Source organism: Parabacteroides faecalis (assembly GCF_022809355.1).
Taxonomy (GTDB): Bacteria; Bacteroidota; Bacteroidia; order Bacteroidales; family Tannerellaceae; genus Parabacteroides; species Parabacteroides faecalis.
The window spans coordinates 1-57,671 of sequence record NZ_JAKZMM010000019.1 but is presented as its reverse complement, the minus strand read 5'-3'; the positions used below and the strand labels follow the sequence as shown (position 1 = coordinate 57,671).

The window sequence follows — 57,671 nt, the reverse complement described above, 5'->3', positions numbered from 1 at the left end:
TTTCCCCGGATATAAGGAATTATCGAACGGCTGAAATACATAGCTTCCATTTTCTTATTCACTACAACCTTGGGGGAATTAGGATTGAACAATGTTGATTCAAAATCGTCATCCGGCAAAAAGGGTTTCACCAATGTGGCGATCTGGACTTGTTCATCGGTAAAGCAACTTTTGATCGTCTCTATCTGTTCCGGATGAATGAAAGGCTCATCACCTTGAATATTAATTACGACATCAAATCCCTTACCAATTTTCTGATAAGCTTCGAAACATCGGTCAGTTCCACTCCGATGCTTGTCTGAAGTCATTACTACTTTTCCTCCAAAAGCTTTTACAGCCGCTTCTATTCGTTCATCATCGGTTGCCACACATACCTCATCCACTGCTTGAATCACTTGCTCATACACGCGTTGTATCATAGGCTTCCCATCCATATCCGCCAGCGGTTTTCCCGGGAAACGAGTCGAAGCATACCGTGCCGGAATTATTCCTATAAATTTCATAACTTACTTATTCTTCATTAAATTGTAAAACTTCTCCATCACTCAGATGAACAATCTTTTCATGTTCTCCTACAACCCATACGATATCACCTTCCTCAAATACCGTAGTAGGCACCGGATTCTTTAAAGATGTCTCTCCACGCTCAATACCAATCACCAGACAAGCTGCTTTATCCCGAATACCAGACTCTTGTATTGAACGTCCTATCAGCTTAGAACCTTTCTGAATCTGGAACTGCTCTATATTCACTTCTTTCGATCCTGATAAGTTCTTATTGTATGCCTGATATTTCTCATCTATATAAGTTCTGAAATGCACCAAGTCATCATCTGAACCTACTACAATTATTTTATCAAACGGATACAGACGCTCATCACCGCCTGGTATATTAATCCGTATGTTTCCTCGAACAATCGTAACAACGTTCACATTACATATTTTACGAAAATTCAGTTCTTTCAATGTTTTACCTACAGTAGGAGAATTCTGGCGTACTTCAAAATCAGCTAAATGCAAATCACGTTCCAGCATGTGATTTGCGAAACGATGATTGATCGTTGCCTTCTTTTCTTCTTCCAGTTCCCTAGCTGTCAGATTACTGAAAAAACGACGCTCCATCAAAATAGATTGACGTTTCAGCTTTCTTGAGAAAATAATTGCCACAATAACAATTGAAGCCACAACCCACATATAACCGGCTGCAACATTTAATAACCGAGCAACCGGAATCATGACCAACGTTATACAAAGAATAATACGAAGAACTATCAGCGAAACAAGTGAACCTTGATTGTATTTACTGTCTCTCCATAACTTCTGGAATTCTTCAGAATGATTCTTCTTCATGATAATAGCTCGCAACATCGGCGAAATAATAGCCAAAATCAGGAATAAAGACAGTAGACTTCCAGGTAATCCTGGTAAATAGGAAAGAATCAGTGGAGAAATATATTGCAGCCATGTAAAAATCAATACAACGGAAACAGACGTATAAGTTGCGACAATACGAAGCAGAGATTTCAACAGTCGATGCCAATCGCTCTTTTGATGAATCGTCGTCGAACCGGAAGAATATTTCAACAACATTTGTTTCCATCGATCGGGAATCCATACATCCAATCGCTTATACACAGGTTCTGCCATACGTATCATATAAGGTGTAAAGAATGTTGTTATGACAGAAACTGCCACTACTATTGGATAAAGGAAATGATCTGTTACTTTCAATGTCAAACCTAATGAAGCCAAAATAAATGCAAACTCACCTATCTGCGCCAAAGAGAAACCTGCCTGAACAGCGATCTTTAAAGGCTGACCTGAAAGAAGAACACCAAACGTTCCAAAACAAATCTGTCCGACCATCACAATCACCGTTAGTATCAGAATAGGAAATTTGTATTCCCAAAGCAAATCAGGATCAATCAGCATACCAACAGATACAAAGAATATTGCCCCAAAAAGGTCCTTGACTGGCTTTACCAAGCGTTCAATATGTTCGGCCTCTACTGTCTCTGCTAGAATAGATCCCATAATAAAAGCACCTAAGGCCGAAGAGAAACCGGCTTTCGTTGCAATCAATACCATAAATAAACACAGACCGATACTAACGACCAACAATGTTTCATCATTCAGGTACTTCCGGCATTTACTCAGGAATGAAGGAATTAAATAAATACCGATTACAAAACAGAAAAGCAAGAATACAGTCAATTTAATAACACTGTTCAACAGTTCCATACCTTCTACTTGTTTACTCACAGCCAAAGTAGAAAGTAAGACCATCATTAATACTGCAAATAAATCCTCAACAACCAATATACCCAATACTACTCCTGCAAACCGTTGGTTCCGAAGTCCCATATCATCAAAAGCTTTAAAGATGATCGTCGTTGATGACATAGACAGCATGCCTCCCAAGAATAAAGCATTCATATGTCCCCAGCCTAATGCCAAACCGGTAGCATAACCAACCAGCATCATACCAACCACAACCGTTATGGCCCCCGTTATGGCCGTTCCACCTACTTTCATTAACTTCTTGAAGCTAAAATCAAGTCCCAACGTAAACAATAAAAAGACAACGCCAATATCCGCCCAAACCTTTATACTTTCCGAATCAGTTACAGTTGGAGTAAAATCACACGCGGGACCAGCGAGCATTCCGGCAACGATATACCCTAAAACAACAGGCTGTTTTAACCACTTAAATAAAATAGTTACCAAACTGGCACAGATCAAAATAACGGCCAGATCTGAAATCAATGCAGATACACCTGACATGGCTTTTAAATTTTTTCTTTGACAAAGTTATGTATTTATTTTATTTTTGCAGCCTAAAAAATAAGCCAAAATGATAAAGAAACATCCTCTACAATTACTTATTGATCAAGGAGAGCATCAACAGCAGGACTTTAAGTTTGAAGTGAGTGACAGTAAAAAGATTGCCCGTACCTTGAGCGCGTTTGCCAATACCGATGGTGGAAGATTACTGATTGGCGTAAAAGATAATGGCAACATATCCGGAATAAAAAGTGAGGAAGAATATTATATGATAGAAGCAGCATCCCAAATGTACACCAAACCACAGGTAGACTTTACTGCTACCCGATGGGATGTACAAGGGAAATGCGTACTGGAAATCTATATTGCTCCCGGAAATAACCGCCCTTATTTGGCACCTGACAAAGATGGTAAATTCAAAGCTTACATCCGGGTTGCCGACGAAAATATATTAGCTAACGATGTATTAATCCAAGCCTGGCAGAAAAGCCAGTCAGCACAAGGAACACTGCTTAAACTAAATAAACCAGTCAAGTTATTATTTGCTTGTCTGGAACAACAACCCGTCATCAGTCTGAGTCAATTCAGCCGGAAAGCTCATATCAAACTTTTCACGGCCAAACAAATCTTAAGTGACTTAATCAGCATGCATATCCTTGAATACACGGTTATCGACAAACAAATCCTCTATCGGATCAGGAATGGATATATATTTGATAATAAAGACTTTGCCCAATAGACAAAAATCACTATAACTAAAAGTTCTGCACCATAACTTTTTAGTATCCAAGATTATGCATTAAAATCAATTAAACCTGCATTTTTACCAAATCTTTTTTCTATATTTGTATGTTTTCTAAAAGGAAAACATGTATGTATTAACGCAAATGTCTAACTTAATTTGATATCGAACATGAACGCGTTGCAATTTAAAAAGAATTTATTAGGTATGCAGGAGAATATGATGAACTTCGCTCTGATGCTTACCGCCAATCGGGAAGATGCACAAGACCTGATGCAAGACACGACGTTGAAAGTGTTGGATAATCAGGAAAAGTTCATCGACAATGTAAACTTCAAAGGATGGGTGTTGACGATTATGCGTAATATCTTTATCAACAACTACCATAAAATCGTCAGAACACAAACGGTTGTTGACCAAGGTGTGGACTTATACAACTTAGATATAACGAATGAATCGGGCTTTGATTCTCCGGAAGGTTCTTACCAGATACAAGAAATATCGAAAGCAATCGAGAATCTGAATAAGGATTTAAAGATTCCGTTCTCTATGTATGTAAGTGGATATAAGTATAATGAAATAGCTGAAAAGCTAGGTCTCCCGCTTGGTACAGTCAAAAGCCGAATTTTCTTTGCCCGTCAAGAATTACAGAAGACGTTGAAAGATTATCGTTGACAAAAAAATGAAACCTTTGTTCGTCGCTTCTAAGAAATAGAAACAGTAATATTCGGACAAGTTTCAGATACGAACATTTATTAGATCAGCGCATGATGTTATTTATCCTGACATCATGCGCTGATTGTTTTTTAGCCACTTCCCAAATCAACTGTCCAAAACTTTTCGTACATTTGTTTTTCCAGATTAGATTCTGTTTATTCGATACGTTGACAAAGTAAAAAAGAGAATGAATCAGCCGTTAGCAGAGAGATTACGTCCAAAGACACTGGATGAATACATCGGACAAAAACATTTGGTCGGATCGGGTGCCGTTTTACGTAAAATGATAGATGCAGGAAGAGTGCCTTCTTTCATCTTATGGGGACCTCCGGGAGTGGGAAAAACGACATTAGCCCAAATCATATCCCAAAAATTGGAAACTCCTTTTTATACATTGAGTGCCATCAATTCAGGTGTCAAAGATGTCCGCGACGTCATTGAAAAAGCGAAAGGTAATCGTTTCTTCAATACGGTATCTCCTATTCTGTTCATTGATGAAATTCATCGATTCAGTAAATCACAGCAAGATTCTTTATTAAATGCGGTCGAGACGGGTGTTGTTACACTAATCGGAGCCACAACCGAGAATCCTTCCTTCGAAGTCATCCGGCCTTTACTGTCCCGATGCCAAGTCTATGTGCTGAAATCATTAGGGAAAGACGATCTTCTCCAGTTATTACATCGAGCCATCACAGAAGATATAATATTAAAGGAAAAGCATATTCAACTAAAAGAGACAGATGCTCTGCTCCGTTATTCCGGTGGCGATGCCCGCAAACTATTAAATATATTGGAACTGGTTATCTCTGCCGAAGAAAGTAACGACATTGTGATAACCGACCAAAAGGTTACTGACCGACTGCAAGAAAATCCGGCAGCATACGATAAAGGAGGAGAAATGCACTACGATATCATTTCGGCTTTTATCAAATCTATCCGTGGCAGCGATCCCGATGGTGCTATCTATTGGCTGGCACGTATGGTGGCAGGAGGAGAAGATCCCAAATTCATCGCACGCCGTTTGTGTATTTCAGCTGCCGAAGATATAGGTTTAGCCAATCCGAATGCACTCCTGCTGGCTAATGCTTGTTTTGATACGGTACAAAAAATAGGCTGGCCCGAAGGACGGATTCCGTTGGCCGAAACAACCATCTATTTAGCATGTAGTCCTAAAAGTAACTCAGCGTATAAGGCAATTAATGATGCGCTGGAACTGGTAAACCGAACCGGTAACTTACCCGTACCTCTTCATCTGCGGAATGCTCCTACGCAACTGATGGCTGAATTAAATTACGGAAAGGAATACAAATATGCCCATGATTACGAAAATCACTTCATCAAACAAGATTATCTACCTCAAGAAATACTAAATCAACGTATCTGGCATGGGCAAGAAAATCCGGCGGAATACAAATTAACCGAACAAATGAAGAAGTTATGGGGAAGTCGTTTTGACAAATAAAACAGTTTTCTCCTATCCCTATAAATATCTCCCAACAAAACTAACGAGTTTTATTTTCAAAACATACGAAAATCAAAAATAATTCTCGTTAGTTTTGTCAATATGAAACACAGGACGTTTTGTTACTTACAAATTGAAACACTGAAAAACTATCCTTATATTTTTCCCGAAAAAGTTTTGTTACTTCCAAAAAAATTTCTACTTTAGACGACTTTCAATTATGAAAGTGACAAATTGTTACATTAACTAAATATAATTGCATATGAAGAAGCACAATTTTTATGCAGGACCGTCGATTTTAAGCGATTTTACTATCAAAAACACAGCTGAAGCGATAGAAAACTTCGCAGGTATGGGATTGTCTATTCTAGAAATATCTCATCGTAGTAAAGAATTTGTAGCCGTTATGGATGAAACGCGAGCGTTGATCAAGGAATTACTTGATTTACCAGCCGGTTATGAAGTAGTATTCTTAGGCGGTGGCGCCAGTATGCAATTCTGTATGGTTCCTTATAACTTGTTAAGTAAGAAGGCTGCTTACCTAGATACGGGAACTTGGGCTTCAAAGGCTATTAAAGAAGCCAAATTATTTGGTGAAGTTGATGTAGTGGCATCTTCAAAAGATAAAAACTATACATATATTCCAAAGGGATATACTGTACCTGAAGATGTTGATTATTTTCATATTACAACCAACAATACGATTTATGGAACTGAAATTCGTGAAGATCTGGATGTCAAAGCTCGCTTGGTAGCAGATATGTCTTCTGATATCTTCTCTCGTCCGATCGATGCCTCTAAATATGATCTGATTTATGCCGGTGCACAAAAGAACTTGGCTCCTGCCGGCGTTACATTGGTTATCGTCCGTACAGATGCATTGGGTCATGTAGATCGTCCGATTCCTACCATGCTGAATTATAAGACACATATTGATAAGGAATCTATGTTCAATACACCTCCTGTATTACCTATTTATTCTGCATTACAGACTTTGAAATGGTATAAAGCACAAGGTGGTATTGCTGCTATGGAAAAGAAAGACAAAGAAAATGCAGCTATCCTTTATGATGAAATAGACCGCAACAAACTATTCCGCGGAACCGTTGTGCCGGAAGATCGTTCTATCATGAATGTATGCTTCGTTATGAATGACGAATACAAGGAGTTGGAAGCCGAATTTAACACCTTTGCCGCTTCCAAAGGTATTGTTGGTATTAAAGGACACCGTTCTGTCGGTGGTTTCCGCGCATCTTTATATAACGCAATGCCGAAGAGCAGCGTAGAAGTATTGATTGACGCAATGAAAGAATTTGAAAAACTGCATTGATTATGGCTAAGATATTAGTAGCAACCGAAAAGCCTTTTGCAGCGATAGCAGTGAAAGGTATCCGCGAAGTAGTAGAACAAGCGGGAGACGAATTGGTATTATTAGAAAAATATACCGAGAAAGCTCAATTACTTGATGCCGTAAAAGATGTTGATGCATTAATTATCCGCAGTGACAAAGTCGATAAAGAAGTTTTGGATGCTGCCCAGCAACTGAAAATCGTGGTACGTGCCGGCGCCGGATATGATAATGTTGATCTGGATGCTGCTACTGCCCATCAAGTATGCGTCATGAATACTCCAGGACAGAATTCAAATGCGGTAGCCGAACTGGCCTTTGGTATGATGGTCATGGCTGTACGTAATTTCTACAACGGAACTTCTGGAACTGAATTGAAAGGAAAGAAACTGGGTATCCATGCATTCGGAAACGTGGGTAGAAATGTTGCCCGCATTGCACAAGGTTTTGGTATGGAAGTATATGCATACGATGCATTCTGTCCGAAAGAAGTCATTGAAGAAGCTGGTGTAAAAGCAGTTGATTCAGCCGAGGCTCTGTATGAAACATGCAACATTGTATCGCTCCACATTCCGGCTACTGCAGAAACCAAGAACTCAATCAATGCGGCTTTGGTCGGTAAAATGCCGAAAGGTGGTATTTTAGTGAATACTGCCCGCAAAGAAGTCATCAATGAAGCCGAATTAATCCAATTGATGGAAGAACGTACTGACTTAAAGTACTTAACGGATATCATGCCAGCAGCTAATGATGAATTCACAGCTAAATTTGCCGGCCGTTATTTCTCTACACCGAAAAAGATGGGTGCACAGACTGCCGAAGCCAATATCAATGCCGGTATTGCTGCTGCTCATCAGATCGAAGGTTTCTTGAAAGAAGGTATTGAGAAATTCAGAGTAAATAAATAAGGTATGGCTACGATAAAACCATTTAAAGGAATTCGTCCACCGAAAGACTTGGTGGAACAGGTTGCTTCACGGCCATACGATGTGCTGAATTCGGATGAAGCACGCGAAGAAGCCAAAGGTAATGAAAAATCTCTGTATCATATTATCCGACCGGAAATAGACTTTCCGGTCGGCACTGATGAACATGCGCCTGAAGTATATAAGAAAGCTGCCGAGAACTTCAATATGTTCCAGGAAAAAGGCTGGCTGGTACAAGATCCGAAAGAATGTTATTACGTTTATGCCCAGACCATGAACGGGAAGATTCAATACGGACTTGTCGTATGTGCTTATGTACCTGATTACATGAATGGTGTGATTAAAAAGCATGAATTGACCCGTCGCGATAAAGAAGAAGACCGAATGAAACATGTGCGCGTTAATAATGCTAACATCGAACCGGTATTCTTTGCCTATCCACATAACGACGAGCTCAACAAAATCATTGCCAAGTATACAGCCAAAAAGCCGGAATACGACTTCATTGCTCCGGGTGATGGTTTCGGACATACTTTCTGGGTAATTGATCAGGAAGAGGATATTCGCCGGATTACGGAATTGTTCGCCCAGATTCCTGCACTGTATATTGCCGACGGTCATCATCGTTCAGCTGCAGCAGCTTTGGTTGGCGCCGAGAAAGCCCAGCAGAATCCGAATCATCGCGGAGATGAAGAGTACAATTATTTCATGGCAGTCTGTTTCCCGGATGACCAGTTGACAATCATCGACTATAATCGGGTAGTGAAAGACCTGAACGGACTGACACCTGAAGCCTTCTTGGAAAAACTGAAGAAGAACTTTACCGTAGAATGCAAAGGGGTTGATATTTACAAGCCGGCTTGTCTGCATAATTTCTCTTTGTACTTGGATGGAAACTGGTATTCACTGACAGCCAAACCGGGCACATACGACGACAGTGATCCGATCGGAGTACTGGATGTTACGATTTCTTCAAATCTGATCCTGAATGAAATCTTGAACATCAAGGACCTGCGTTCAGATAAACGAATAGACTTCGTCGGAGGTATCCGTGGCTTAGGCGAATTGAAGAAAAGAGTTGACAGCGGAGAAATGAAAATGGCATTGGCTCTTTATCCCGTTACAATGAAACAATTAATGGACATTGCCGACACGGGTAATATCATGCCGCCGAAAACAACATGGTTCGAACCGAAGCTTCGTTCAGGTTTAGTCATTCATAAATTGGAATAAACTCAAATATCCGAATGGAATATTTTCCTCATAGTCGGGAATCCCGACTGATATAATTCGGAAATAAGGTCATAAAGATACAGACCAGCCAAACTTTCATCAGATTTTCACATATCCGAACAAGGAAGTTTGTCTGGTCTGTGTTATTTTTGTACCGTTTTATCAATACAGATCTTTAATACCCGTTTTATGAAACGAATTTCAAGTATTTTTCTTTTATTGTGGGCTTTCCTAAGCCTCTCTGCCACTACGCGCGAAGTCAAGCTTAAGCTGATTGAAACAAGCGACATACATGGCAACTTTTTCCCTTACAATTTTATCACGCAACAAGACTGGAACGGTAGTTTTGCCCGCGTATATACCTATGTACAGCAAGAACGTCAGACTTACGGAGATAATTTGTTGCTGATGGACAATGGGGATATTCTGCAAGGACAACCTTCTGCCTATTATTACAACTTCATGGATACGGTTTCAACGCATATTACAGCTGCCATGATGAATTACATGGGATTCGTTGTCGGGAATATGGGAAATCATGACGTAGAAGCCGGACATTCAGTTTACGACCGCTGGATCAAGCAATGTAATTTCCCGGTTTTAGGAGCGAATATTATCCGTACTTCCGACGGACAACCGTATTTAAAGCCGTATGAAATTATTGAACGTGATGGTATCAAAATAGCTGTTTTAGGTATGATCACACCGGCTATTCCGACTTGGTTACCCGAAACATTGTGGAAAGGTCTTTCTTTTGCCGATATGGAACAGACAGCCCGCAAATGGATTCCGATCATTCAGGAAAAAGAAAAGCCGGATGTAGTTATCGGACTCTTCCATGCCGGGAAAGAAGCTCGTACGGTTGCCGGGAAATATCGGGAAGACGCTTCTGCTGAAATAGCTGAATGCATTCCGGGCTTCGATATCATTATGATGGGACATGACCATCGCCGTTTCTGCGGAAAGATAGCAAATGCCCAAGGTGATTCCGTCTTGCTGATCAATCCGGCGAATAACGGAAGAACAGTCGGTGATATAGAAATCAGTCTAACAGTCGACGGAGATAAAGTCGTACGAAAAAGTATTCAAGGAACACTGACAGACATGGATAAACTACAGCCAAGTCAAGAATTCATGACTCAGTTTACTCCCCAATATCAGGCAGTCAAGACCTTCGTTTCAGAGAAAGTCGGTACTTTTACCGAGACTATCTCTACCCGCCCTGCCTATTTCGGTCCGTCAGCGTTTATTGATTTCATTCATTCCCTGCAACTCGATCTGACCGGAGCCGACATCTCTTTTGCCGCTCCACTTTCGTTTGATGCCGAAATCAAGGAAGGAGACATTCGGATCAGTGATATGTTCAACTTATATAAGTATGAGAACATGCTCTATACCATGGAGCTGACCGGAAAAGAGATCAAAGGCTTTCTCGAAGAATCTTATGCCATCTGGACAAACCAAATGCAATCAGCCGACGATCATCTCCTTTTATTGACAGAACGGAAAGACGGCAATGGGTATACCTTTACGAATCCTAGCTTCAACTTTGATTCGGCTGCCGGAATCATCTATACTGTCGATGTAACAAAACCTGCCGGACAAAAGATAACGATCCAGAGCCTGGCTAATGGAGAACCATTTGATCTTAACAAGACTTATCGTGTGGCTCTCAACTCATATCGTGGTAACGGTGGCGGCGAACTGTTGACTAAAGGGGCGGGTATCCCACAAGATCAGTTAAAAGACCGGATTGTCAATGCAACAGAAAAAGATCTTCGCTACTACATGATCCAGTATATCAAAGATAAGAAAACTTTGTCTCCGCAGCCACTCAACCAATGGAAGATGATTCCGGAGGCATGGACTCAAAAGGCTGCCGAAAGAGACGCTAAGCTATTGTTTGAATAAGCAATAACGAACCTTCTCTAAAACAAAAAGATCACAAAGTGCCTGAGAATAAATCTCTACACTTTGTGATCTTTTCCTTTATAACCGTTTGTTACTTAATCCAGTTTCAATACAGCCAGGAACGCTTTCTGTGGAACTTCTACGGTTCCGATCTGTTTCATTCGCTTCTTTCCTTCTTTCTGCTTTTCCAACAGCTTACGCTTACGCGAAACGTCACCACCATAACACTTGGCTGTCACATCTTTTCGTACAGCCTTGATGGTTTCACGCGCAATGATCTTTGCCCCAATAGCTGCCTGAATAGCAATTTCAAACTGTTGCCGCGGGATTAGTTCCTTCAGCTTCTCACACATCCGGCGACCAAAGGTAACACTGTTGTCGATATGAGTCAGTGTTGAAAGCGCATCCACCGGTTCTCCGTTCAACAGAATATCCAACTTCACCAACTTACTCGGACGGTAATCATGCAAATGATAATCGAAGGAAGCATATCCTTTCGAAATACTCTTCAGCTTGTCGTAGAAGTCGATAACGATTTCTCCTAAAGGCAAATCATAGATAATCTCAACACGGTCACCTGAAATATAATTCTGCTTCACCAGAATACCCCGTTTGCCCAAACACAAAGTCATAATCGGTCCGATATAAGTTGTGTTCGTTATGACAGACGCCCGAATATAAGGTTCTTCAATATGATCAATCAACGTCGGATCGGGCAAACCGCTCGGATTATGTACTTCCTTACAGTTTCCTTTCTTATCATATACCAGATATGATACGTTCGGAACCGTCGTGATCACATTCATATTAAACTCACGATCCAAACGTTCCTGAACAATCTCCATGTGCAACAATCCCAAGAAACCGCAACGGAAACCAAATCCCAAGGCCGCAGAACTTTCCGGCTGGAAAGTCAAAGACGCATCGTTCAACTGTAACTTTTCCAATGAAGCGCGCAAATTTTCGAAGTCTTCCGTCTCGATCGGATAAACTCCGGCAAAGACCATCGGCTTTACTTCCTCAAAACCGGCGATGGCTTCCGATGCCGGACGGGCTACATGGGTAATCGTATCTCCCACCCGAACTTCCTTAGACGTTTTAATACCGGAAATAATATAACCTACATCGCCTGTACGAACTTCATCCCGAGGAGACATCTCCAACTTCAAAACTCCCACCTCATCAGCATCATATTCCTTACCGGTGGCAATGAACTTCACGTGATCACCTTTGCGGATCACCCCATTTTCTACCTTGAAATAAGCAATGATTCCCCGGAAAGAATTGAATACAGAGTCGAAAATCAAGCATTGCAACGGAGCTTCCGGATCACCTTTAGGAGCAGGAACACGTTCTACAATTGCGTTCAATACATCTTCCACACCTTCTCCCGTCTTTCCACTGGCACGCAGAATATCACTCCGGTCACAACCCAACAAGTCGATGATTTCATCTTCAACTTCTTCCGGCATGGCACTCGGCAAATCAATCTTATTCAAAACCGGAATAATCTCCAGATCATTCTCAATTGCCATGTAAAGATTGGATATTGTCTGCGCCTGAACTCCTTGCGATGCATCCACAATCAGCAATGCTCCTTCGCAAGCCGCAATCGAACGTGATACTTCATACGAAAAGTCAACGTGCCCCGGCGTATCAATCAGATTCAATATATAACTTTCGCCTTTGTAGGTATAATTCATCTGGATAGCATGGCTCTTGATCGTAATACCTCGTTCACGTTCCAAGTCCATATCATCCAATACCTGATCTTGCATATCTCTGCCTTCTACCGTATTCGTATATTCCAACAAACGGTCTGCCAGGGTACTTTTCCCATGGTCAATATGAGCAATAATACAAAAATTGCGGATATTCTTCATTTAGTCCTTTGTATCTTAAATCATTTCTGTTTGCAAATATACAAAAAATTCAATTATCGAAGAGCCTTCTGTCCTTTGGAGCATTTGTCTGTAATCAGTCAAAAGGAAGGTTTCGCAAGCTCATAGGGCTTTGTAACAGACTTCATTGGAGCATTTTTCCTGCTTCAAAGAGTCCTTTTTAGCTTAAAAGCGTTTCCAAATAATAAATCAAGTTAAATGCAGTGATTTTATGCCGCAAAATTATGCTGAATAACATAAAACCTCTATATTTGCACTGTGTTTTTCATGGTATTAGATTTAAGGTTAGCAATGAAGATTGGTTGTCGTGATGACAACCTTTTCTTTTTTATAGACTTTTCTTTTCTATCTTGATACAGAATTCCCAGTTCATGGCTTATTATTTCGATTGTTCTTTGTCATCAATCAGATAAAGAGGCAGGGCTTTGACCGGTTTCACGGAAATATGATTCCCCTTCTTTCGGCAAATCAGGCATTCCCGTTTCAATTTACGACGCGAAAAGCTGAAGACATAATTAGGATTAAAATGAACGCCATTAAAGCGAACTTCAAAATGCAAATGGGCCGTTGTTGCCCGACCTGTATGTCCGGTTAAAGCAATAGGCATTCCGGCTTTTACTTCATCGCCCGGCTTGACCAGATTCTTGGAGTTATGGCTATATACGGTCTCCAAGCCATTATAATGACGAATAACAATCACATTTCCATAGGCCGCATACGGTTTAGAAAGCCGCACAACACCATCGAATGCAGCCACAATCGTATCATTCGGACACGTCTTGATATCATATCCGGAATGATGACGACGCCTGCCGCCATAAGGAGATATCACTTTTGCTCCCGGCAAAGGGAATGCATAATCGCCTTCCTGTATCAACGACAAGTCGATAATTTCCGTATCCGAATCCTGAAAACGGGCTGCATCTCCCACTCCAATATGATTGATCTCCCGACTGGTAAAATCGGTCGTGATCATCTTACGGGGAGAAGCCAGTAATTCCAACTTTCCTGTTTCCGGATATTTAGGAAACTCAACCATAGGGATCGTTATCTCTGTCGCAGGGAAAGAAGGCTTTGCCGGTGGTAAAACAGGAGGAAGATTCTTTTTCTTACCATATACATCCTGGGCCGAATGACTTAGCAAGAGCACAGCCAAGAACATTCCGCTATAAACATACTTTTTGATCCGAAATTTCATTCTTAAAAAAATTTCGAACAAAGGTAGTAGAAAAAGAAACTAACTGCAATACAAAAAATGTTATATGTCTTTCTGCTACAAATCATTCGGTTCAACGTATGCCTGCCGGTTCAACAAACGGTAAACATAGCATTGACTCATAATGACCAAAGGATAAGCTACCAGCAATCCGACAAGGAATAAAACAACTCCGATAATGAGGATAAGCAATTGGGCCAGCATAAGCAGGAACAAAGACAATTCATGTCCTTCCGTCAGATTCCAGCTTTTCTTCAAAGATTCAAGGATTCCGGCATTTTCATCTACGATGAACTGTGCGAAGAATTGAAAACGAAGGTACAAATATATTCCCGGAATAATAAAGCAAATAAGACCCACTATAAGCAGCAAACTGAAAAGCAAATCAGCTATCAAGTAATTAACAATCTTGGAAGGGTGCGACATATAAGCCGAAAACTGAGGCTCATCACCATCCATTGTCTGAAACATATTCTTGATATATCCCAAGGCAAAAATACTGGAGATAAGGGCACTGATCAGCGTTGTAAGCAATCCGCCTCCCATTGAAGCCGACAAAGGCATCATCAACAAACTAACTGTAAAGGCAATCAAACACAAGCCGATAAACAAACCAGCCAAAATCCAAATTTGAGACTTTACGTTTTTCCAACTAGTACTCAGTACTTCCGAAATAACAATCGTGGTATTCATGATGATTTTAATTTAAGTTACTAGGTCAAAAGTAAGCAATAATTATGGAAAAGCAAGTGTTTGCCATAAAAATATTACGTAAAAAGTGATTTTATTCTCCATTTTGATTTTAAAGCATCCCTTTTTCACTACCGAAAAAGAGAACATTTCCGCAGACAAATCAACCATCTTCCACCTTCATTTCAAGACAAAGACATACAAACTAGGCAGGTTGTGATACAAACTTCACTTCCATTCATATTTTTGACAAATGTGGTAAAGCTTTTCCATATATGTCAAAAAGCTTTATCACATATATAGTAAAGCTTTACGACAGCTGTCAAAAAATTAGTTTCTAACCAGATTCAAACCTCAATCCAAGCAGAACAGACCATACGGAATACATCTCCCTTCTTTTTCTTTCCTTAAAAAGCTATATGGCACAATTTCTATACGGAACAATCAATATTCATTTTGTACCAAAACGATATCTTTCGTTTGAGAAAATGATATAATATGCACACAAATATGGTTAAAATAAAACTATGTAATTCCCCCGTTTTATAGAAATAAATTACCTTTGTGACTAAAATAAGAGTAAAAAAGGAAATGACAAAGCAGCATTCCTAAAGGGAGCGAAAAATAAGCGCAATAGTTAATTCAAGAATAATTTTCAAATTTAACAATTATATGAAGAAACATTTTTTGAAGTTTATGGTAACTCAGGGTAAGTACATGGCAATATGTGCTACTGGGTTTATTTTGTTTTCTTGTGGAAACAGCCAAAGTGGAATGAAGATGGGAGACGACGAATATGCTGTTGCTACAGTAACAACGACTTCTAGTAACCAGACGAAATCTTACCCAGCGACAATCAAAGGAACACAGGATATCGAAATCCGTCCGCAGGTTTCCGGTTTTATTGTCAAACTTTGTGTAGATGAAGGTGCAACTGTCCGGAAAGGACAAGCTTTGTTTCAAATAGATCCAACTCAATACCAGGCAGCCTATAATCAGGCAAAAGCAGCTGTTGAAACAGCCGAAGCGAACTTACGAACATTGACGCTGACAGAAAAGAATAAACATATGCTGTTTGAAAAGCAAATCATCAGTTCGTTTGAATACGAAACAGCTGTCAACAATCTGTTATCGGCCAAGGCTGCATTGGCCCAAGCAAAAGCATCGGAAGTAAGTGCCAAACAAAACTTGGATTTCTGTACCGTTACCAGTCCTTCGAATGGTGTAATCGGTACATTCCCCTATCGTATCGGTAGTTTGGTAAGTCCCTCTATTGCTGAACCGCTGACAACGGTTTCTGAAATCAACGACATGTATGTTTATTTCTCCATGACAGAAAAAGACCTGCTGCAACTGACAAAAACAGGAACTTCTTTAAAAGAAGAACTGGAGAAAATGCCGGCAGTCAAATTACAGCTGGCCGACGGAAGCTTCTACAATGATGAAGGAAAGATTGATGCTGTCAGTGGTGTAATCGATCAGACAACCGGTTCTGTAAGTATGCGTGCAATCTTCCCGAACAAGAATAACATCTTGCGTAGTGGAGGTACAGGAAATGTTATTTTCCCGTACGCAATGGATAACATCATCCTGATTCCGCAATCTTCTACGGTTGAAATCCAGGACAAGAAGTTCGTTTATGTATTGCAACCCGACAGCACACTGAAATATACAGAAGTACAGATCTCTGATTTGAATGATGGTCAGAATTACATTGTAACCAGCGGATTGAATGCTTCTGACAAGATCGTGGTTGAAGGTGTACAACAATTGCACAACGGGCAAAAGATCACCCCTATAACACAAGCACAACAAGAAGCGAAATACCAACAGCACCTGAAAGATCAGCGTGATGGTAACTTGGCAACCGCTTTCAATTAATTTTTATAGGATAGACAATTAAATCAGATATAAAATGAAATTAGATAGATTTATAAACCGTCCGGTGCTATCAACCGTAATCTCTATTTTGATAGTCATCCTGGGTGTTATTGGTCTTACGACCTTACCTATTACCCAATATCCGGACATCGCCCCTCCTACCGTATCGGTTAGAGCGACTTATACGGGAGCCAATGCGACTGCCGTATTGAATTCTGTCATTGCCCCACTTGAAGACCAGATCAATGGTGTGGAAAACATGATGTATATCACATCAACGGCTTCAAACACCGGTTCGGCTGATATCAGTGTTTACTTCAATCAGGGTACTGATCCGGATATGGCAGCCGTAAACGTACAGAACCGTGTATCCATGGCACAAGGTCTGTTGCCTGCCGAAGTAACAAAAGTCGGTGTGACAACACAGAAAAGACAGACTTCTATGTTGATGGTATTCTCATTGTACGACAAGGAAGACAAATACAACATTGAGTTTATCGAAAACTACGCCAACATCAACTTGATTCCGGAAATCAAACGTGTAAATGGTGTAGGTGATGCCAACGTGTTAGGTCAGGACTATTCAATGCGTATTTGGTTGAAGCCGGATATCATGGCTCAATACAAATTAGTGCCCAACGACATTGCAGCAGCGTTGTCTGAACAGAACATCGAAGCAGCTCCTGGTCAGTTCGGTGAACGCGGAAACCAGTCTTTCCAATACACCATCCGTTATAAAGGTCGTCTGCAAAAGCCCGGTGAGTTTGCCGACATTGTTATTAAAGCCTTGCCCGACGGTGAAGTGCTCCGCTTAGGCGATATTGCTGATTTGGAATTAGGTCGTTTGGCTTATACATTTAATAATACGGTAAACGGTCATAAAGCCGTTTCTTGTATCGTTTATCAGATGGCAGGAACCAATGCAACCCAAACCATATCTGACTTGGAAAAAGTTTTGGCAGAGGCTGAGAAATCTTTGCCAGAAGGACTGGGTATTAACATCGCACAAAATGCCAATGACTTCTTGTTTGCTTCTATCCACGAAGTTATCAAGACTTTGATCGAAGCATTTATCCTGGTATTTATCGTGGTTTATATCTTCTTGCAAGATATGCGTTCTACCTTGATCCCGGCAATTGCCATCCCGGTTGCTTTGGTCGGTACCTTCTTCGTATTGAAATTGATCGGTTTCAGTTTGAACTTGTTGACATTGTCTGCGATGGTGCTAGCCATTGCGATTGTGGTCGATGATGCCATCGTCGTCGTCGAAGGAGTCCATGCGAAACTCGACCAAGGATATAAGTCGGTTAAGCAAGCTTCCATCGACGCCATGAACGAATTAGGTGGAGCCATCGTTTCTATCACTTTGGTCATGATGTCTGTATTTATTCCTGTAAGTTTCATGGAAGGTACAGCCGGAACATTCTACCGTCAGTTCGGTTTGACCATGGCTATCTCAATCGGATTCTCTGCTTTGAATGCCTTGACATTGTCACCTGCCCTTTGTGCAATCTTGCTGAAACCTCATGGAGATGAGACCAGCCTGAAAGAACGTGTGGGCACAGCGATGAAAGCATCCCGGACCATCTTGCTTCGCCGTTATACGGATGCGATCGGAAAACTGCTCCACCCGAGTATCACATTGATCTTTACATTCATTGCTATTATTGGTATGATATCTGGTATGTTCAGCTTTAGCGAACACCCGGTACTGTGCGTCATCTTCGTCATCATTAGTGTTTTGGCACTGTTGGGTATGACGACCGATAAATTCAAGAAGGCATTCAACTCAACGTATGAATCGATTCTGAACCGATACAAGAAAAACGTATTGTTCTTCATCCAGAAATCAGTTCTTTCATTCGGACTGGTAGTTGCCGCTATTGCCCTTTTGATCTTCTTCATGAATACGACTCCGACCGGTATGGTGCCTAATGAAGATACAGGAACGATCATGGGTGCAGTAACCTTGCCTCCTGGAACGTCACAAGAACGAGCTATGGAAGTATTGAACAAAGTAGATAGCTTGATTGCTGCAGAACCTGCCGTTCAGTCACGAACCGTTATTTCTGGTTTTGGATTTATCGGAGGTCAAGGTCCTTCTTACGGATCTATCATCATCAAACTGAAAAACTGGGAAGAACGTTCATTGATGCAGAACTCAGATATCGTTGTTGGATCTTTGTTCATGCGTTCCCAGAAGATCATTAAAGACGCTCAGGTATTGTTCTTCGCTCCGCCTATGATTCCTGGTTATTCAGCTTCCAGTGATATTGAATTGAACATGCAGGATAAGACAGGTGGTGACTTAGGACGTTTCTTTAATGTCATTACAGATTATATTTCAGCCTTGAATGCCCGTCCAGAAATTAGCCGTGCACAAACGACATTCAACCCGAGCTTCCCGCAATACATGTTGGATATCGATGCAGCCGCTTGTAAGAAAGCCGGAATCAGTCCGAGCGACATTCTTTCAACAATGCAAGGTTATTACGGAGGTCTTTATGCTTCTAACTTCAACAGTTTCGGTAAAATGTACCGTGTAATGATCCAGGCAGAACCGGATGCAACGAAAAACATGGAAACACTGAACAGCATCAAAGTTCGTGGTAGCAGCGGAGAAATGGCTCCTATCTCTCAGTTTGTATCCATGAAGAAAGTATATGGTCCGGATGTGATCAGCCGTTTCAACCTGTATACATCTATTAAAGTCATGGTTGCTCCTGCTTCCGGTTATACATCAGGTCAGGCTTTGCAGGCCATCGCTGAAGTAGCCCAGCAAAACTTGCCGGCAGGTTTCGGTTATGAATTAGGTGGTATGGCTCGTGAAGAAGCCGAAACAAGTAGTGGAACCACAGCCATTATCTTCGTACTTTGTTTCGTATTCGTTTATCTGTTGCTGAGTGCCCAATACGAAAGTTATATTTTGCCGTTGGCCGTATTGCTGTCTATCCCGTTCGGTTTGTTAGGAAGCTTCTTATTCGTCAACGGAATGGGATCACTGGGTAGCATCCCGGCATTAAAGATGATCTTGGGAACGATGTCTAATGATATTTATATGCAAATTGCATTAATCATGTTGATGGGTCTGTTGGCTAAGAATGCGATCTTGATTGTAGAGTTCGCCCTCGACCGACGCCGAATGGGTATGAGTATATCTTGGGCGGCTGTATTAGGAGCCGGTGCCCGTTTGCGTCCTATCCTGATGACTTCATTGGCTATGATTATCGGTTTGCTTCCGTTGATGTTTGCCTTCGGTGTAGGAGCTCACGGTAACCGTACTCTGGGAGCTTCAGCCATCGGTGGTATGTTAATTGGTATGATATTCCAGATCTTTATTGTTCCTGTATTGTTCGTCGCATTCCAGTACTTGCAAGAGAAAATCAAGCCTCTTGAATGGGATGATTTGGACAACAGTGATATGAATAGCGAAATTGAACAATATACACAAACAAAAGAATGATTCGGATGAAAACAAGTAATATATTTTATATGATGTGCGCAACTGCTTTATTCAGCAGTTGCCACATTTACAAAGCGTATGATCGTCCTGAGGATATCAACGCTGACGGCATCTATCGGGATCCGATTTCTCTTACAGACACATTGGCCGTAACGGATACAACCAATATGGGTAATGTTCCCTGGAAAGAGATGTTTACCGACCCGAAACTGCAAGCTCTGATTGAAGAAGGATTGGCCAATAACGTAGATATGCAAGCTGCTATCTTGCGTGTGGAAGAAGCACGTGTCATGCTGACATCTGCCCGCTTATCATTCTTGCCTTCCATCAATCTGGCTCCGCAAGGGACTGCAACTACCATGGACGGTGGCAGTTTTGTTAAAGCCTATACACTTCCTGTTGCAGCCAGCTGGCAAGTAGATTTATTCGGTAAATTATTAAATGCAAGTCGTAGTCAGAAGACAGCTTATTTGCAAAGTCAGTATGCACAACAGGCTGTACGTTCTCAATTGATTTGCGGTATTGCCAATACGTATTACACGCTACTCATGTTGGACCAGCAGGAAGAAATCACTGCCAAAACAGTGGATATTTATGCTGAGAATGTCCGTGTAATGGAAGCCATGAAAATAGCGGGTATGACAACTGAGGCAGCTGTAACTCAAACCCGTGCCGTTTATCATCAGACTTCTGCATCTTTGATCGATTTAAGAAGACAAATTCGTGAAACAGAAAACTCTTTATCTGTTTTATTGGCAAAAGCTCCTCAGCAAATCGACCGAGGAACATTGGACGAACAGATCATGCCTGAAGACCTAACAACAGGTGTTCCCTTGCAGCTGCTGGCAAACCGTCCGGATGTTAAGATTGCAGAAATGAATCTGGCCAGTGCTTATTATTCAACCAACCAAGCACGTGCAGCCTTTTATCCGGGTCTGAACATCACAGCGACAGCCGGATGGACAAACGGTTCAGGAATCACTGTTTCCAATCCGGGTCAATTCATGTTCCAGGCATTGGCATCGTTAGCTCAGCCGATCTTTAATAATGGTAAACTGATTGCCAACTTAAAGGTTACAAAAGCAGAAGAGGAAATCGCGAAAATGAATTACCAGCAAACGATTTTGTCGGCAGGTCAGGAAGTAAGCGACGTTCTCCATTTGTATGATGCCTGCAACAACAAGCTGATTGAAGACAAAGCACGCATCGAACAGTTGGAAAAAGCGGTGGTCTATACAAAAGATCTTTTCCAAAGCGGTAGTGCTACATATTTGGAAATACTAACATCACAACAAAGCCTGTTAAGTGCACAGTTAACGGAAGTTTCAGATAATATCCAGCGCATCCAAGCTGTTATCAATCTGTATAGTGCATTAGGTGGAGGAAGAGAATAACCGTTTAAAAAGATACAATTATGATTAGTCCTTTAGCTTATGTCGATGCAAGTGCAAAATTAGGGAACAATGTTATTGTTCATCCGTTTGCATACATAGATAAAAACGTAGAAATAGGCGACAACTGCGAAATTATGCCTTATGCCAGCGTATTGAGCGGAACTCGCATGGGAAAGGGAAATCGTGTCTTCCAACATGCCGTATTGGGTGCTGAGCCACAGGATTTCAAATACAAAGGTGGCGATACATTACTGGTCATCGGTGACAATAATGTAATTCGTGAAAACGTGGTGATCAACCGGGCAACAGCCGATGGTCAAACTCAAATAGGAAATGGAAACTTTATCCATGAAGGAGTTCATATTTCTCATGATACGAAAGTTGGTAACCACTGTGTGATCGGTTACGGAAGTAAAATCTCCGGCAACTGTCAAATTGAGGATTGCGCTATTTTCGGAGGAAACATTCTCGTCAGCCAAGGATGTAGAATTGGTACTTGGGCTATGATCCAGACGGGATGCCGCTTCCGGAAAGATATTCCGCCTTATATCGTAGCGGCTAAAGAACCGACTTGTTACTATGGTGTGAACGCAGTTGTTTTATCGCATGAAGGTTTCGACGCCAAGGTCATCAAACATATCGGTCATGCCTATCGAATTCTTTTCCAAAGCAACTGTAGTGTCTTTGATGCGTTATTGATGATTCGTGATCAGGTTCCTATGAGTGAAGAGATTGAACACATCATTCAATTTGTAGAAGCATCCGAATTAGGAATCATCCGGGAATAAAACGGTAGAGATTCCATTACATACTGAAGGCGACGTCTGGAAAAATGAACCAAGACGTCGCCTTTTTTGTTTTTATTAGAAAAGGAGGTTTCTATGGCAAGACCCGTCATACCCGGAATGTCGGCAGATGAACAAGTAAAACTGTACGAACAATTACGACATTATAACGAAGGCCGTGAGTCTTATAAAGTATCGGGTGTATATCTGTTGGTACTTCCTCACGATAACAAACCGAAATATTCTCTTTGGTGCTATTCGCCGGAACTCGAAAGAAATCCCATTCTCTTCATTCAGGATTTAAGCGAACAGATTCAGGAATCGCTGCGGATGGCGACCTCGATGTTCTTTTGTTCCAAACGTAAACTGCTGATTGTTGAATACAATGAGAAGCATATGGCGTCCAAAGGCGATGACTTGATTGGGTTTGGAAAATACAGAGGCCATTATTTATATGAAATCCTACAAATTGACCCGGCGTATGTCATCTGGATTGCCAATAAATATACGCCACGCATCCCGAAACAAGAACGCTTTGTTCAAATGGCACGTGTCTATGTCTCCATACATCTAGATCGGATCAAACAAAAGAAGAAAGTAAATGAGACCTCTCAATATCTGGGTGTAAAAGGACAAACCGTCAAAGACTTCACCCTAAAGGTAACTCATGTACGGTTGGAAGACGATCCCTATAAAACGGGTGTGAATGGAAATGAGCCTGTGTTTTATGTAAACCAGATCGTCGGATCGACAGATATACACGGTAACCGGGTTATCATCATTTTTCCGGCACTTTATCCCAGCCTGGTTTCCGGTCAGTTATCGGCTCTCGAACATGCTTATCGGGCCGGAGAAATCCTGCATATCTCTTAGGCCCGCATATTCAAAACATTTGAGTATCGTGGTATCAAATATACCCGTCTCTATTATGTCCGCTTAAAACATTAATACATTATAGCATATATCGCAACTGGTCCAGCATCAGCGGTATTTCGTCTTCTTCAATACCGGCTTTCTTCAAATCAGGAATGTCCTGCTCAAACTGATTATAAAACTTGAACCAGTCTCCATTCTCCTTTTCTACAGCCTGTTTATAGAAGTCCAAAGCCGCTTTATTATTCTGCAAAACCCATTCGGTGTGTCCGGCATTCAGATAATCCTGCATATTGGGTTGAGCTTCCAATATCTTCTTGTAATATTTCCGGGCCTGATCATACTTTCCGGTCAGGAACGAACACCAGGCAATCGGTCGCCAGGCTTTATGACTGCTCGTATCCAGATAATCGACCTTATAATAATACTTCAAAGCTTCATTGTAATTCTTCAACTCCAGATGGCAATGCCCGATACTGATCTGAACGGATAAGTTATCAGGATTCAAGGCTTCATAACGATGATAATACGCCAAAGCCTTTTCGGGTTGCTTCAAGGTCTTATAACAAACCGCTATCCGACGAATAATCCATTTACTGTTCGGATTCAACAGATCTGCGTGTAAATAATCCTTCAAAGCACCTTCCAAATCACCATTCATCTGACGACAGTAACCGGCTTTCTGATATAAGATATCGTTCTCGGAATCTTGCTTGATCAATTCTTCAAAGATGGTCAACGCATCCTGAAAATAGTTCTTGCGCAAATAGTATTCAGCAATGGCAGTCAGGCTGACTGCATCAGAGATGAAAGGTCTGACTTCCGATAAATTATGGAAATCCAGCGTATAGGTAAAAATATCATCGAAATCAAGATGACTTGGGAAAAGCTTATAGAAACGATATAAATCTTGAATATAACGTCCGGCAATCTGTTCTACTTTCGAGTGTTTTTCCAACAGCTCTTCCCGATTCTGACGAATCATCTCTGCCGTCTGTTCATTGAATTGTCCCATCATAGCACTCCGGGCTGCTTCCGGCAATTGTAGCATACTCAGGAAAAATGAATACTGATCAGAATTGCACATAAACGAGGTTTGCGTCATTTGTTCAAACAAGCGCAATTCACTCTTGTTAGTTTTAAAACCTGATTCCAGAGCCGAGTGTCCGGCAGTAAACGGTAAAAACCAGTTACCGATTTCCCGGAAAAACGGATAATTCTTCAAATGAACAAAGGTTGAATGCAAGACATCGGCACCTTCCATTTGCAGCTCACTGAATTCTGTCATCATCCGGCTTAATTCTTTGTCGGCAAAAATAGATTCCTGCCATTCCGGATTCATCTCATCACCCAGTTGTTCGGGATTCAAATCCTTCAGATTGATCTTTTCTCCCAGTGTCGGACTCAGTTTCATCATTCCCGGCAAGATTTCATCCCACAGTTTCTTTGATATCTTCTCCGTCTCACGCGACAGAATAAAACGAAGGATAATGGTCTGAATGATTTGTGTAAACGAAGGCAAGGCTTCTGCCAAGGCCGACATCCGATCGCTGACGAAAGGATATAACGAAATACGCTTCCGATATTTATACAGAATAAGCAGTATCGCAATCAAGGCACGGACGGATATTTCCTGTTTCCGGCTGGAAGCCGCATCAAACAAAAGACCCATCTTTTCTTTATCGAAATATTCTTCAAGCCCCAACAACAAGGCTGAAACGACCTGGCAACCTACACTTTCCGGCAACTCTTCATCTTGCAGAACGGCTTGCAGTTCACAAACTTCTTCTGTAGATAAAGGATCAGAAATCCAGATCTTGTTAAATAAAGTCAGACAGGCAGCTTCCAATTCCTGTTTAACACGGATATCCGCATCAGCAGCTTTCATATCCTGCACACTACCCAATTGCTGATGCAAATTCCGGAAAGGAATAGCACAAGAAAGCTTCAAGGAACGACGGCGGCTATAATAATATAAAGGAGAATCTGTAGCCAGCGCTTTCAGCTTCACAGCATCCGCCAGTTCATAGGCAGAGGCTTGTATCTGTCTGTAAATCTGTTCCTGCATCGGATCTTGTATGCCATCCATCCGATAGCGCAGCATATATTTATAGGTTTCCTGCAATTCATCTAACTTATCCTGGAAATTATAATGTCCCGAACCAGCAATCAATCCTTGCAAGCCATCAAACACATTCTTTAATTCCTTCCGATCCAGCCATTCTATAATCCGGCTATATGTCTTATTTATATCCTGTATCGTCATAAACGTCTAGTAAACAATAAATCTATCACAAAGATAACATGTTTTGGGTTTGTAAGTTTGCAAGTTGATGAGTTTTTAAGTTCACTGACTTATAACCTCATCTACTCTAAGCCTAAACTCATCCCACCCAATACTTCGCGGTTTTCCCTGTCAGACGACGGATCAACAGAACCAAAGCCCAGGAAACTGCAAAAGCCAAGACGGCAGCCAACGGTATCTGCAAGCAAATAGGAACATGTAAGGTTCGCATCAAGGCGACACTGGGTCCTGTAAAGAAATAATGAATCATATATACACCGAAACCGCAGACTGTCAGGTTGGCCAAAGCTTTCTGTATCCATACTGAACGAATTTCAACCTTCTTACACAACAGAAATATAGGAATCGTCATCATTACAACATTCGGAGAACAATAGTAGAAGAACAATTCCAGCTGTTCTTCTGTAAATTCAGGCAAAGATGTAATATGCCTAAAACCGGCAAACGTCACTCCAAAACCAACCACAAACATCGGTATTCCCGCCAACAGAATCTTCGATAAACTCCAGTCATGGTGACGCAAATAATGGCCTAATAACAAATAGCCATTGAATCCGGCAAAATAATACAACATATAAAACTCATTCCACGAACAAGCTCCCCATATATAAGGATTGACATATTCCCTTAAATAAGGAACAAACAATGTGACACTCCAGCCTAACAGAAACCACAGCTTGGCTTTCTCTGAAGCCTTTTCTACCCAAGCCGAAAAGATCGGCATATACAAATAAAGTCCTATCAGCAAATAAATATACCACATATGTACATCAACGACCGAAAAGTTCATCGGTATCTGACCGATATATCCCAGTGAAACTGTCAATGCCTGACGAGTAACATCCTCTCCGGCATAAGGAAAGAACGTTAGTATCACATCCGGCTCAAATCCCAATACGCCTGTCAGCCAAGGAAACAGATTATAGAGAACTGACCACACCAGGAAAGGCCAGAACACACGACTGATACGTTTCTTATAAAAGGGACCACTCTCCTCTTTTACGGGAAGCAACAATGCGCCAGTAATCATAACAAACAACGGCACACACGGACGGAGCAAGGATCCATAAATCGCTCCCCAATATTTGATACTTGCAATATCTGCAGTAGGATCACCTGCATAGAAATTAAAAGGGTCTGCGCTATGACAACAAACAACCGTGAACATGGCAACCAGACGAACCACGTCAAGCCAGACAATGTGTTTGGATGGCTTAGAAATAAGTGCTTCTTTCATGTTTTATTTGATTAAGTATTATTAATGCGGTAAAGATAAAAAGAAAATAGATTGTAACAGTCGGATTTTTATATGTAAGTTTGTAAGGAAATAAAAAGTGTCTCACTCCAATAAATAAAAACAACATGGAAAAAGTTCACCAACTGAAACGAGAACTTCGTAATTTACACGAATAATAAATTCAAATACTTATATTTATGATTGAATGTATGAAGAAAAGACGGAGTATCCGTCAATACACAGAACAGGATGTTCCTGAAGAATTATTATGTGAATTGCTGGAAGTTGCTTCACGTGCTTCCAATACAGGAAACATGCAATTATACAGTGTGGTTGTCACCCGCGATCCGGAACGGAAAGCTCAACTGGCTCCGGCGCATTTCAACCAGCCCATGGTAACAAAGGCTCCCGTAGTCCTGACTTTTTGTGCCGATGTCAATCGGTTTGTCCACTGGGCAGAACAACGGAAGGCAAAGGCTGGTTTTGACAATCTGCAAATGTTCATGGCTGCCACCATCGACGCCATGCTTTTTGCCGAAGCTTTTGCCGAAGCTGCCGAAGAGAAAGGTCTTGGACTTTGCTACTTAGGAACAACAGCTTATAATGCCGACCAGATCATAAAGATTCTTTCCTTACCGAAATTAGTGGTTCCCATTATTACGATCACGTTGGGATACCCGGCAGAACCACAGCCTGAACAATCGGAACGCTTACCTTTGGCTGCCATCATGCACCAGGAAACATATACCGATTACACACAGACATCCATCGATCAGTTCTATCGGGAAAAAGAAGAGTTGGCTGTCAACCAAGAATTTGTACGTATCAACCAGAAAGAAACCTTGGCTCAGGTCTTCACAGACCTACGCTATACAAAAGCCAACAACGAACACTTCTCTGAAGTTCTTCTTCAGGTGCTGAAAGATCAGGGGTTCTTGAAATAGAAGATAAAGAGAATCATAAATGAATGTATAAGACTTATCCATTATACAGTCGGTTGCGGAGCAGCCGGGTTGTTGTCTTCTTCTTTGATACCTTTGTTAGTTTCCATTTCGCACTGCGGAATACGATAAATCATGATCTGAGATTCCGGTTCCAGATTGAACTGAACGATTGCTTCGTAGTTTGTGTTCTTACGGATAATCGGTTTCTTCAGACGCAGGATATCGAACAAGGCAAAACCTTCACCCCACAATTCCATACGACGCTGTAACCAGATTTCGTCCTGCATTTCCTGAGCAGAAGAAGCAGTACAAGCGTATGACGGGTTACGATAAGTCTTCACGAAGTCTTCCAGTGTCTGTTTAGCCTTAGTCAGGTTACCCGACATAGCTTCACCTTCAGCCTTGATCAGATACATTTCTTCAACACGCATCAAAGGCCAGTCTTGTGAGTTGGTTGTATTACCCATCACATCCTGATAAGCACCGAACTTCACGTTGGTGTAAGGAGACAAACCGAAGTATTCGATAACCGGAGTACCATCTACTGTTTCATTGTCAACCAATGTAGATGTTCCTTCCGGAGAGATGAACCATTGCTTACGGATATCTGTATCCGGAATCTGGTCATACAAAGCTGAACTTACATAACGGAATGAATCCGTCAATGTGGTATAACCGTTACCAGTCAATGAACACAAGTGAGACGGCCAGTTGATAATACCTGTTGTTACAACATCGTTATCCGGAGTAATCAAAACACCCCATAACCAAGAACTTGCAGAAGCAGAGTTGAATGTCGGTTTAGAAACTTCTGCCAAAGACTGCGGAGTACCACCGGCAATAGCCTTTTCTGCATCACTGGCTGCTTCAGCCCATTTCTGCATCAACAGATTAGCACGGGCACGCAAACCATAAGCTACAGACTCATCAATCTTGTCTTTGTTAGAACCATTATCATAACCAGCTAATAAATCAAGAGCCTGACTCAAATCGCTCATGATCTGATCATATACCTGCTGAACTGTAGCACGAGGATTGTTCTGTTTTTCTTCCAATGTCATGTTTTCCGTAACAATAGGTACACACAAAGCATTCTCGTGTCCAGCATAAGTAAACTGATAAGCTTGAGCGAGACTCAGATAATCATAAGCACGTGCAGCGAAAGCCTGTCCTCTATAAATCAACATTTCAGGATCTTCAGTTCCTTCGGTCAACAACAAAACCTTATTTGCTGCATCCATGTGATTATAGAATATTTTCCAAATCAATTCATCTTCAGAACTAGTATAAAGGCGGTCTGCATAATTCTGACAACGATTAAACCAATTATAACCAGATGTTGTACAAGGCATATCTTGTCCACCTTGTTCCAAAGCTTGATGGACTGCAGCAAGGCCATAATCGTTATGATCAGGATTTTCCGGTGTAGAAACCGTAGCAAAGGCATTTAACTTGGCAGCCATACCATTTACAGCAGCGACTGTCATATTAGGACGTTGTTCAATAACGCCTTCATTTTGTTCACCACCTACATACTGACCTTCTGGAAGCTTATCCAAATCGCAAGAAGCCAATAATAAAGCGGCACTAACGAACATCAAATATTTATTTGTCATTTTCATATACTCTAAATACAATTAACAGATTAGAAATTCAATGAAATACCGCCAGAAATCGTACGGATCGGTGAATATACATTGTCCGCAGAAGTATAGCTCTGACGAGGATCTAAACCTTTACGAGCTGTCAGCAAGGCTACGTTATCAGCTACGAAATACAGACGGATACCGTCGATCTGTAACTTGCGTGTCCAAGATTTCGGTAATGTATAACCGAAAGTAATGTTCTGTAAGCTCAAGTAATCAGAACTTGTCAACCAACGATCTGAAGAATATCCAGTAAATGTATCTTGTACGTTCAAACGCGGAACATCAGTATTCTTATTATCTGCAGTCCAAGCATTCAACATATCTACGTGCCATGCAGAACCTTGTGAACTAATATCCATCAAACTTTGATAAGTGTTATCCATAATACGTCCACCTAATTGATAAGCAAATGCAATTGAGAAATCAAAGCCATGGAATGTCAAGCTAGTACCGAAACCACCATATACCTTCGGCAGAATATCGCCTGTAGCAAAGCGGTTAGATGAAGCTTCTGTATAAGAAGTTGTAACAGTCTCTCCTGCTGCATTCGGTTCAGTCAAAGCCCATTGGCTTTCACCAGTTTCCGGATTTACACCTGCATACTTCGGTAAATACAACTGATACATAGATTCACCTTCCCGGTAAATGCGGCTACCATCAATCAACTGTCCATTCAACTCTGGAGCCAATTCCAATACTTTGTTCTTGAAGTGAGTCAAGTTGAAATTGATATCCCATGTAAAATCTTTTGTATTGATGATGTTTGAATTCAAATCCAATTCAACACCACGGTTCACCATAGATCCTACATTTTCCGGGAAACGAGAGTATCCCATAGAAGAAGCAACTGGTTTGAAGTAAAGCATATCGGTTGTCTTACGAGAGAAATATTCCACAGCACCGCTCAACTTACCACCCCAGAAGGTAAAGTCGAAACCGGTATTGAAACTGTGTGAAGTTTCCCAGGTAATATCCTGATTACCTTTATAATACAAAGTAGTTGCAAAATCTCCATTATTGTTTGATAAATTATATTGATCCATATACGGATAATAATTTCGGTAACCATTCTGATACAATAAATTATCATTACCCTGCAAACCGTAGCTGATCTTAAATTTCAACATATCAATCCATTTCTGGTTTTCCAGGAAGGCTTCCTTGTTCATCAACCAACCTCCACCAATTGACCAGAAGTTACCCCAACGGTTATCCGGATGGAAGGCTGAAGAAGCATCACGACGATAAGAAGCAGAACCGAAGTACTTGCCATCATAATCGTACTGTACACGGAACAACCAACCTTCTGTTGCATAGTTGTTTGTATATGAAGCATTGTTCTGGTTCAAAATACCATTGTTCAATTCAGGAACATCTGGATTGTAGATTTTTTCACGTGAACCATACAAATACTGGTATTTGTAATTGTAGTTTTCATGACCTGCCAATACATCCAAATTATGTACATCATTGAATGTCTTGTTGTAAGTCAACAAATATTGCTGGTTGGTACTGAACGTACGCTCAGAAGCTACAGAAATCAAACCACCCACACCAGTTGTTTCAGAATATTGTCCATAGAATGGGTTCGTCATATTGGTATAACGTACATTATTGGCATCCACACCAATATTGATCTTTGCTTTGATACCACCCCAGATATCGATATCTGCAAACCACTTACCGCTGATTACATCACCAGAATATCTCATCATATCCAGCATATAGCTTGCCAATGGATTCGCATTAGGAACGACATTTCTACGTTCAAAGTTTGTATCTGAGCCATAATCATAACGCAAATAACCACGATTGTCAGTCATAATGTTTCCGGCAGCATCACGAACATACATCGGATAGATGGCTCCCATGATATTGGCTGCGTAGAAAGCATTCGCATTCGAAGTACTACTTTCCAAATCTTGCTCACGGCTATCGTAGTGTGTAAATGAGATGTTACCTCCCATCTTCAACCAAGGTTTTACCTGGTAATCTGCTTTCAAACGAGCTGAATAGCGCTGGAAACCTGAGTTCGGAACGATACCCTGATCATCCAGATAACCGGCAGACATATAATAGTTCATCTTGTCGTTGGCGCCACTCACGCTCAAGTTATATTCCTGACGTGTATTGTTTTCAAACAACTCATCGCTCCAATTATCCGGAGTATAATAATAAGTACCGTCTGAATAACCTAATGTTGCATTCGGATTCAGTTTGCCGTCCATACCGATCAACTGTTCCCCATTCGGTACAGTAAATACTTGATATCCTAGGTATGAAGCTGACAACATTGCTTTATTGGCATAAGCATTGGCATTAACCAAATCACCTGCAGCTGCATAGCCCTTCAAGTCACCATTATAGATAGCAGAATAAGCCATTTCATAGAACTTACCCGGATCTGTTACTGTTTCATATGAAGGAACACCACGTTTGTTCACACCCCACTTAGCATCGAAAGTAACGCGGGCATCACCCGTCTTACCACGTTTGGTCGTAATCAAGATAACACCATTGGCACCACGTGCACCATACAAGGCATTTGAAGCAGCATCCTTCAAGACTGTCATAGACTCAATATCAGAAGTACTGATAGCTGAGATCTCACCATCATAAGGAACACCATCGACTACATACAACGGAGTATTGCTGGCAGAAATAGAACCGATACCACGGATACGAACCGTTGCATCTTTACCCGGCTGACCTGTGCTACTAGTTGTCTGTACACCGGCTACCTGACCAGCCAAAGCATTCGTCACGTTAGAAGTCTGACGAGAAGTAATCTTTTCATCTTTAATCGTAGCAGCAGAACCTGTAAAAGCAGATTTCTTGGCAGTACCATAAGCAACTACCATCACTTCATCCAACGCTTGTGAATCAGATTCCAATACAGCTTTTACGCGAGAAGAAACGCCAACTTCTACTTTTTTCATACCTACGTATGAAATTTCCAAATGCTTTCCATTAGAAGGCACATCTAATGTGAAGTTACCGTCAAAATCAGTTACAGTACCGATTGTTGTTCCTTTTACGACTACTGATGCACCAATTACCGGTTCGCCATTTTCATCAAGAACCTGACCGGTTACCTTGGTGTTTTGAGCCATTACCGCAGTCATACCCATCAACAGGCTGGCTACAGTCAGAGTAAACCTTTTCATCATAAATACACTTATTTATTAAACATATAAATATTCATTCCTTTTCTAAATAGACGTAGTACAAAACGAACAGTATATTTAATCGGGGAAGGGACAGCGAATGATAGGATATACTTTAATAAATTCGCTACATCTAAAAATAAGGATGGAAAAACATGCCTACCTTTCTATAAATTCATGCCTATGTTTTTATCTTTTCATGCCTACCTTTTAGAGAAAATACGCCGGCTTTTGACTTTTTATCCACATTGGGCGACACTGAGCGACATTGGGCGACACACGTCAACACTACGATTTTGGGATACCGTATTTTTGTTTCGTGACAAGAGAGGAAGAGGCGCTGTTGCCGAACCCATAAAAACTTGTCCTGATAATTATTATGGCACGCCCAGTAAAATTAGGATTGGATTATTTCCCAATGGACATCCATGTATTGAAAGATATCAAAATACGGCGTTTGATGAAAAAGCTTAAAACGCCGGGTGTCCTTCTTTATTTTATGCTTTTGTGTGATATCTATGAAAGTTCATTTTATGTACAAATCGACAAGGATTATTTGTTCGATTTGTCGGACCAGTTGGATATCGAAGACACCGAAGTGAAATCCATGCTTGACTACATGGTTGAAATTGGTTTGTTTGATGCTGCCTTGTGGGAAGAAGGCATCTTGACTTCCAAAGCTATTCAAGAACGCTACATGGCAGCAAAAGGCCGTTACCTCAATGAAAAGAAATTAGAACAACAATATCTGCTCGTTCCGATCACAGTAGCGAAAGAAGAAGTTACAGAAAAAAAATCGGTTAACACAGATGAAACCTGCATTTCCGCAGCTGAAACGCCAATTCAAACCGCAGAAAGTACACAAAGTAAAGTAAAGGATAGTAAAGAAAAGGAAAGTATATTTATAATTGAGAGAGAGAGTAGCGCACACACGCGCGAAAATGATCAATCGGAATTAAAAGATCTATGGGATCAGTGGAAAATGGATCTGCTGAATGATGAAAACTGGTGTACCCGGCTGATTCGTATCAGTGGTAAGGGGTCGTTATTGCTGGAAAAAGCTCATAACGCCATGACCTGCTTTGATGATTTCAACCTGTTGAGGGCACTTGAAGATACGGTCAGAACAAAGAAGGATTATCAATCCAAGTTCATCGCCTGGTGGCGGTATCATCATTGGGAAACGGATGTGCAGATTTTAGCCGGTACCAAAACAGCTGCAATGCCACAAGTCAAGATCAACAAGCCGGCAGCACAAAAATCCAGATACGAAGAGATGATGGAAGTGGCGGCAGAAGCAAAATTATTAACCCAAAAAATGTTTGAAAACAATGGCTTTGGATATTCGTTTACAAATGGCATTGAGACAGCCTCCAATTATACAATTTGAAAATCAGTTTGTTCAGAAAAGAATGATTGATCTGCTGTCTGACACGTATGTATTGTTGGGATTTAAAATACCTAAGACACATGAACTTACTTTGCTGGCAGCCAAACTGACCAGTGATCTCTACGAAAGTTATAGTTTTTTACGGCTAGAAGAACTTTCCATCTGTTTTGAGCTGGGAGTCAAAGAAGAATTTGGCGATTACGTCGGATTGAATTACAGAACCTTTTGCAAATGGTTGAAAGGCTATAAAATGAGTGATTTTCGGTATCGGGTTATCAAACAAATGGAACAGAGAAAAAATGTCAAAGCTTTGCCTTCTGTGAGCCAAGAATACAATGATGAATGTATGAATCGTCTGATAAGCAGACGCTTTCATGCCTACAAAGCTCAACCGGATTCAGAAATTCCTTTAGCCAGCATCCTATACCAAGAACTACAAAGTCGGGGGATTATTCGTAACAGTCTGGAAGAAAAGCTAAACGCTATGGCGCTCTTTGAGCACTGGCGACCACAAAACGACCGGCACACCAGCAAAGATTATCGCCAGTCTATGATCAAACTTAAAGCTCAGGAATGGCTATTGAAACAATATTTCAACTCGGTAGAACGCTTGCCATTTGAAAAGGGGTAATACATGAAATATGACAATATATAGTACTATTATTCTATAAAAGAACGTATATTTTTATATGAAATAAAGAAAAGTTATTATTAATGTCGACCGATTTGGCCTAACGGAAAAGGCGTAAAGCAAATTCCGAGTGAAGCGTGAAGAAATCTCGGTTGTCTGAGCCCAAGGCGAGTTTTCCGAGATTTTAGCTTCACGAAGCGAATTTGTAGCCTTTGGAGTGTAAGCCTTGATTTTTTGGTTCTTTTGCATCAAGGCAAAAGAACGGATCTGATCATGACTTTTTTATCCTTTGGGATCAAGCCAAAAGAACGTAAAATCCAACGAAAAGAATAAGAAAATAAAAACATTTAGGGGATAAATGATTGTGTATATGAAAAAAAGACATAAATTTATGGCGAACAAAAATACATTAAAATGTAATAAACAAAACAATATTGTTACATCATTGAGTATAAATAACGGGGTACAATGTTTTATTTTGTGACTTTTTGATATATCTCGTGTGATAATACGTAAATGATTAGATTGTTAAATTTATGATTCGTTGCATTTTTACATTTTTTGTTGTAATTTTGCAGCCTCTAATATTGAAAAAGACAAAAGTGGAATGAGTATTAGAGGAGTGAAAAATAGGTTTGTGGTAGTTCGTTTTGGACTAAGTCTATTTGAAAGTTTGGAATGAATATTTATATGTTTAATAAATAAGTGTATTTATGATGAAAAGGTTTACTATGACTGCGGCTTGCCTGCTGATGGGTATGACTGCGGTAATGGCTCAAAACACCAAAGTAACCGGTCAGGTTCTTGACGAGAATGGCGAACCGGTAATTGGTGCATCAGTAGTCGTAAAAGGAACAACAATCGGTACTGTAACTGATTTTGACGGTAACTTCACATTAGATGTGCCTTCTAATGGAAAGCAGTTGGAAATTTCATACGTAGGTATGAAAACAAAACAAGTAGGTGTTGCTTCGAACATCAATGCCGTATTGGAATCTGATTCACAAGCGCTGGATGAAGTCGTGGTAACGGGATACGGCGTTCAAAAGAAAGCATCTTTTACAGGAGCTGCTTCTATTATTGGTGAAGATGTTTTATCTAAAAAGACTGATGCTAATTTTGTAAAAGCACTAGAAGGTTCTGTTCCTGGTGTCCAAATGAATAATTCGTCAAGCATGCCTGGCGTTTGGGGATCTATTTATGTTCGCGGTCGTGGATCTTTAAATTCAGGAACACAACCTCTTTATGTAATAGATGGAATGCCTATTGATTCGGATACGGATAAAAATTCTTTGAATTCAGAATCAAACAACCAATTAGACCCAATGTCAACATTAAATCCTTCAGACATTGAAAATATTACGGTATTAAAAGATGCAGCAGCAACAGCAATCTATGGATCACGTGCAGCAAATGGTGTAATTATCGTAACAACTAAAAAGGGTAAAGAAGGCAAGTTTAATATCAATCTGGACATTAAGCAAGGTTTTGTCTCTATGGCAAACAACAATATGGACTTCGCTAATGCCCAACAGTCAATGAATTTGTTCGCTAACGGTTTAGCTGCCTCTAATCCAGATAGATATACAATAGAATCTGCTTACAATTATTTAGCTGACGATTACTTTGGATGGGATCGTAAGTCTTCTTATGACTGGATGGATGCTATTACACGAAAAGGTTATTACCAAGACTATAATTTAAATCTGCAAGGAAAACAAGGTAATACTGGGTATTATGCTAGTTTAGGTTATCTGAATACAGAAGGACTTGTTAGAAGTTCAGACTTAGAGCGTTTCTCTGGACGTTTGAATTTGGATAGTAAATTCAATTGGGCTACAATTGGTATCAATACATCCTATAGTTATTCAACACAGAATGGATTTTCATTATCTACTAGTGGAAGTATGAGTAGTCCTATAACTGCTGCAATTTCTAGTATGCTCCCTATGTATCCGTACTATGATGAAAATGGAGATTATGCTAATGTCAATTTATACAACCCGCTTGCTTTAACTGATGAAACTTGCGGTGAATTAAATGAGACTAAAATGCAAGTGATAAACTTGAATCCCTATTTGCAGATTGATTTTGGTAAAGGCATCTATGCAAAAACGACGTTAGGAGTGAACTTAAATGACCAAACTCAATACCAATATTGGAGTGCTCAGTATAATCCGCAAGGTATGGACTATAATGGACTTGGTCAATTATATAATTCAAAAAGTAGTGTAGTTACTTGGAATAATATTTTAGGATGGAACTATACATTCAATGAAAAGCATAATATAGGTGTCATGGTTGGTCAAGAAATGCAAAAGAAAAGTTACCACTATGAATATTTTGCTAAATCAGATTTCCCGTTTGCTTCTAATGGTATGCGCGATTTGACAACAGCAGGAACTGAACAAGGTTCAGAATATTATAAACAAGAGGCTCGTTTGGCATCATACTTTATGGATGCCCATTACTCTTATGCTGATAAATATTATGCTTCTGCTTCATTCCGTCGTGACGGTTCTTCTGTATTTGGTGCAGATAAACGTTGGGGTAATTTCTGGTCTGTTGGTGGTAAATGGCGTTTGACAGGAGAAGATTTCTTGGCTGATAATTCTACATTAACCAATGCTACCCTTCGTGCTTCTTACGGAACTGTTGGTAATCAGGAAATAGACTGGTATGCAGCTCGTGGATTTTATTCAGCAGGATATAATTATAACCAAATACCAGGAATGCGACCCACCAGTATTGAAAACAGAGAACTAACATGGGAAGTCTCTAAGAAATTAGATGTTGGTTTTGATTTATCTTTAATCAATCGTATCAATTTAGGCTTTGATTTTTACAATGAAGAAACATCTGATGCTCTGTTCGAAGTTCCATTATCAATGACAACCGGATTGGCTACTACTTATCAAAATATTGGTAAAATTAGAAACCGCGGTATAGAGTTTTCTGTAAATGCATCTTTGATGCAACAGAAAGATTTCACTTGGAACATCTTTGCTAATTTGACTTGGAATAAAAATCGTGTTATCAAACTTTCTACGGATGAACCATTAGAATACACATTCCAAATTATTGAACAAGGTCGTCCGTATTCACAGTTTTACATGAAAGAATATGCCGGAGTAGATCGTGAAACAGGTAAGCCTCTATGGTATTTGAATGAAGATGGAGATGAAACAACATCTGACTATAATGCAGCTTCTAAACGTTATGTAGGAAATGCAGATCCTAAAGTATTAGGAGGTTTCGGTACAAACCTGACATGGAAAGATTTTGATTTCAATATCAATTTCAATTATCGTTTAGGTGGGAAAGTATATGATTCAGGAGCTTCTTTTACAGGCTTTGGCATGGCATTCCGTACGCCATTAGAAGATGTTGCATTAAATTCATGGACTCCAGAAAATAAAGATGCTAAATACCCGCAATATATTTACGGAGACCCCTACAAAGCATCTCAAACTTCATCTCGTTTCTTATATAATGGGAACTATCTGCGTATAAGTAATATTACTTTAGGATATACATTGCCAAAGTCATTAACACAAAAAGCATTTATCCAACGCTTACGTGCGTATGTATCTGTTGATAACTTATACACATTTACTGCTGGAGATTTTATTGGTTATAATCCAGAAACATCGGCGAACGGTGTAATTGCTTGGCAATATCCAGCTACATGTACATTCATTGGAGGTATTCAATTAACATTCTAATCGAATCTGAATTATTAAAAAGACATTGTTTATGAAAAAGAACATATTAAAAGTAGTTGTAGGCTTAACGCTAATGACAAGCCTTACGGCTTGTGGTGATAAATTCCTTGAAACAGATTATTATAAGGGAATTGACACAGAAACAGCATTGACCAACGTTAACAATATTTCGACAGCCCTGAATGGTACTTATTATAGCCTGTTTTACTATGCATTTGCAGGAAACTATGCTATCAGTATTGGCGATATTCCTACAGATATTTCTTACTGGAATGGTAAAACAGGTCATTTTGATGCCATCTACACCTTTACCGTAATAGATACTGATACATACTTGAAGAATATTTGGGAATATGGCTATAAAGTGATTGATGGATCTTCTCGTATTATTAAAGCAGGTGAAGCTTTGACAGAAACTGTTTCTGAGGAAGAAAACGCAGAATTGAACCGCTGCATTGCAGAAGCGTATGCGTTACGTGGATATGCGCAGTTGATGTTAACAAATATTTTTTGTCACCAGGTAAAAGTTAATGGTACAGACTACTCTTCCAATCCGGGTATAGTAGTTGTTACAGAACCGATTGAAGCCCTAGCAAAAGTGTCTCGCTCCACTGTTGGAGAGAGTTATAATGCTATCTTATCGGATTTGAACAACGCTAATAAATATTTTGATGCAGCTGGCGGTGATAGAGGATCTATCCTTTATTTTAATAAAGCAGCCGTATATGGTTTATTAGCTCGTACAAATCTTTATTTAGAGAATTGGGATGAAGCGAAAGCAAACGCACAAAAGGCTCTAGACGAAAAAGGTATTTCTACTTTAACTTATACGTCTGATGCTTATAAGGCATTATTTATTGGGAATGAATCAAATACTGAAAGTTTATTGTCGTTAGCAATTACTCAAACGGATAACTGGTCGGCCAATTCTTCGGGAACATTATGGTCAACCTATAATTACAGCCCGAGTCCTAAATTACTCTCTTTATATGGAGAAAAAGACTGTCGTCAATCTATCATAGCTTGGGATGAAAGTTCTTCGGAAACAGTCCCAGTATTTAAAGGTGGAAAATACGGACAACATGCGACAGGAAATTCTGCCTACGCAACCAATTACTTAGTGAATGCACCTGAAATGTTTTTAATCATAGCTGAAGCTAATGTTAAAAGTACAAATGCAGATTTAAATGCGGCAAAAGACGCATTGCTTGTTGTTGCTCGTCGTAATTCAGATTTCTCTTCTACAAGTAATTTACCTAATAACGCAAATGATTTATTGACCTTTATCAAGAACGAACGTGCCCGTGAATTATTCCAAGAAGGCTTTAGATTATATGATTTGAGACGATGGGATGAAACTGCTAGCGTTTATGCAAATGCTGCGCCCAATATATCTTTTACTTATAATAATTATAAGATCTCAGATTTTGTTTTCCCAATACCTAGTTCAGAAATAAATGCTGGTTTTGGAGTCGAACAAAATGATTGGGCAGGAACTCTTCCAAAATAAAAAAATTTGACACATAAAAAATTTTCCACCATTGATATATATAATGTTTATCAATGGTGGTTTTCTTTTTTAATCAATTTCTCTGAAATAAAACTTTCTGATAATAAAAACATTAATCAATCTTTTCTCACCTCTAAAAATCATCGATCCTGGTAACGGGAAATATCAATCAAATTAGATCATTTTTTATTGAGCCCACTCTTTTCAATAATGATATTAAACTAAGTATCCAAGCCACAACAGTACAGATATTTTTTCCTCAGCTATAAATCTAAGCCCTTTATATCAAAGACACAGATAAAATTGTAAATTTGCAAATATAGATGTATAACAAACTATAGGCAACTATGAATAGAATATACCCTATTGGCATACAGAATTTTGGCGAAATACGTAAAGGCGGATATGTTTATGTAGATAAAACAGCTTTGCTATACAAATTGATAAAGGCAGGCAAGTATTATTTTTTCGGCCGCCCGCGTCGTTTCGGTAAAAGTCTGATGATTTCTACATTGGAAGCCTATTTTGAAGGACAAAAAGAGTTGTTCAAGGATCTGGCTATGGAAAAACTGGAAAAAGACTGGAACGTAAGTCCGGTGTTACACCTAGACCTGAACAATCAGGAATACAATTCGAGAGAAAATTTAGAAATAATACTCAACAATTACCTCACCCGATGGGAAAGGATTTATGGGAATGATCCATCGGAACAATCGCTTTCCTTGCGTTTTGCAGGCGTTATACGCCGTGCAGCCCAAAAAACTGGGCAGAATGTCGCCATCCTCATCGATGAATACGACAAGCCATTAATCCAATCACTTGGTAACGAAGATCTTCAAGCCCAATACCGCAGTATGTTGAAAGCGTTTTACGGAAACTTAAAATCTTGCGACAAATATATCCGTTTTGCCATCCTGACAGGAGTAACGCGGTTTAGTCGAGTAAGCATCTTCAGTGACCTGAATAACCTGAATGACATCACTATGGATCCAGAGTATGCCACACTCTGCGGTATCAGTGAAACTGAATTAGCTACCAACTTCGAACCCGACATCCGCCAGTTTGCCTCCAAGCAAGAGATAAGTTACAGCGAAGCCTGCGAGTTACTGAAAAAGAAGTACGACGGGTATCATTTCGTACAAGGAACAGAAGGAATATACAATCCTTTCAGCTTGCTCAATGTATTTTTCCGCATGATGCCCGAAAACTATTGGTTTTCTACCGGGACACCTTCTATTCTGGTGAAGCTCTTACAAAAGAACAACTATCTGCTCAGCGAGTTGACAGAAAAGACTGAAGCAACAGCCGAAGAGTTGACAGGATTGGAAAACCTCGATAACAATCCAATCCCCTTGTTCTTTCAAAGTGGTTACTTCACCATCAAAAGCTACGATCCGGAATTCAAGATCTACCACCTCGGATTCCCGAATGAAGAAGTAGAACAAAGTTTTATGAGTTACCTCATGCCGGCCTATATGAATTTAAACGGTAGAAATACAAGTTTCCATATTCTGAATTTCATTAAAGAAATAAGATTAGGTATGATAGATGCTTTCATGAGCCGACTACAAAGTTTTTTTGCAGATACACCATACGAATTGATCAGGAATAACGAACTACATTATCAAAATGTTTTATTCATCATATTTAAATTAATGGGTTTCTATACAGAAGCAGAATATCATACTTCACAGGGTAGAATAGATATGGTTGTAAAAACTCCCAACTATATTTTTATTATGGAATTCAAATTTGAAGGTTCTGCAGAAGAAGCATTGGCTCAAATAGAAGCTAACAACTATGCAGTTCCTTTTTCTACTGACAATCGTACACTTTTCAAAATAGGTATAAACTTTAGCCGTAAAACAAGAAATATAGAAAAATGGATCGTGGCTAAATAGCAAAGACAAATATTGCCCCATAAAAAAGGCTGCCAGCTACACCGGAATCCGGACAACTGGCAGCCTTTCTGTATTCTATTGACTACGTATTATTTCTTCAATGCAGCGATACTTTCTTTCAAAGCAGCAATCTTTGTTTCAGCATCAGCTTGTTTCTTACGTTCCATTTCAATTACCTGAGCCGGAGCTTTGCTGACGAACTTTTCATTGCTAAGTTTCTTCATCACACTTTGCAAGAATCCTTCCTGATATTTCAAGTCAGCTTCCAGTTTCTTCAGCTCTTCTTCCACATTAATCAGGTTTCCTAATGGTACCGCATATTCTGTCGTTCCCACCATGAAGGCTGCAGCACCGTCGGCCTTATTACTTACTGTTGTAATAGCAGACAAGTTACACAGTTTCGCAATCACTGAATCAAATGCGGCTACCGGATTTTCACCAACGACTTCCAGACTTAATGCCTCTTTCTGGGCAATGTTCTTCTGCAAACGAATTGTACGGATACCACCGATTACTTCCTTAACAACTTCGAACTTGGCGATAATTGCCTCATCATAGTTTTCTGCGACCTTCAATGTCTGAACCATGATGCTTTCTCCATCCTTACGTTCATAAATATGCTGCCATAATTCTTCCGTAATAAACGGCATGAACGGATGAAGCAACTTCAACAAAGTATCAAAGAAACCTAATGTCTTTTCGTAGGTAACCTGATCAATCGGTTGACCGTAAGCCGGCTTAATCATTTCCAGATACCAGCTAGAGAATTCATCCCAGAACAATTTGTAAACGGCCATCAAGGCTTCGCTCAAACGATATTTACTGAACAGATCATTAACTTCAGCAGCAGTCTTTGATAACATGGCATCAAACCAGTCAATAGCTAATTTCGCATATTCCGGTTGCTCGATTTCAGCCACATTCCAGCCTTTAACCAGACGGAAGGCATTCCAGATCTTATTATTGAAGTTACGTCCTTGTTCACACAAAGCATCATCAAACAGAATATCATTTCCAGCCGGAGCAGACAACATCATACCCATGCGAACACCGTCGGCACCATACTTCTCGATCAGTTCCAGCGGATCCGGTGAGTTACCCAACGACTTAGACATCTTTCGGCCAATCTTATCGCGCACAATACCGGTGAAATAAACATTCTTGAAAGGCATATCTCCCATATATTCATAACCAGCCATGATCATACGAGCTACCCAGAAGAAGATAATATCCGGTCCGGTTACCAAGTCGGAAGTCGGATAATAATACTTGATCTCTTCATTTCCAGGATTGTTGATACCATCAAACAATGAAATCGGCCACAACCAAGAAGAGAACCATGTATCCAGACAATCTTCATCCTGACGCAGATCTTCCAACTTCAAAGAAGTATTTCCGGTCTTTTCCTGTGCAAGTTTCAAAGCTTCTTCAGGTGTTTCAGCCACTACATAACCACCTTCGGGCAAGAAGTAAGCCGGAATCCGATGTCCCCACCATAACTGACGGCTAATACACCAGTCTTTGATATTCTCCAACCAGTTACGATACGTATTCTTATATTTCGGAGGATAGAATTTCAGCTCATCATTCATTACCGGAGGTAAAGCCATATCAGCAAAATGCTGCATCTTCAGGAACCATTGCATAGACAACTTCGGTTCGATAGCCACATTGGTACGTTCAGAGAAACCAACTTTATTGGTATAAGCCTCTACCTTTTCCAATAAATCAGCAGCAGCCAGATCTTTCTCTATCTGTTCACGAACATCGAAACGATCCATACCGACATACATACCGGCAGCTTCGCTTAATGTTCCATTATCGTTAAAGATATCAATGCTTGGCAAATTATATTTTTCACCCAACATATAGTCGTTCACATCATGTGCCGGAGTCACTTTCAAACAACCTGTACCAAATTCGATATCTACATAATCGTCTTCGATCACCGGGATTACCCGATTTACTAACGGAACGATCACTTTCTTTCCCTTCAACCACTGATTTTTCGGGTCGTTCGGATTGATACACATGGCCGTATCACCCATAATCGTTTCCGGACGAGTCGTAGCCACGACCGCATAACGTCCTTCCGGATCACCTTCTACCTTATAACGCAGGTAATACAACTTGCTATGTTCCTCTTTATAGATAACTTCCTCATCACTCAAGGCGGTCAAGGCTTTCGGATCCCAATTCACCATTCGAACTCCCCGATAAATCAAACCCTTGTTATATAAATCAACAAAGACTTTGATGACACTCTTACTTCGTTCCTCATCCATGGTAAACGCCGTACGATCCCAATCACAGGAAGCACCCAACTTACGTAATTGCTTCAAGATAATGCCTCCGTGTTCTTCTGTCCAGGCCCAAGCATGTTTCAAGAATTCCTCACGCGTCAGATCCGTTTTCTTGATACCTTGTTGTGCCAGTTTATTTACCACCTTGGCTTCGGTTGCAATAGAAGCATGGTCCGTTCCCGGAACCCAGCAGGCATTCTTACCCATCATGCGGGCACGACGTACCAAAATATCCTGAATAGTATTGTTAAGCATGTGACCCATGTGGAGCACGCCCGTCACATTGGGGGGCGGAATAACGACGGTATAAGGTTCACGACCGTCGGGTTTAGAACTGAAAAGCTTGTTGTCCAGCCAATACTGGTACCATTTTCCCTCCACATCAGCGGGGTTATACTTACTTGCTAATTCCATTGTTTTTATTTTGTTTATTAATTCATACTCATTCAAGAGGTCAATATCTACAAACAGAAGGCCAGTCTTCCGTTGCACGCCTTTCAAAAGGCAATCTGACTGGCCATCAAACCTCTGTCTCTACGAATCGACAAAAGTACGAAATTTATTGATTCTTCGATACCGGAAATCGTATTTTATAGTTTGGATTATCAACAAACTATCCGTTCCACGCATCTCCTTATCACTGAATCTCCCATTCATACAACCCGGCAGCGTTCTTTTCCGGTAAAACAACTTCCAACTTGACAGCTGAAGTTTTCACAGGAGCAAAATGAACTGTATTCGGATTTTCCTTAGAAATGGGATACGCATCAGCTTCCGGAACAGCCGTCCACTCACCCGCTTCATTCTTGTAATAAATCTTCCACGAACGAGGCAAACGACAACCTCCCCAAGGAGCATCGTCATACCAATAAACTGTTGAACTGGAGACTTCTGTCTTTTCAGGAAATTCATAAACAATCCATTCGGTCGTACCTTCTTTCGGCCACCAGTGATAATACGGGATGGTACGGTCATTTTCATCAGCCGGCACCAAGCCATCTGTAATAGAAGTCAGAGACTTAGCCGGATGTGATGCTGAAACTTGACTCTTGGATGCCAAGGAGAGAATAGCTACCGGACGCGTTGCCCTGACTTCAGAAGGCAACCAGACCGCCATGTTTCCTGGTCCACGATGAGCCCAGGCATAATACGGTATCAGTGTTAACTGCCGGTCTTTAGCAAGCAAACGTCCTTGCTCATCATATTCCAAGGTCTGTACCGATGTTTTAATCTGATTCAAGCCATACAATAAATCCGGTTTTTCCACGACTTCAAACTGCGGATGTTGATTCATCAGCAGGCTCAAGACGTTAAAGTCGTTGTCAGGCCATTCCGCACAATAGACAATTGGTCCGCGCTCAACAGCCACACGACCACGATCTGCTTCCACTTTCCCGTTTGCCCTTACGGTACGGACTTCCATATCCAGCTGAAGTTCTACGCGGTCACCTTTCTTCCATTTCCGCTCGATGGTAAAATAGCCTTGTTCCAAGGCAGAAGTGACTTCTTCTCCATTTACTTTGACCGAATAACCCGGGCGTTTCCCGTCGGAATAAGTATACAAATCACTTGGTACAACCTGATTTCTCACCCAACCCGGAATACGAATCTTCATCGCAAACACTCCGGCAGAGTTCTTATCTACCGTCAGTGTCACATGGCCGTCCCACGGATAACGGGTTTCCTGATGTAAAGAAACTTTCTTCCCTCCTACTTTCAGTTCGGCTTCGTTGCCCATAAACAGATTTACATAAACCTGATCATGCTTCACCGCATACACATAGCCTGGCAATGAAGGAATAAAGCGGCAGATATTGGATGGACAGCAAGCACAGCCGAACCAGGGCTGCCGCTGATGCTGGCCCATCGATTCCAGTGGATTGGGATAGAAGAATCCGCCACCATCGAGCGAGACACCCGAAATCAGACCATTATACAAAGTTCGTTCCAACACATCATAATATTTGGTATCTCCATGCAAGAGGAACAACCGATAGTTGACATATACATTACCAATCGCAGCACAAGTCTCACAGTAAGCCGACATATTGGGTAATTCGTAATTCTTACCAAAAGCTTCTCCCTGATTGGTCGCGCCAATACCACCCGTAATATAGAGTTTCTTCGAAACAATGTTATTCCAGATCCGATCAATCGCATGTACATATGAGGTATCGCCCGTCAACGCCGCCACATCGGCCATGCCGGCATACATATAAGCCGCCCGGACAGCATGTCCAACCGCCTCATCCTGCTCGATAACCGGTTTGTGGGCCTGACTGTATTCGTCTTTTCTGGAAGTATAACCGCGCTTATCCAGAAAGAATTTGGCCTGATCAAGGTATTTCAGATCACCGGTTACCAAATATAACTTAGCCAATGCCATTTCGGCTATCTGATGTCCGGGTACACGAATCACTTGATCTGCTCCGTCTCCTATTTCACGACAGACACAATCAGCATAGCGGATGGCGATATCCAGGAATTTCCGACTGCCCGTAGCCTGATAATGCGCGATGGCTCCTTCTACCATGTGTCCTAGATTATAAAACTCGTGACTTAATTCTTCCACCTTTTCCCAACGCTTGCTACCAGCCCATTCATGCGGATGCTTCGGATTCATCGTACGGGCTGTATACAGATAGCCGTCGGGTTCCTGCGCAGCCGCCACAATATCTAATACACTGTCCATATAATGTGCCAGTTGCTTATCAGGATAAGTCTGTAACAAATAACTGGCTCCTTCGATCGTTTTATACACATCGGTATCGTCAAACGAATAGCCCGTCACTTTCGTCGTATCACTCGGATGTGCCGCCAACTCGAAGTTACGGTAACGCCCCGTTTCCTCACACTTATTAAAGGCCAATGGAATAGTCACTTCACGACTGGCTTTCAAACGTTGTCCCCAAAAGGAATCAGAAACTTTCACGGAAGTAAAGGGTACAGGATCAATTGGATACCCATGTGTCAGCTGCTCTTTCTGAGCCAATAGGCTGTTTCCAATCAGGCATCCTGTCAAAACAGTAATTACGAATCTTTTCATGGATCTCATATTATTTGGATTTAAGAAGTGTCTTACAAACACATTTTGGCAAATGTAACAAGGTTTTGGTATAAATGCAAGATTCTTATGTGATTTATATCTTCAGAGAAAAAATATGAGAAATTTATTTTACACGGAATGTCACATTATAAAATCGGCAGGCTTGTAGTAGAGTTACACAAACCTGCCGATACTTATCATTTACAGATCAATTTCTATCCCCTTTTATTTCTTCTTCAGGATAAGTAACCAGCCTTCTTTCGTCTTCACCGGAATAGATTCATCCAAACGGAATGAACGGGCATCCTGAAAATCGGTTACCTGAGGAGCTTCGAGTGTCACTCGTGCCGGATCAAATCCTAAAGCCTTCCAGTCGAATGTCAATTTAACGGATTTGTCTTTCACTCCGAAATTACCAATGGAAATCAACACCTGATCAGGTTTTACATAAGTTGTAGCCTTCACTTCAGGATCAGAAGTCCGTACAGGACAAGCCTCATCCCAGTATCCGAGCATCTTCGCCTCTTCTATACCGAACGATTTCCACAACGCCCAGACTGGAGCCGGTGAATACTTGCCATATGAATGACGAGCTGTTGTACCATACACCATTCCCAGGAAACGATTACCACCATCCTGCAACATTTCGCTCATCTGTCCGAACGGAATACCTGAGAAGGTAACAAACCATTCATCCGGACGCATCTCATTATAACGGAAGCTTTCGCCAAACCATAAACGATCTACGTAAGGGAAGAAACCGGTGTACTGGTTGGCCGGGCCAACGGAGTACCACGTATTGGAATGCAAATCAATCAGCGCTCCCGGATGATACTGTTCCATGATCTTCCGCATCCGCTTCATCACCGGACGGTCGAACGACACATCATCCATGTAAATACCATCCAAGTCATAATTCTCGAACATCCAGCGCAGGCCTTCCAGATAATAATTGATCCAGCGAGAGAAACCAGACAATACCAACGCAGCATCGGATGTTTCATTCGGTAACTCAGTGTACCAAGCCGGACGATAATCGTCAATCAGATGTTCGCAATGCCAAGGTAATCCGTACCCAACACCTTCTGCCAATATCTCATGATTCAGACTCTTCAGTGCATAAATTTCAGTCGTATAATTAGTCAGCTCCCGAATGGTATAATACAATTTGACCTTTCGTCCAAATTCATGTTCATGCTTAATAAAGGCTTTCAGTGAATCCTGTACGATAAACGGATAATTAATAACCGGATTCAATTTCTGCGCATGATGAATATTCACAATATTGGCCCCTTCTTCAGCGGCTTTGTCAAAACCGGTATGAGGTGCGTGATAATAACGTTCAGAGAAATGTTTCGCTGAATTCACCGGCTTCAGTGGAGTAATCAACAGATCAAATTCGTAACTGCGTGGTTCGGCAGACAACGTATCCACGCCTGTACTTGCCACAACAAGTGACTGCCCACCTTTCGATCCTGATACCTGAATGGTACCCTTACCATTATTCGCCCAGGCTCTTGGCGGAGCCGGTTTATAGTCATTCAGTAACGGACCATGATAACTTCCTCCGCGATACTCAACATGCAATCCGGCTTTGGCATTTCCCATCCAGTAGCTGTCCCACGGACCTTTCCAATCCCATTTATAAGACACTGGACGAGCCCCTCCACTGAATCCTGTTCCCATAAAATATTCCGAAGCATACGGTGTATAGTTCGTTTCCAACCGAATATCTTTCACGACTACAGTCTGGTCTGATGAAACTTTCAGGTCATAATGTACATAACCATCATATTCCATCGAAGCCTGATTCTCAAAACGAATACCATCCTGTGTAGAAGATGCTGTCCATGAGACCAGACCACCGGCATCCTTCTTCAGGGAAACATTATTCGCCTCAAAAGGAATAACTCCTTTGTTAGTCACAACAACAAAACGGAAAGGCGAAGCCAAGACTTCCTTTTCATTGATCTGAATAGAAGCCGGAAGTCCGTTATCACCCACAAGCAACGTCTTATCCGTTGCTGTCACAGTCTTCCCATCCAACTGCATAGCTGTATAAGGTTTCACCGGATTATTATCCTCTCCGATTGTCGAATTCAGCCATCTCAACCTGGCATAACGCCACAAATCATTATCACCTTTATCTGCCAAGACATCCTTTTCTACTCGGATTTCTACTGGAATTGTCTGGGATTCCTCTTGTTCACAAGTAAGAGTTACATTCCCTTTATAAACGCCTGTCTTTGCATTCTCCGGAATTTGTATCCCACACCACAGTGCCTGTACTTTTCCTTTCGGAACATTCACTGTAAAAGTAATTGGTTTACCGTCCCAGTTTATACCTTCCTGATTAAAGCATGTCATATTCTCTTTCGGGATCACAGACGAGCCATTGGTCAGATCCGAAAACTCAAGATGTACCTTTTTCACAGCATCATGAGCGGCCCAGACCCCAATCTGCCAAGTATAATATTCATTCCGCAAAGCCACACCTTCGAAACCGGCAGAAGATCCGTTCTTTACCCAACGTACTGGTAACTCATTGGCCAGACGGATCGGGAACGCCCTATCTTCGGGGAAAAGTACCGGATTCATCGGATAGACCTGTTTCAGACTATCCATTTCCCGTACTGTAGCCGCCAAACCCATCGGCGTAAAAGCATCAAATCGCGAACGACTTTCAAAGCGCAACACTTTTGCCTTCGGAACTGCCGCTGTCAAGCCGGATTTCCAAGCTTCGTCCGTTTCATAAACTGGAGGCAGATAATCGTTCCACGGTTTGCCATAACGTGCATCATTCCATCCTTTCCGATATTTATAAGGCAAATAATACACATAATAGATTCCATCTCCCGAAACCGGTTCGAAAGTTACTGTTGCCGACTCTGCTGAAAAGTCAGACACGCTTACGTTCTTTACTTCCGAACCCGATTGAGCATCCACCACCACGACCTTCTTCGTTTCCGGTCTCAAATCTGGTCTTCTCCAAGGCAAATACACCTGTACCGCCTTCTGTTCTTTAGCACCTGTTACTTCCACTACAGCCCGATGATTTCCCTGCATATCAGCTTTCCACATCGAATCAGCCACTACAAAAGGAATTCCATCCGGAGCAAATGGCAAATATTGGCTATCACCATCCAGTGTTGCCGGTTTCGGCGAACAGGCCAGCAGGCAACTCAATGCTCCTATACACACGCACACATATTTATTCATGCCACACTAATTTGTAAATATCAAACATATCAACAATTCAAGTGCCCGAAGATATCCGGGCACTCTCTATAATAATCTCAATTAATAACCTGGATTCTGATCATCCTTCAACAAAGGGTTCACATCAATTGCCGTTGTCGGTATCGGCATCAACAACAACCGGTCATTCCATGTCTTATTTACTACAACAGAACCATCTGGTGCTGTAGAAGGCCCATTCAGATATTCTTTGCAATAATCGCTTCCATAACGACGAACATCATCAAAACGATGGCCTTCTACTGCCAACTCGATACGACGTTCATTCCGCAAGAAGTTAATTGCTTCTTGTTTACCCAAAGATTCAGGAACATCAGGCATACCACAACGATCACGCAACTGATTCAAAGCAGCCCGTACTTGATTATCATAACCAGTTGTCATTAAATGGGCTTCGGCATATGTCAAAAGAACTTCTGCATAACGTATAGTCGGATAGTCATCTGCCGAACCATATAAGCTATAATTATACGGATTCCAAGCAACCATCTTTCTATAACTGAATCCTGTCCATGATTCATTACCGTTTTTATTAACTACATCCGGATCCCACTTATAATAAAGTTCGCCAGCAGCAGTTTCATGCCATCCTTTGAACGGGAATAACAATGTTACATACAAACGGCTATCCCGATTCTTGAATTCTTTCATGTAATCATACGTCATCAAATCCGGACTTGTAGCAAAAGCCTTATATTCTTCTGCGCTCAACCCTTTTGCAAAATTCCATATTTTCTCGTAATTAGCCTTACGCGTTTCTACTGGAATTTTATCAGGAATCGTTTTTCCGTCAATACTCCAATATGCATCTACCAAATCCTGCATCGGTTCGAAAGACGAGTATCCATGATGAATAGACATTGACAAAGGCAAGAAATAAGTATAACGGCTATCATCATAAGCATACGGATCTTCCATATACTCATGCGTCAATACATATTCCGGATTGGCAGGAGTGGCATTGGCACCTTGCCATAAAGACTCATAACTGAACATACCTTTGATGAATTTATCCTTATCTATTCCCAATGATTCAAAATCAATATATAAATCCATTTCTTTAGCTTCCTGTTCCTGAGCTGCACTTAATGATGTCAGTTTGAACAATGAGTATTTACCACTGTCCATAACAGCTTTCGCAGACTTCTCGGCTTCTGCATAGTTTCCAAAATACAAGGCTGCTCTTGCCCGTAAAGCCAAAGCGGCATATTTAGTCACACGTCCTGATTCATACAGGAAACTACCATTATAACTTTCCGGTAGAATTTCTGCCACCTGAGCCAATTCATCCAAAATAAAGCTTCTCACTTCTTCCAATGAATTTCTAGGAACATTGGGTGCATCATACGGCAGTTCTTCCGTTACAATAGCAACCTTACCGAAATATTGCGTCAGTTCCAGATAAGCAAATGCCCGGAAAAAGCGAGCTTCCGCCTTCATACGTTCTTTCAGATCTTCACTCATATCACAGGTTTCAACCCGCGATATAAAGGTATTGGCTGTACGGATAGCACTGAAGTCATAATCACCATAAGGAGAAGCCGTATTAATACCATTCTGTTGTACCATTTCCATATTCCCTTCCCAAGGTTTATGGCTATGGGCATTATCTGTACACATTTCATCCCAGATATCCAAAGCGGGCATAGATTGGTAACAGCCATTCAAGGCATACCAAGCATCTTTCTCTGTTTTCCAGAAATTCTCGGCAGAAATCTCGGCTGGTGGAACCACATCCATATCGCATGATGAAAACGCTCCTGCCAAAGCGCATAACATGATTATTTTTTTTGCTTGCATCTTCATAAACAATACTCCTTACTAATTAAAATGAAACATTCACACCAAACGCCAATGACTTGGTTCCTAATGCCTGAATTGTACTGCTTGTCGCTTCCGGATCAAAGTCTTTCATCTTATGATCTGCTCGGATGGTAAACAGATTTTCACCTGTAATATACACCTTCAACGAAGACAAGCCCAAACGAGTAACCACATTTTTCGGTACATTATACCCAAACGATAAAGTCTTGATACGGAAATAATCTGCATCAAACAGATGATATTCATTAAACGCCCGGTTATAGGTTGTATGAGGGCTACTTGCCGTATAGATACGTGGATAAATGGCATTCGGATTTGGATTCTCTTCTGTCCAACGTCCTAAATGATAGGCTCTCGGATTATCCTGTCCGTGGAAGAACGGATGCACCTGATACACTTCAAAAGCCACATCTGCCCCACTTACACCCTGGCCGAAAATGGAGAATTCAAAATTCGCATAATTCATCGACAAATTGATTCCATACGTAAAGTCTGGTACTTCACATCCGATAATGGTTCTATCATCGTCTGTAATCTCTTCACCCCACTTTAAATCTCGCTGAGGAACAAATTTGGTATCGCCGGCATTCGGTGTAACACCACCATAAGTATAATAATGTCCGGCATCAATTTCTTCTTGCGTATACAAGCCGTCGCTCTTGAATCCATAGAATGATCCCACTGATTCTCCAACTTTTGATATATACTTGGCAACACCATGACCACTAACATTATCTATTTTATTATCTGAAGTAGCCATATCTGTAATTCTATTCGTATTAGTTGCTATATTAGCCCCTATCACATACGAGAACTTATTAATCGTATTACGATGTGTCAGTGCCAATTCAAATCCTTTATTACGAACCTTGGCAATATTCTGGGAAGGAGCTGTAGAAATACCTGTTTCCAATGGTACATTGTAAGGCAATAGAATATTACTTGTATTTTTAACGTAATAATCAGCAGTACCACTCAGTTTTCCATTCCATAAATCAAAGTCCAAACCAATATCTGCCAATGCTACTTTTTCCCAAGTCAGGGTTGGATTAGCTGGTTTTGTTTCTTCGATGACTTTAGCCGGAGAGTCGCTGAATGAATAATAAGCATCCGTTCCCCAAACTTTCCGACCTCCATAATTCTGGAAATAATCATAATTTCCTACGTTATTGATATTACCCAACGTACCATACGAAGCTCTCAACTTCAAATTGTCTATTACATCCCGTGTATTTTCCATGAAAGCTTCTTCACTGATTCTCCATCCGGCAGAGAAAGAAGGGAAATAACCCCAACGGTTATCAGCATGGAAACGGGAAGAAGCATCACCTCTGAAATTCGCTTCAAACATATACCGATCCATCAACGTATAATTCACACGGCCGAAATAAGAAAACATCTTGTATTCCTGCATGCTGGAATCATTCTTGTACAGGGATCCAGAAGTTGCACCAGCCGACATATCCTCAAACGAATCAGCCGGAAAATCCTGTCTGGATGCCATCAAGGTTTCTGCCTTATAATGTTCGTAAGAAACACCGGCCAAAACAGAGAAAGAATGAATTCCCTTCGTCCAGCTATAATTGGCCGTTCCAGTATAAGTCAGGAAATTATTACTCTGCCAATTTACTTCCATTGAGTTAATGGTATTTCCCGTACCACCAATCACAGTACCCGGATTCAGGAAACTTGGAACATCGTCCTTCAAACTATTATAATATTTATTCTTATAAGAATAAGACTTATAAGTAGCTTGTCCGGTTATCACAAGCCCTTTGACCGGCTTCAAATCAAACGCCAGTTCATACATGGTATTTTCCACCTGGTTCTTTGTCCAGTCGTTTGTACTGTAGGCACGCAACGGGTTTCCACCGGCAAATGTTCCACTCGCTTCGTGGCCTGATTCAACAGAACCCCAATCTCCATTGGATTGTTGCGCCACAAATGTACTTGGTACAATCAGCATATTATCAAATGAAGGTGTTCCACCGTCAATATCTTTATTGCGCTGAATATACTTCACACCACCTCTGAATGTCAACCAGTCTGTTACATCCGATGAAACATTCAAATTCAAATTATATCTTCGGGTATCCCGATTTCGTACATTCTCCGTATCATATATATAACCCAAGCCTGCAAAATAACGAAGTTTCTTGGTACCTCCAGAGAAGTTCAATGAATGTTTGGTCGTGACAGCCCAATCATCAAACAGCAGATCCACCCAATTGGTATTCGGATACAAATCCGGTTGTGAACCGTTTCTGAATAATTCAATCTGCTCGTCTGTAAATCCTTGTTTTTTACCAGCTGCAGGATTCGTATTATAAAGAGCTTCATTGTATAGTTCTGCATATTCCCAAGAATTTACCAGATCCGGTTTATAGGTTGGAGCCTTCATACCCACCATACCGCTATACGAAACATCCATCCGGCCTTCTTTTCCTTGCTTTGTCGTCACCAACACAACACCATAAGCAGCACGAGATCCATAGATAGCCGACGAAGCGGCATCCTTCAAAAATGAAATACTTTCGATACTGTTCGGATCCAAATTAGAAAAGAAGGTTGCATCTGCAATAGCGCCATCAATTACATAAAGCGGTTCGGAAGTTCCCAAATTACCACGACCGCGGAAATTAATTGAAGCATCTTTTCCCGGACGAGAAACAACCGTTACTCCAGGAACTGTTCCTTGGATAGAACTCAAGACATCATTCTGTACACGGTCTTTGATTTCATCCGAATTGACAGAAGCAACCGAACCTGTCAAGTTTACTTTCTTTTGTGTACCATAACCTACAACAACGACTTCTTCCAAAGCCTTGGAGTCTTCTGCCAACACAATCTGCAAAGCATCCTGACCCTTTACAGAAACCACTTTCGAATCAAAACCAATATAAGAGATCTGTAATTTCGCATCCTCTGAAACATTTAATGTAAAATTACCATCCATATCCGTAATGGTTCCATTAGATGGTGATGTCAAATCAACCACATTGGCTCCGATAACCGGTTCACCGGCTGCATCCCGAACGGTTCCTTTTATTTGTTTTGTTTTTTGTTGAACAGACTCAACCTTCAGCGTTTTTTTCCCAGTTGTAGAGAATAACACAATATGCCTGTCTTCAATGGTATAACCAATATTCTGACCGGCAAACAGTTCATCCAATACATCCGTAATTTTCCTATTCTTGATATTGATCGAAACTAGTCTGTCTGTTTTTATCTGAGAACTACTATACGTAAAATAAAAATCACTCTGATTTTCTATCTCCATCAACACATCCTGCACAGTTGCTTCCCTTAAATCAAAAGTGAACATAGCCAACTGTGAATAACTATCTGTGTTGTTTGCCCAAACAGGTGTGTTTTCCCAAGTTAACAAAAGAAACATACACCCTGATACTGTAAGTACCTTTTTTAGACCGGCCGTCTTTCCTGCTTGTGGCCTTTGTATTCTTTTTATGTCCATAAGTAAAATATTAAATTGGTAAATAGATCTAAGAACTATACATTCTCTTTAAATAATACAAGTTATCAGCTATTCTCTCTTTTCTTATCCTTCCCCATAGGCATTTGAATTTAATGGATTATATAAACTTGATTTTTGTCTTTCTTACATGTCAAATCTTGCGTCTTCTGCAACAACGATAATACCTGATCTACTGACGTAACATGTTTCACCGTACAGGTAAACTCCTTACTAGCTAATCGAGGATCCTCAATCACAATCTGTACATTAAACCGTCGTTCCAGCACTTTTACGATATGTTCCAACGGTTCGTTTACGAAACTCAGGTCTCCGGTTGTCCAGGAAGAAATACGGTTGGCATCGACTTGCAGTAACTCTGCTCCTTTACCTTCCGAATAAACGATTTGTTCGTTGGGATGCAAGATATAGGATTCTTTTCCGGCGTCACAGTCCACTTGCACTTTTCCTTCCTTCAAGGTTACTTTTGTTTCTTCCTTTGCATACGAAGAGACATTGAATTTCGTACCCAGTACCTTTACATCCACGGTATTGGTCTGTACGATAAATGGGAGCGATTCGTCCCGTTGCACTTCAAAATAGGCTTCTCCTTCCAAACGAACCTGGCGATTATCGGTTGCGAAATGGGTTGGATATTCCAAACGGCTTCCCGAATTCAGCCAGACCAGCGTTCCGTCCGACAAACGCAGACTGGCTCTTTCGCCGATCGGTACTTCGATTTGATTTACATATTCCGTTATTTCTTGTTCATGGAAAACTATATACGAACGAATACCCACGAATATACCTAAGAATAATACAGCGGCATACTTCAAGAATGTCAGATAATACGAAGAATGATTCTTGAAATGCTTCTTTTCAAAAGCGCGATAGGCCTTGTCTATACGCTGGGGCTGCGCATAATACAACTCGTTCTTCAAACTCCACACCCGTTCGAGTTCAAAGAGCTGATTCCGGTTTTCGGGACTTGCCTGAATCCATTCATCTACCTCTTTCAACTCCTGCGGCGAACAGGATTGTTCGAGAAACTTGATCAATATTTCTTCGTTCATCATCTTCCTTTTTGGGTTTGTTTGTATAGACGACAATTCAAAAGGGAAAAACTACGCAACAAAAAGTCTGTTTTTTTCGCATTTATGTCCTATAACATAAAAATCAAGAAGAAGATCGGGCGTAATTCATCCCGCAATACAAGTAAAGCCTGACGGATGTACCCTTCTACTGTCCGATTGGAAACGTCCAACCGTTCCCCTATTTCCTTTCGGCTCAAATCAGCAAAATAATAAAGGCGGAAAGCTTCTGCACATTTGGGAGGCAATTTGGAAATAGACTTTTCAACCAACTCTCTCAAATCCTGACTAAGGATATGTTTCAACACCTCACTCTGTTCTTCAGATTTCCCCATTGCTTCCAAACGGGCTTCGGCAATGCGTACCCGCTCTTCGTAATCTTGCACAACCATTTGATGTTTGATATGATTCAGGCAGGAATTCTGAAGCCATTTAAACAAGAAGGAATGAATGTCGTCGGCTTCTATCAGATGTTTTTTCTCCCAATACGACGCAAAGACATCCTGTACCAAATCTTCAGCTACCTGCGAATCGACAAAACGACAAGCCAATGCCATCAATTTGGGATAAAAATATCCGAAGAAAGAGCGGAATGCGTTCTTATCTCCTTTCTTTACCTTATTTAAATCATAAGGAACGTCCATTCTCTTTGTTCTACATTTCCATAAAAAAGATTTCTGCTTTCACAAAGATAAGCATTTATTCCTAAAACCAACCACTTCCTGTTATTCACCTGTCGGTTCCAAGTATCTCCTCGCCGGATGGACATCTGAATCCTATACAGGGCTGACGCATTACAAACTTCCAGACCTTTTAAAAAGTATTTATCTTTAGAGAGTCAAAGGGATAATAATAAAAATCAAAGAAGTAATGGAAATATTTTCTATATTAG

General features: G+C 40.8%; 33 protein-coding genes and 1 pseudogene (1 of these 34 running past the window's edge). 18 read left to right on the top strand and 16 right to left on the bottom strand.

Annotated features, from left to right (window positions below; all coding sequences use genetic code 11):
• Positions 1 to 503: the 5' portion of a 3-deoxy-manno-octulosonate cytidylyltransferase gene (gene kdsB, locus MUN53_RS08965; protein WP_022456342.1), read on the bottom strand. The gene continues 253 nt to the left of window position 1, outside the view; 503 of the gene's 756 nt are visible here — the first part of the coding sequence; its start codon is at positions 501 to 503; the stop codon falls past the left edge of the window.
• 7 nt (positions 504 to 510) lie between these two features.
• Positions 511 to 2,784, bottom strand: a complete 2,274-nt coding sequence (locus MUN53_RS08960) for a cation:proton antiporter domain-containing protein (protein WP_243324912.1) — start codon at positions 2,782 to 2,784, stop codon at positions 511 to 513.
• Positions 2,785 to 2,854: 70 nt separating this feature from the next.
• On the opposite strand from MUN53_RS08960, the gene MUN53_RS08955 reads away from it, so the two are divergent.
• The 7 genes from MUN53_RS08955 (at position 2,855) to MUN53_RS08925 (ending at position 11,123) form a co-directional block, all read left to right on the top strand.
• Positions 2,855 to 3,523, top strand: a complete 669-nt coding sequence (locus MUN53_RS08955) for an AlbA family DNA-binding domain-containing protein (protein WP_243324910.1) — start codon at positions 2,855 to 2,857, stop codon at positions 3,521 to 3,523.
• A 174-nt stretch (positions 3,524 to 3,697) separates the two neighbouring features.
• Positions 3,698 to 4,201, top strand: a complete 504-nt coding sequence (locus MUN53_RS08950) for an RNA polymerase sigma factor (protein WP_022456345.1) — start codon at positions 3,698 to 3,700, stop codon at positions 4,199 to 4,201.
• Positions 4,202 to 4,430: 229 nt separating this feature from the next.
• Positions 4,431 to 5,705 carry a replication-associated recombination protein A gene (locus MUN53_RS08945; protein WP_243324908.1) on the top strand — a complete coding sequence of 425 codons (1,275 nt, stop codon included), beginning with the start codon at positions 4,431 to 4,433 and terminating at the stop codon, positions 5,703 to 5,705.
• Between the two features lie 262 nt (positions 5,706 to 5,967).
• Positions 5,968 to 7,035, top strand: a complete 1,068-nt coding sequence (gene serC, locus MUN53_RS08940) for a 3-phosphoserine/phosphohydroxythreonine transaminase (RefSeq protein ID WP_243324906.1) — start codon at positions 5,968 to 5,970, stop codon at positions 7,033 to 7,035.
• 2 nt (positions 7,036 to 7,037) lie between these two features.
• Entirely contained in the window at positions 7,038 to 7,961 is a 924-nt protein-coding gene (locus MUN53_RS08935; protein ID WP_022456348.1) for an NAD(P)-dependent oxidoreductase, read from the top strand.
• A gap of 3 nt (positions 7,962 to 7,964) precedes the next feature.
• Positions 7,965 to 9,212, top strand: coding sequence for a DUF1015 domain-containing protein (locus tag MUN53_RS08930; protein ID WP_022456349.1), 1,248 nt, complete (start codon positions 7,965 to 7,967; stop codon positions 9,210 to 9,212).
• A 189-nt stretch (positions 9,213 to 9,401) separates the two neighbouring features.
• Positions 9,402 to 11,123, top strand: a complete 1,722-nt coding sequence (locus tag MUN53_RS08925; protein ID WP_243324905.1) for a bifunctional metallophosphatase/5'-nucleotidase — start codon at positions 9,402 to 9,404, stop codon at positions 11,121 to 11,123.
• Positions 11,124 to 11,218: 95 nt separating this feature from the next.
• On the opposite strand, the gene lepA is transcribed toward MUN53_RS08925, so the two are convergent.
• The 3 genes from lepA to MUN53_RS08910 all read right to left on the bottom strand — a co-directional run bounded on the left by lepA (position 11,219) and on the right by MUN53_RS08910 (position 14,933).
• Positions 11,219 to 13,006 carry a translation elongation factor 4 gene (gene lepA / locus MUN53_RS08920; RefSeq protein ID WP_022456351.1) on the bottom strand — a complete coding sequence of 596 codons (1,788 nt, stop codon included), beginning with the start codon at positions 13,004 to 13,006 and terminating at the stop codon, positions 11,219 to 11,221.
• Positions 13,007 to 13,403: 397 nt separating this feature from the next.
• A complete protein-coding gene (locus MUN53_RS08915) occupies positions 13,404 to 14,210 on the bottom strand; it encodes a M23 family metallopeptidase (RefSeq protein ID WP_394803063.1) in 807 nt (268 codons plus the stop codon).
• 87 nt (positions 14,211 to 14,297) lie between these two features.
• Positions 14,298 to 14,933, bottom strand: coding sequence for a hypothetical protein (locus MUN53_RS08910; RefSeq protein WP_243324903.1), 636 nt, complete (start codon positions 14,931 to 14,933; stop codon positions 14,298 to 14,300).
• Positions 14,934 to 15,602: 669 nt separating this feature from the next.
• On the opposite strand from MUN53_RS08910, the gene MUN53_RS08905 reads away from it, so the two are divergent.
• The 5 genes and pseudogenes from MUN53_RS08905 to MUN53_RS08885 all read left to right on the top strand — a co-directional run bounded on the left by MUN53_RS08905 (position 15,603) and on the right by MUN53_RS08885 (position 23,401).
• Positions 15,603 to 16,811 (top strand): efflux RND transporter periplasmic adaptor subunit, encoded by a 1,209-nt coding sequence (locus MUN53_RS08905; protein WP_243324901.1) that lies wholly within the window; start codon positions 15,603 to 15,605, stop codon positions 16,809 to 16,811.
• 34 nt (positions 16,812 to 16,845) lie between these two features.
• Entirely contained in the window at positions 16,846 to 20,274 is a 3,429-nt protein-coding gene (locus MUN53_RS08900; RefSeq protein WP_243324899.1) for an efflux RND transporter permease subunit, read from the top strand.
• On the top strand, positions 20,271 to 21,668 hold the full coding sequence (locus MUN53_RS08895; protein WP_394803062.1) for an efflux transporter outer membrane subunit: 1,398 nt from the start codon (positions 20,271 to 20,273) through the stop codon (positions 21,666 to 21,668). Before MUN53_RS08900 ends, MUN53_RS08895 begins: the two co-directional genes overlap by 4 nt.
• 20 nt (positions 21,669 to 21,688) lie before the next feature.
• Positions 21,689 to 22,456, top strand: a complete 768-nt coding sequence (gene lpxA / locus MUN53_RS08890; RefSeq protein ID WP_243324896.1) for an acyl-ACP--UDP-N-acetylglucosamine O-acyltransferase — start codon at positions 21,689 to 21,691, stop codon at positions 22,454 to 22,456.
• Between the two features lie 93 nt (positions 22,457 to 22,549).
• Positions 22,550 to 23,401 (top strand): annotated as a pseudogene (locus tag MUN53_RS08885) (exodeoxyribonuclease X C-terminal domain-containing protein).
• Between the two features lie 4 nt (positions 23,402 to 23,405).
• Here the strand turns inward: MUN53_RS08885 and MUN53_RS08880 are convergent.
• Positions 23,406 to 25,592, bottom strand: coding sequence for a tetratricopeptide repeat protein (locus MUN53_RS08880; RefSeq protein WP_243324894.1), 2,187 nt, complete (start codon positions 25,590 to 25,592; stop codon positions 23,406 to 23,408).
• A 118-nt stretch (positions 25,593 to 25,710) separates the two neighbouring features.
• Complete coding sequence (locus MUN53_RS08875; protein WP_243324892.1) at positions 25,711 to 26,868, bottom strand: acyltransferase; 1,158 nt, start codon at positions 26,866 to 26,868, stop codon at positions 25,711 to 25,713.
• Positions 26,869 to 27,065: 197 nt separating this feature from the next.
• Between MUN53_RS08875 and MUN53_RS08870 the strand changes: the two genes are divergently transcribed.
• Positions 27,066 to 27,812: a nitroreductase family protein gene (locus MUN53_RS08870; protein WP_243324891.1), complete on the top strand. Its 747-nt coding sequence runs from the start codon at positions 27,066 to 27,068 to the stop codon at positions 27,810 to 27,812.
• 41 nt (positions 27,813 to 27,853) lie between these two features.
• Here MUN53_RS08870 and MUN53_RS08865 read toward each other — a convergent pair whose 3' ends face one another.
• Together MUN53_RS08865 and MUN53_RS08860 are read right to left on the bottom strand one after the other, a co-directional pair.
• Positions 27,854 to 29,434, bottom strand: coding sequence for a RagB/SusD family nutrient uptake outer membrane protein (locus tag MUN53_RS08865; RefSeq protein WP_243324882.1), 1,581 nt, complete (start codon positions 29,432 to 29,434; stop codon positions 27,854 to 27,856).
• A 23-nt stretch (positions 29,435 to 29,457) separates the two neighbouring features.
• Positions 29,458 to 32,631, bottom strand: a complete 3,174-nt coding sequence (locus MUN53_RS08860) for a SusC/RagA family TonB-linked outer membrane protein (RefSeq protein WP_243324877.1) — start codon at positions 32,629 to 32,631, stop codon at positions 29,458 to 29,460.
• Between the two features lie 376 nt (positions 32,632 to 33,007).
• On the opposite strand from MUN53_RS08860, the gene MUN53_RS08855 reads away from it, so the two are divergent.
• From MUN53_RS08855 to MUN53_RS08835, 5 genes are all read left to right on the top strand, one after another.
• Complete coding sequence (locus MUN53_RS08855) at positions 33,008 to 34,018, top strand: DUF4373 domain-containing protein (RefSeq protein ID WP_317236344.1); 1,011 nt, start codon at positions 33,008 to 33,010, stop codon at positions 34,016 to 34,018.
• A 22-nt stretch (positions 34,019 to 34,040) separates the two neighbouring features.
• Positions 34,041 to 34,649: a hypothetical protein gene (locus tag MUN53_RS08850; protein WP_243324871.1), complete on the top strand. Its 609-nt coding sequence runs from the start codon at positions 34,041 to 34,043 to the stop codon at positions 34,647 to 34,649.
• A 713-nt stretch (positions 34,650 to 35,362) separates the two neighbouring features.
• A complete protein-coding gene (locus MUN53_RS08845) occupies positions 35,363 to 38,374 on the top strand; it encodes a SusC/RagA family TonB-linked outer membrane protein (protein WP_243324868.1) in 3,012 nt (1,003 codons plus the stop codon).
• A gap of 31 nt (positions 38,375 to 38,405) precedes the next feature.
• The gene (locus tag MUN53_RS08840) at positions 38,406 to 39,884 is read left to right on the top strand and encodes a RagB/SusD family nutrient uptake outer membrane protein (RefSeq protein ID WP_243324866.1); all 1,479 of its coding nucleotides are present in this window, start codon (positions 38,406 to 38,408) and stop codon (positions 39,882 to 39,884) included.
• Positions 39,885 to 40,231: 347 nt separating this feature from the next.
• A complete protein-coding gene (locus MUN53_RS08835; RefSeq protein WP_243324864.1) occupies positions 40,232 to 41,785 on the top strand; it encodes an ATP-binding protein in 1,554 nt (517 codons plus the stop codon).
• A gap of 89 nt (positions 41,786 to 41,874) precedes the next feature.
• Here the strand turns inward: MUN53_RS08835 and MUN53_RS08830 are convergent, their stop codons facing one another.
• The 7 genes from MUN53_RS08830 to MUN53_RS08800 form a co-directional block, all read right to left on the bottom strand.
• Positions 41,875 to 44,502, bottom strand: coding sequence for a valine--tRNA ligase (locus MUN53_RS08830; protein ID WP_243324861.1), 2,628 nt, complete (start codon positions 44,500 to 44,502; stop codon positions 41,875 to 41,877).
• Positions 44,503 to 44,725: 223 nt separating this feature from the next.
• Positions 44,726 to 47,134 (bottom strand): glycoside hydrolase family 127 protein, encoded by a 2,409-nt coding sequence (locus tag MUN53_RS08825; protein WP_243324852.1) that lies wholly within the window; start codon positions 47,132 to 47,134, stop codon positions 44,726 to 44,728.
• Between the two features lie 225 nt (positions 47,135 to 47,359).
• A complete protein-coding gene (locus tag MUN53_RS08820; RefSeq protein WP_243324851.1) occupies positions 47,360 to 50,353 on the bottom strand; it encodes a glycoside hydrolase domain-containing protein in 2,994 nt (997 codons plus the stop codon).
• Positions 50,354 to 50,434: 81 nt separating this feature from the next.
• On the bottom strand, positions 50,435 to 52,198 hold the full coding sequence (locus tag MUN53_RS08815) for a RagB/SusD family nutrient uptake outer membrane protein (protein WP_243324850.1): 1,764 nt from the start codon (positions 52,196 to 52,198) through the stop codon (positions 50,435 to 50,437).
• A gap of 19 nt (positions 52,199 to 52,217) precedes the next feature.
• Complete coding sequence (locus tag MUN53_RS08810) at positions 52,218 to 55,613, bottom strand: TonB-dependent receptor (RefSeq protein WP_243324849.1); 3,396 nt, start codon at positions 55,611 to 55,613, stop codon at positions 52,218 to 52,220.
• 188 nt (positions 55,614 to 55,801) lie between these two features.
• Complete coding sequence (locus tag MUN53_RS08805; protein ID WP_243324848.1) at positions 55,802 to 56,764, bottom strand: FecR family protein; 963 nt, start codon at positions 56,762 to 56,764, stop codon at positions 55,802 to 55,804.
• An 86-nt stretch (positions 56,765 to 56,850) separates the two neighbouring features.
• Positions 56,851 to 57,423: an RNA polymerase sigma-70 factor gene (locus MUN53_RS08800; RefSeq protein ID WP_022454702.1), complete on the bottom strand. Its 573-nt coding sequence runs from the start codon at positions 57,421 to 57,423 to the stop codon at positions 56,851 to 56,853.
• Between the last annotated feature and the right edge of the window lie 248 nt (positions 57,424 to 57,671).

Excerpts from the sequence above, each read along its gene's own strand:
- MUN53_RS08825 (WP_243324852.1), bottom strand. The coding sequence starts at position 47,134 with ATGAAAAGATTCGTAATTACTGTTTTGACAGGATGCCTGATTGGAAAC.
- MUN53_RS08960 (WP_243324912.1), bottom strand. The coding sequence starts at position 2,784 with ATGTCAGGTGTATCTGCATTGATTTCAGATCTGGCCGTTATTTTGATC.
- MUN53_RS08900 (WP_243324899.1), top strand. The coding sequence starts at position 16,846 with ATGAAATTAGATAGATTTATAAACCGTCCGGTGCTATCAACCGTAATC.
- MUN53_RS08945 (WP_243324908.1), top strand. The coding sequence starts at position 4,431 with ATGAATCAGCCGTTAGCAGAGAGATTACGTCCAAAGACACTGGATGAA.
- lepA (WP_022456351.1), bottom strand. The coding sequence starts at position 13,006 with ATGAAGAATATCCGCAATTTTTGTATTATTGCTCATATTGACCATGGG.
- MUN53_RS08935 (WP_022456348.1), top strand. The coding sequence starts at position 7,038 with ATGGCTAAGATATTAGTAGCAACCGAAAAGCCTTTTGCAGCGATAGCA.
- MUN53_RS08855 (WP_317236344.1), top strand. The coding sequence starts at position 33,008 with ATGGCACGCCCAGTAAAATTAGGATTGGATTATTTCCCAATGGACATC.
- MUN53_RS08870 (WP_243324891.1), top strand. The coding sequence starts at position 27,066 with ATGATTGAATGTATGAAGAAAAGACGGAGTATCCGTCAATACACAGAA.
- MUN53_RS08865 (WP_243324882.1), bottom strand. The coding sequence starts at position 29,434 with ATGAAAATGACAAATAAATATTTGATGTTCGTTAGTGCCGCTTTATTA.
- MUN53_RS08830 (WP_243324861.1), bottom strand. The coding sequence starts at position 44,502 with ATGGAATTAGCAAGTAAGTATAACCCCGCTGATGTGGAGGGAAAATGG.
- MUN53_RS08860 (WP_243324877.1), bottom strand. The coding sequence starts at position 32,631 with ATGATGAAAAGGTTTACTCTGACTGTAGCCAGCCTGTTGATGGGTATG.
- MUN53_RS08810 (WP_243324849.1), bottom strand. The coding sequence starts at position 55,613 with ATGTTTCTTTTGTTAACTTGGGAAAACACACCTGTTTGGGCAAACAAC.
- serC (WP_243324906.1), top strand. The coding sequence starts at position 5,968 with ATGAAGAAGCACAATTTTTATGCAGGACCGTCGATTTTAAGCGATTTT.
- MUN53_RS08930 (WP_022456349.1), top strand. The coding sequence starts at position 7,965 with ATGGCTACGATAAAACCATTTAAAGGAATTCGTCCACCGAAAGACTTG.
- MUN53_RS08845 (WP_243324868.1), top strand. The coding sequence starts at position 35,363 with ATGATGAAAAGGTTTACTATGACTGCGGCTTGCCTGCTGATGGGTATG.
- MUN53_RS08905 (WP_243324901.1), top strand. The coding sequence starts at position 15,603 with ATGAAGAAACATTTTTTGAAGTTTATGGTAACTCAGGGTAAGTACATG.
- MUN53_RS08805 (WP_243324848.1), bottom strand. The coding sequence starts at position 56,764 with ATGATGAACGAAGAAATATTGATCAAGTTTCTCGAACAATCCTGTTCG.
- MUN53_RS08910 (WP_243324903.1), bottom strand. The coding sequence starts at position 14,933 with ATGAATACCACGATTGTTATTTCGGAAGTACTGAGTACTAGTTGGAAA.
- MUN53_RS08880 (WP_243324894.1), bottom strand. The coding sequence starts at position 25,592 with ATGACGATACAGGATATAAATAAGACATATAGCCGGATTATAGAATGG.
- MUN53_RS08895 (WP_394803062.1), top strand. The coding sequence starts at position 20,271 with ATGATTCGGATGAAAACAAGTAATATATTTTATATGATGTGCGCAACT.
- MUN53_RS08955 (WP_243324910.1), top strand. The coding sequence starts at position 2,855 with ATGATAAAGAAACATCCTCTACAATTACTTATTGATCAAGGAGAGCAT.
- MUN53_RS08820 (WP_243324851.1), bottom strand. The coding sequence starts at position 50,353 with ATGAATAAATATGTGTGCGTGTGTATAGGAGCATTGAGTTGCCTGCTG.
- MUN53_RS08835 (WP_243324864.1), top strand. The coding sequence starts at position 40,232 with ATGAATAGAATATACCCTATTGGCATACAGAATTTTGGCGAAATACGT.
- MUN53_RS08800 (WP_022454702.1), bottom strand. The coding sequence starts at position 57,423 with ATGGACGTTCCTTATGATTTAAATAAGGTAAAGAAAGGAGATAAGAAC.
- MUN53_RS08815 (WP_243324850.1), bottom strand. The coding sequence starts at position 52,198 with ATGAAGATGCAAGCAAAAAAAATAATCATGTTATGCGCTTTGGCAGGA.
- MUN53_RS08875 (WP_243324892.1), bottom strand. The coding sequence starts at position 26,868 with ATGAAAGAAGCACTTATTTCTAAGCCATCCAAACACATTGTCTGGCTT.
- MUN53_RS08950 (WP_022456345.1), top strand. The coding sequence starts at position 3,698 with ATGAACGCGTTGCAATTTAAAAAGAATTTATTAGGTATGCAGGAGAAT.
- MUN53_RS08840 (WP_243324866.1), top strand. The coding sequence starts at position 38,406 with ATGAAAAAGAACATATTAAAAGTAGTTGTAGGCTTAACGCTAATGACA.
- lpxA (WP_243324896.1), top strand. The coding sequence starts at position 21,689 with ATGATTAGTCCTTTAGCTTATGTCGATGCAAGTGCAAAATTAGGGAAC.
- MUN53_RS08925 (WP_243324905.1), top strand. The coding sequence starts at position 9,402 with ATGAAACGAATTTCAAGTATTTTTCTTTTATTGTGGGCTTTCCTAAGC.
- MUN53_RS08850 (WP_243324871.1), top strand. The coding sequence starts at position 34,041 with ATGATTGATCTGCTGTCTGACACGTATGTATTGTTGGGATTTAAAATA.